48 protein-coding genes and 1 pseudogene (2 of these 49 cut by a window edge) are annotated in these 57,671 nt (G+C 56.8%); 33 read left to right on the top strand and 16 right to left on the bottom strand.

Translation table 11 applies throughout. From position 1 onward, the window contains the following. Together ACO0LO_RS00475 and ACO0LO_RS00470 are read right to left on the bottom strand one after the other, a co-directional pair. Positions 1-99, bottom strand: the 5' end (the start) of a protein-coding gene (locus ACO0LO_RS00475) for a zinc-binding dehydrogenase (protein ID WP_422962232.1). 927 nt of this gene lie to the left of the window's left edge; 99 of the gene's 1,026 nt are visible here — the first part of the coding sequence; it begins with the start codon at positions 97-99; its stop codon lies beyond the left edge, outside the window. Between the two features lie 9 nt (positions 100-108). Then, entirely contained in the window at positions 109-561 is a 453-nt protein-coding gene (locus tag ACO0LO_RS00470) for a nuclear transport factor 2 family protein (protein WP_422962231.1), read from the bottom strand. 99 nt (positions 562-660) lie between these two features. Between ACO0LO_RS00470 and ACO0LO_RS00465 the strand changes: the two genes are divergently transcribed. After that, positions 661-1,578 (top strand): AraC family transcriptional regulator, encoded by a 918-nt coding sequence (locus tag ACO0LO_RS00465; protein ID WP_422962230.1) that lies wholly within the window; start codon positions 661-663, stop codon positions 1,576-1,578. Positions 1,579-1,698: 120 nt separating this feature from the next. On the opposite strand, the gene acnA is transcribed toward ACO0LO_RS00465, so the two are convergent. From acnA to ACO0LO_RS00445, 4 genes are all read right to left on the bottom strand, one after another. Continuing rightward, positions 1,699-4,419 carry an aconitate hydratase AcnA gene (gene acnA, locus ACO0LO_RS00460; RefSeq protein WP_422962229.1) on the bottom strand — a complete coding sequence of 907 codons (2,721 nt, stop codon included), beginning with the start codon at positions 4,417-4,419 and terminating at the stop codon, positions 1,699-1,701. A gap of 117 nt (positions 4,420-4,536) precedes the next feature. Then, entirely contained in the window at positions 4,537-5,073 is a 537-nt protein-coding gene (locus tag ACO0LO_RS00455; RefSeq protein ID WP_422962228.1) for a hypothetical protein, read from the bottom strand. A 63-nt stretch (positions 5,074-5,136) separates the two neighbouring features. Next, complete coding sequence (locus ACO0LO_RS00450) at positions 5,137-6,108, bottom strand: HpcH/HpaI aldolase/citrate lyase family protein (protein ID WP_422962227.1); 972 nt, start codon at positions 6,106-6,108, stop codon at positions 5,137-5,139. Between the two features lie 202 nt (positions 6,109-6,310). Beyond that, positions 6,311-7,300: a malate dehydrogenase gene (locus tag ACO0LO_RS00445; protein ID WP_422962226.1), complete on the bottom strand. Its 990-nt coding sequence runs from the start codon at positions 7,298-7,300 to the stop codon at positions 6,311-6,313. A gap of 491 nt (positions 7,301-7,791) precedes the next feature. Here ACO0LO_RS00445 and ACO0LO_RS00440 point away from each other — a divergent pair, with 491 nt between their 5' ends. The 13 genes from ACO0LO_RS00440 (at position 7,792) to ACO0LO_RS00380 (ending at position 22,013) form a co-directional block, all read left to right on the top strand. Next, positions 7,792-8,619: a GntR family transcriptional regulator gene (locus tag ACO0LO_RS00440; RefSeq protein ID WP_422962225.1), complete on the top strand. Its 828-nt coding sequence runs from the start codon at positions 7,792-7,794 to the stop codon at positions 8,617-8,619. 169 nt (positions 8,620-8,788) lie between these two features. Beyond that, the gene (gene sdhC, locus ACO0LO_RS00435; protein ID WP_422962224.1) at positions 8,789-9,196 is read left to right on the top strand and encodes a succinate dehydrogenase, cytochrome b556 subunit; all 408 of its coding nucleotides are present in this window, start codon (positions 8,789-8,791) and stop codon (positions 9,194-9,196) included. Beyond that, on the top strand, positions 9,196-9,564 hold the full coding sequence (sdhD, locus tag ACO0LO_RS00430) for a succinate dehydrogenase, hydrophobic membrane anchor protein (protein WP_394779455.1): 369 nt from the start codon (positions 9,196-9,198) through the stop codon (positions 9,562-9,564). Before sdhC ends, sdhD begins: the two co-directional genes overlap by 1 nt. A gap of 2 nt (positions 9,565-9,566) precedes the next feature. Next, positions 9,567-11,342, top strand: a complete 1,776-nt coding sequence (gene sdhA / locus ACO0LO_RS00425; RefSeq protein WP_422962223.1) for a succinate dehydrogenase flavoprotein subunit — start codon at positions 9,567-9,569, stop codon at positions 11,340-11,342. Positions 11,343-11,364: 22 nt separating this feature from the next. Beyond that, entirely contained in the window at positions 11,365-12,075 is a 711-nt protein-coding gene (locus ACO0LO_RS00420; protein WP_422962222.1) for a succinate dehydrogenase iron-sulfur subunit, read from the top strand. 225 nt (positions 12,076-12,300) lie between these two features. Beyond that, a complete protein-coding gene (locus tag ACO0LO_RS00415; protein ID WP_422962802.1) occupies positions 12,301-12,570 on the top strand; it encodes a succinate dehydrogenase assembly factor 2 in 270 nt (89 codons plus the stop codon). Between the two features lie 61 nt (positions 12,571-12,631). After that, positions 12,632-13,939, top strand: a complete 1,308-nt coding sequence (gene gltA, locus ACO0LO_RS00410; RefSeq protein WP_422962221.1) for a citrate synthase — start codon at positions 12,632-12,634, stop codon at positions 13,937-13,939. Positions 13,940-14,249: 310 nt separating this feature from the next. Next, positions 14,250-17,105 (top strand): 2-oxoglutarate dehydrogenase E1 component, encoded by a 2,856-nt coding sequence (locus ACO0LO_RS00405; RefSeq protein WP_422962220.1) that lies wholly within the window; start codon positions 14,250-14,252, stop codon positions 17,103-17,105. Between the two features lie 60 nt (positions 17,106-17,165). Next, entirely contained in the window at positions 17,166-18,455 is a 1,290-nt protein-coding gene (odhB, locus tag ACO0LO_RS00400; protein WP_422962219.1) for a 2-oxoglutarate dehydrogenase complex dihydrolipoyllysine-residue succinyltransferase, read from the top strand. Continuing rightward, positions 18,455-18,787 (top strand): PspC domain-containing protein, encoded by a 333-nt coding sequence (locus tag ACO0LO_RS00395; protein WP_422962218.1) that lies wholly within the window; start codon positions 18,455-18,457, stop codon positions 18,785-18,787. Before odhB ends, ACO0LO_RS00395 begins: the two co-directional genes overlap by 1 nt. A 42-nt stretch (positions 18,788-18,829) precedes the next feature. Then, positions 18,830-20,257, top strand: a complete 1,428-nt coding sequence (lpdA, locus tag ACO0LO_RS00390) for a dihydrolipoyl dehydrogenase (protein ID WP_422962217.1) — start codon at positions 18,830-18,832, stop codon at positions 20,255-20,257. A gap of 181 nt (positions 20,258-20,438) precedes the next feature. Then, a complete protein-coding gene (gene zapE / locus ACO0LO_RS00385) occupies positions 20,439-21,536 on the top strand; it encodes a cell division protein ZapE (protein WP_422962216.1) in 1,098 nt (365 codons plus the stop codon). 12 nt (positions 21,537-21,548) lie between these two features. Beyond that, a complete protein-coding gene (locus ACO0LO_RS00380) occupies positions 21,549-22,013 on the top strand; it encodes a hypothetical protein (protein WP_422962215.1) in 465 nt (154 codons plus the stop codon). Between the two features lie 95 nt (positions 22,014-22,108). Here the strand turns inward: ACO0LO_RS00380 and ACO0LO_RS00375 are convergent, their stop codons facing one another. Further along, positions 22,109-23,305 (bottom strand): pyridoxal phosphate-dependent aminotransferase, encoded by a 1,197-nt coding sequence (locus ACO0LO_RS00375; protein WP_422962214.1) that lies wholly within the window; start codon positions 23,303-23,305, stop codon positions 22,109-22,111. 82 nt (positions 23,306-23,387) lie between these two features. Continuing rightward, a complete protein-coding gene (upp, locus tag ACO0LO_RS00370; RefSeq protein WP_422962213.1) occupies positions 23,388-24,047 on the bottom strand; it encodes a uracil phosphoribosyltransferase in 660 nt (219 codons plus the stop codon). Between the two features lie 580 nt (positions 24,048-24,627). On the opposite strand from upp, the gene ACO0LO_RS00365 reads away from it, so the two are divergent. The 3 genes from ACO0LO_RS00365 to ACO0LO_RS00355 all read left to right on the top strand — a co-directional run bounded on the left by ACO0LO_RS00365 (position 24,628) and on the right by ACO0LO_RS00355 (position 31,607). After that, on the top strand, positions 24,628-25,005 hold the full coding sequence (locus ACO0LO_RS00365) for a response regulator (RefSeq protein WP_422962212.1): 378 nt from the start codon (positions 24,628-24,630) through the stop codon (positions 25,003-25,005). Positions 25,006-25,079: 74 nt separating this feature from the next. Continuing rightward, positions 25,080-26,153, top strand: coding sequence for a response regulator (locus tag ACO0LO_RS00360; protein ID WP_422962211.1), 1,074 nt, complete (start codon positions 25,080-25,082; stop codon positions 26,151-26,153). 210 nt (positions 26,154-26,363) lie between these two features. Continuing rightward, positions 26,364-31,607 carry a hypothetical protein gene (locus tag ACO0LO_RS00355; protein ID WP_422962210.1) on the top strand — a complete coding sequence of 1,748 codons (5,244 nt, stop codon included), beginning with the start codon at positions 26,364-26,366 and terminating at the stop codon, positions 31,605-31,607. A gap of 154 nt (positions 31,608-31,761) precedes the next feature. Here the strand turns inward: ACO0LO_RS00355 and ACO0LO_RS00350 are convergent, their stop codons facing one another. Then, positions 31,762-33,108, bottom strand: coding sequence for an ATP-binding protein (locus ACO0LO_RS00350; RefSeq protein WP_422962209.1), 1,347 nt, complete (start codon positions 33,106-33,108; stop codon positions 31,762-31,764). Between the two features lie 33 nt (positions 33,109-33,141). Beyond that, a complete protein-coding gene (ompR, locus tag ACO0LO_RS00345) occupies positions 33,142-33,906 on the bottom strand; it encodes a two-component system response regulator OmpR (RefSeq protein WP_422962208.1) in 765 nt (254 codons plus the stop codon). Positions 33,907-34,160: 254 nt separating this feature from the next. On the opposite strand from ompR, the gene ACO0LO_RS00340 reads away from it, so the two are divergent. After that, positions 34,161-34,520: a hypothetical protein gene (locus tag ACO0LO_RS00340; protein ID WP_422962207.1), complete on the top strand. Its 360-nt coding sequence runs from the start codon at positions 34,161-34,163 to the stop codon at positions 34,518-34,520. A gap of 105 nt (positions 34,521-34,625) precedes the next feature. On the opposite strand, the gene smpB is transcribed toward ACO0LO_RS00340, so the two are convergent. Further along, positions 34,626-35,075: an SsrA-binding protein SmpB gene (gene smpB / locus ACO0LO_RS00335; protein WP_422962206.1), complete on the bottom strand. Its 450-nt coding sequence runs from the start codon at positions 35,073-35,075 to the stop codon at positions 34,626-34,628. 131 nt (positions 35,076-35,206) lie between these two features. Here smpB and ACO0LO_RS00330 point away from each other — a divergent pair, with 131 nt between their 5' ends. Next, the gene (locus tag ACO0LO_RS00330) at positions 35,207-35,638 is read left to right on the top strand and encodes a type II toxin-antitoxin system RatA family toxin (protein ID WP_422962205.1); all 432 of its coding nucleotides are present in this window, start codon (positions 35,207-35,209) and stop codon (positions 35,636-35,638) included. Beyond that, positions 35,631-35,937: pseudogene (locus tag ACO0LO_RS00325) on the top strand (RnfH family protein); the annotation flags it as partial. The gene ACO0LO_RS00330 and the pseudogene ACO0LO_RS00325, both read left to right, overlap by 8 nt. 25 nt (positions 35,938-35,962) lie before the next feature. On the opposite strand, the gene ACO0LO_RS00320 reads toward ACO0LO_RS00325, so the two are convergent. After that, complete coding sequence (locus tag ACO0LO_RS00320; protein WP_422962204.1) at positions 35,963-36,463, bottom strand: DUF4124 domain-containing protein; 501 nt, start codon at positions 36,461-36,463, stop codon at positions 35,963-35,965. A 146-nt stretch (positions 36,464-36,609) separates the two neighbouring features. On the opposite strand from ACO0LO_RS00320, the gene guaB reads away from it, so the two are divergent. From guaB to guaA, 3 genes are all read left to right on the top strand, one after another. Continuing rightward, positions 36,610-38,070, top strand: a complete 1,461-nt coding sequence (guaB, locus tag ACO0LO_RS00315) for an IMP dehydrogenase (protein WP_422962203.1) — start codon at positions 36,610-36,612, stop codon at positions 38,068-38,070. A gap of 164 nt (positions 38,071-38,234) precedes the next feature. Continuing rightward, a complete protein-coding gene (locus ACO0LO_RS00310) occupies positions 38,235-39,284 on the top strand; it encodes a GGDEF domain-containing protein (RefSeq protein WP_422962202.1) in 1,050 nt (349 codons plus the stop codon). Positions 39,285-39,287: 3 nt separating this feature from the next. After that, complete coding sequence (guaA, locus tag ACO0LO_RS00305) at positions 39,288-40,889, top strand: glutamine-hydrolyzing GMP synthase (protein ID WP_422962201.1); 1,602 nt, start codon at positions 39,288-39,290, stop codon at positions 40,887-40,889. A gap of 232 nt (positions 40,890-41,121) precedes the next feature. On the opposite strand, the gene ACO0LO_RS00300 is transcribed toward guaA, so the two are convergent. The 3 genes from ACO0LO_RS00300 to ACO0LO_RS00290 form a co-directional block, all read right to left on the bottom strand. Beyond that, positions 41,122-42,492 carry a cytochrome-c peroxidase gene (locus tag ACO0LO_RS00300; protein ID WP_422962200.1) on the bottom strand — a complete coding sequence of 457 codons (1,371 nt, stop codon included), beginning with the start codon at positions 42,490-42,492 and terminating at the stop codon, positions 41,122-41,124. Between the two features lie 146 nt (positions 42,493-42,638). Further along, complete coding sequence (locus tag ACO0LO_RS00295) at positions 42,639-45,083, bottom strand: alkaline phosphatase family protein (RefSeq protein WP_422962199.1); 2,445 nt, start codon at positions 45,081-45,083, stop codon at positions 42,639-42,641. A gap of 443 nt (positions 45,084-45,526) precedes the next feature. Continuing rightward, entirely contained in the window at positions 45,527-46,099 is a 573-nt protein-coding gene (locus tag ACO0LO_RS00290) for a TetR/AcrR family transcriptional regulator (protein WP_422962198.1), read from the bottom strand. Between the two features lie 129 nt (positions 46,100-46,228). Between ACO0LO_RS00290 and ACO0LO_RS00285 the strand changes: the two genes are divergently transcribed. The 5 genes from ACO0LO_RS00285 to ACO0LO_RS00265 all read left to right on the top strand — a co-directional run bounded on the left by ACO0LO_RS00285 (position 46,229) and on the right by ACO0LO_RS00265 (position 50,121). Next, the gene (locus tag ACO0LO_RS00285) at positions 46,229-47,017 is read left to right on the top strand and encodes an SDR family NAD(P)-dependent oxidoreductase (RefSeq protein ID WP_422962197.1); all 789 of its coding nucleotides are present in this window, start codon (positions 46,229-46,231) and stop codon (positions 47,015-47,017) included. A 518-nt stretch (positions 47,018-47,535) separates the two neighbouring features. After that, complete coding sequence (gene queE, locus ACO0LO_RS00280) at positions 47,536-48,171, top strand: 7-carboxy-7-deazaguanine synthase (protein WP_422962196.1); 636 nt, start codon at positions 47,536-47,538, stop codon at positions 48,169-48,171. A gap of 54 nt (positions 48,172-48,225) precedes the next feature. Beyond that, entirely contained in the window at positions 48,226-48,669 is a 444-nt protein-coding gene (queD, locus tag ACO0LO_RS00275; RefSeq protein ID WP_422962195.1) for a 6-carboxytetrahydropterin synthase QueD, read from the top strand. Between the two features lies 1 nt (position 48,670). Then, positions 48,671-49,216, top strand: a complete 546-nt coding sequence (gene tadA / locus ACO0LO_RS00270; RefSeq protein ID WP_422962194.1) for a tRNA adenosine(34) deaminase TadA — start codon at positions 48,671-48,673, stop codon at positions 49,214-49,216. After that, positions 49,213-50,121 (top strand): LD-carboxypeptidase, encoded by a 909-nt coding sequence (locus ACO0LO_RS00265; RefSeq protein WP_422962193.1) that lies wholly within the window; start codon positions 49,213-49,215, stop codon positions 50,119-50,121. Before tadA ends, ACO0LO_RS00265 begins: the two co-directional genes overlap by 4 nt. A 117-nt stretch (positions 50,122-50,238) precedes the next feature. Here ACO0LO_RS00265 and ACO0LO_RS00260 read toward each other — a convergent pair whose 3' ends face one another. Next, entirely contained in the window at positions 50,239-51,924 is a 1,686-nt protein-coding gene (locus tag ACO0LO_RS00260) for an MFS transporter (RefSeq protein WP_422962192.1), read from the bottom strand. 419 nt (positions 51,925-52,343) lie between these two features. On the opposite strand from ACO0LO_RS00260, the gene ACO0LO_RS00255 reads away from it, so the two are divergent. The 5 genes from ACO0LO_RS00255 to ACO0LO_RS00235 form a co-directional block, all read left to right on the top strand. After that, positions 52,344-53,522 (top strand): acetyl-CoA C-acyltransferase, encoded by a 1,179-nt coding sequence (locus tag ACO0LO_RS00255; protein ID WP_422962191.1) that lies wholly within the window; start codon positions 52,344-52,346, stop codon positions 53,520-53,522. A gap of 154 nt (positions 53,523-53,676) precedes the next feature. Further along, positions 53,677-55,494, top strand: coding sequence for an acyl-CoA dehydrogenase (locus ACO0LO_RS00250; protein ID WP_422962190.1), 1,818 nt, complete (start codon positions 53,677-53,679; stop codon positions 55,492-55,494). Positions 55,495-55,551: 57 nt separating this feature from the next. Then, positions 55,552-56,343, top strand: a complete 792-nt coding sequence (locus tag ACO0LO_RS00245; RefSeq protein ID WP_422962189.1) for an SDR family oxidoreductase — start codon at positions 55,552-55,554, stop codon at positions 56,341-56,343. Between the two features lie 14 nt (positions 56,344-56,357). After that, positions 56,358-56,816 carry a PaaI family thioesterase gene (locus ACO0LO_RS00240; protein WP_422962188.1) on the top strand — a complete coding sequence of 153 codons (459 nt, stop codon included), beginning with the start codon at positions 56,358-56,360 and terminating at the stop codon, positions 56,814-56,816. Between the two features lie 144 nt (positions 56,817-56,960). Then, positions 56,961-57,671 carry the 5' portion of an NADP-dependent oxidoreductase gene (locus tag ACO0LO_RS00235; RefSeq protein ID WP_422962187.1) on the top strand. 288 nt of this gene lie beyond the right edge of the window, so the window shows 711 of its 999 coding nt (coding positions 1-711); it begins with the start codon at positions 56,961-56,963; the stop codon falls past the right edge of the window.

Genomic DNA, 57,671 nt, shown 5'->3' with positions numbered 1-57,671 from the left:
GTTTGCATCGGATAGACAGGGCTTATCGATGTCGTGCATCCGCAGCACCTCCGGCCCACCCGCTTCCGCGATGGTGATTGCTTTCATTTTTTTCAGCATGCCTGCGCCTCAGTTTCCATGTGAGTTCTGGATCGCCAGAATGGTGCGGGTAAGGTCCATCGTGCGGATGAGCCAGTCGCCGCTGTGTTTTTCCAGGGTTTCTTCATAGTGGCCGTAGCCATGCAGCGAACGGAACGGGCCCGGCACGCCGTCGGGAAAGATGATGCGGTCTTCCATCGACCAGATGACACGTGCAGTGTCCGCCGGAAGCAGTTCAATTTCGGGGTTGTGCACCTGATGGATTGTTTGTGCTTGCTGCAGCATGTCTGCCGTCAATGCAATGAAAGCGTCACGCTCGGTGAATTCATGTGTCAGCGCACCGTCGGTGCCGTGAAAGCGCAACTGGACCTGCTGCGTAAACATGGCTCGCAGGCTATCCCATTGTTTGTGGTCAATCAGCCGGCAATAGCGGGCCTTGGCCTGGCGAATTTCTTCCAGGGCGCTCAGTTGTTGCGTATCCATACGTTCTCCTTCTGTGAGCAAGGATCATATCTGCTAGTATTTGTACTTTCTATGCCAGTTAGTGCGCATTTAATGTCAGATCGTACAAAGGAGTCAAAAATGGATCCTCTATCGGAAGTATTCAGCAGCATGCGTGTCACTGCGGCTGTTTCCACCCGGCTGGAAGCCACTGCGCCTTGGGGATGGCGTTCGGCGGGTGAGCCGGATAGCAGGATTACCTTTGTACTGGTGCAGCGTGGCGAAGCGGTGCTGAGTGCAAAAAGCCATGCTGCGCCGATACGCCTGTTGGCCGGCGATGTCTTTATATTGTTTGATGAAGACCCGTATACGATGATGGATGACCCCGCGTCGGCGGTAGTGGATTGTTCCGTGGTGGAGGAGCACCGGATCGGCAATGTGATCCAGTTCGGCGGCGGCGGTGTGCCTACGACCTTTATCAGCGGTTCTTTCGCTGTTGATCATCTGGAAGCCAAGCCGATTCTGTCTGTATTGCCCAAAATACTGCACCTGAAGCTGGAGCAGGTGCAAAGCAGGGCATTCCAGGCAGTGCTGGAATTGCTGTCGAATGAGCTTGAGCAATCGGGCCTTGCTGCGGAAGCGACGATAGTCCGCCTGTACGAGATCCTGTTTGTCTACGCTATCCGGGCCTATGCCGAAACCGATGCATTGCCTGAGGGGGGCTGGCTGGCCGCAATTTCGGATAAGCAGCTGGGCAAGGCCGCCAGGGCGATGCATGCGCGCATGGATCAGCATTGGTCGCTACAGACGCTGGCAGATCAGGCGGCTATGTCCAGGACTGCGTTTGCGACCAAATTCAAGACGACGGTAGGTCAGACTCCACTGGAATACCTGACGCATTGGCGCATGCACAGGGCCAGGCTGCTCATGCGCAAGGGTTCACATTCACTATTGCAGGTCGCGCAGGCGGTAGGCTACGACTCCGAGAGTTCTTTCAGCCGGGTATTCAAGCAGGCCACCGGCATGTCTCCCGGCGCTTTCAGGCGGCATGCCGGTTAGCAATGCAGGTCGTACCGGTAGTTGAGTGGAATAAAAAAGGCTGGATTTCTTGCGAAATCCAGCCTTCTTGCTTGCCGCCGCTCTGGCGGCAAGCAGCTACATTGTCAGTTTATTGTTAGCTTATGCAGCCAGCAACTGACGCAGAACGAACGGCAGGATGCCGCCGTGTTTGTAGTAGTCGACTTCGATAGGTGTATCGATGCGCAGCAGCACTTTGACTTCCTGTTTCTGGCCGTTGACGCGATTGATCACCAGAGTCACTTCCTGCTGTGGCTTGATGTCGTCTTCGATGCCTTTCAGGTCGTAGCTTTCTTCGCCGGTGATGCCCAGTGTCTGCACACTATCGGTACCCAGGAACTGCAACGGCAATACGCCCATACCGACCAGGTTGGAGCGGTGGATACGTTCGAAAGAACGCGCAATCACTGCCTTGACGCCCAGCAGCTGCGTGCCTTTGGCTGCCCAGTCGCGGGAGGAGCCTGTGCCGTATTCTTCACCGCCGAAAATCATGGTCGGCACGCCGTCTGCAACATACTTCATCGCTGCATCGTAGATGGACATTTCTTCACCAGCCGGCTGATGAATGGTGATGCCGCCTTCTACGCGGGAACCGTCGATCTTCGCAGGGATCATCAGGTTTTTGATGCGGACGTTGGCGAAGGTGCCGCGCATCATGATTTCATGGTTGCCGCGGCGTGAGCCGTAGGAATTGAAATCGGCTTTCAGTACGCCGTTTGCCTGCAGCCATTTACCTGCCGGGCTGGATTCCTTGATCGCGCCCGCCGGAGAAATATGGTCGGTCGTGATGGAATCGCCGAATACGCCCAGTGCGCGCGCAGCGGTGATGCCGGTTGCAGCGGCCTTCGGCTCCATCGTGAAGTCGGCAAAGAAAGGCGGCTCGGCGATGTAGGTGGACTTAGGCCAGTTGTAGACCTGGCCTTCGGCCACGCCCTTGATGTTTTCCCACAGCTTGCCCGGTGCGCCCTTGACGTCGGCGTAGTTGTCCTTGAAGGTTTTGGAGTTCATCGCAAACTTCATCAGCTTGGCAATTTCTGCGCTGGTTGGCCAGATATCGCCCAGGAAGATGTCCTTGCCTTTGACGCGGCCTACAGGCTGGGTCATCAGGTCGGTGGTCATGTTGCCTGCGATGGCGTAGGCAACGACCAGCGGAGGGGAGGCCAGGAAGTTGGAGCGGATGTTCGGATGGATCCGCGCTTCAAAGTTGCGGTTGCCGGACAATACGGCAGACGCGACGATGTCGTTGGTGACGATTGCATCGTTCATTGCAGGCGTCAGGTCGCCGGCATTGCCGATACAGGTCGTGCAGCCGTAAGCAGTGACGCCGAAGCCGAGTTTTTCCATGTATGGCAGCAGGCCGGCCGCTTCCAGGTACTTGGTAACGACGCGGGATCCGGGAGCCAGCGAAGTCTTGATATGCGGCGATACTTTCAGGCCGGCTTCCACTGCTTTTTTGCACAACAGGCCGGCAGCCAGCAAGACGCTAGGATTGGACGTGTTGGTGCAGGAAGTGATGGCGGCAATCAGAACGTCGCCGTTTTTGACTTTGACGCCGTCTGCATTGACGTATTCAGCATCCAGGTCTTCCACTTTCTTGTTGAAGCCATTTTCCGAAGTAGGCTTGCTGAACAGGTCTGCAAACGTGGAGCGGACATTGCCGATCTCGATACGGTCTTGCGGGCGTTTCGGGCCGGCCAGGGATGGTGCTACTGTGTCCAGGCTCAGGGATACTTCGGTGGTGTAGTCGATGTCGCCGGCATTAGGAATGCCGAACATGTTCTGCGCCTTGAAGTAGCCTTCGAATGCGGCGATTTCTGCTTTGGTGCGGCCTGTGCCTTCGAAGTATTCGATGGTTGCTTCATCCACAGGGAAAAAGCCCATGGTCGCGCCGTATTCCGGTGCCATGTTGGCGATCGTGGCGCGGTCTGTCAGCGTCAGCGAACGTGTGCCTTCGCCGAAGAATTCGACGAACTTGCCTACTACTTTGGCCTTGCGCAGCAATTCAGTAATGGTCAGCACCAGATCGGTTGCGGTAACGCCTTCACGCAGCGCGCCTGTCAGGTGTACGCCGACGACGTCCGGTGTCAGGAAGTAGACAGGCTGGCCCAGCATGCCGGCTTCTGCTTCAATACCACCCACGCCCCAGCCGACTACGCCGATGCCGTTGATCATGGTGGTGTGGGAATCGGTGCCCACCAGTGTATCCGGATAGTAAACTTCGTCTTTACCGTCCTTCATCTTGTGCACGCCGCGTGCCAGGTATTCCAGGTTGACCTGGTGGACAATGCCGAAACCTGGAGGAACCACGCCGAAGGTGTCAAATGCCTGCATGCCCCATTTCATGAACTGGTAGCGTTCATTGTTGCGGGAGAATTCCAGCTTCATGTTCAGGTCCAACGCTTTTTTCTCGCGGAAGTGATCGATCTGCACAGAGTGATCAACCACCAGATCCACCGGCACCAGAGGTTCGATGTTTTTAGGCTTCTTGCCCATTTTGGCGGCGACGTTGCGCATTGCGGCCAGATCGGCCAGCAAAGGCACACCGGTGAAATCCTGCAGTACAACGCGGGAAACCACGAAAGGGATTTCATCGGTGCGGGCTGCAGTTGCGCCCCAGCTTGCCAGCTGCTTCACATGCTCTTCGGTGACTTTTTTGCCGTCGCAGTTACGCAGCACGGATTCCAGCACGATACGGATGGAGACCGGCAAGCGGGAAATATTGATGCCCAGTTTCTTTTCCAGAGCAGGCAAAGAATAGAGCGTGCCTGTTTTTGTATCTGAAATCTTGAAATCTTTCAGGGTTTTAAATGCATCTTGGCTCATGGCTGTTCCTTATTATACAAATCGATGATCGAAAAACATGCTTACTACCAGGGTTAAATCCAGTATCAAATATGATGCCCTAAATACTAAACTTTAATTATTACATCCGTACAAAATCTACTTGGTTTGCGGCTGTTCCGGTGCCTTCGCTGCGGCAGAAACTGCAGCAGGCGGTTCTGCCTTTGCCTGCGCGACGACCGGTTCCGGTGTCTTGCATTCATTCGCCAGCTGCTGGCCGCGGATAGAATCCAGCAACATGCCTTTAGCAGGGATGCCTATCCATACCAGGCCGGCTTTTTTGTTTTCAAAGCGCTTGGCGCCGGTCGTAGTGTCAACGCGGGTCAGCCGGTACAGGCGTTTTTTCCAGCGCATCGCAACGTGTTTTTCATCATCCACGTTGGTATATAGCGTGATGAAATTGCCGAGTTCGCATTTATATTCAAATGTTACGCTCTGGCCGACGTCGGGTTCCATGTCATCTTCATCCTGTGCCGCAGGTGCTTCGGCAGGCTTTGCCGCCGGTTTGGCTTTTGCCTTGGATTTGGCTTTTGCTGCCGGCTTGTCCGTGCTGGTTTGTGCCAGTGCGCTTGCCTGCATGCCCATCACGCCTGATGCTACAGCCAGGCATGCCAATAATTGGTAAATCTTCTTCACTGCTTTCTCCTCAAAACCTTGGTAGGTCGTTTCTTTCATTCGGTTTGGAACTGCTTGCGCGCCCTATAGTAGCTTAAGCGCTGCTTCCGGCAAGGAAAGCCGGCTCAGGTGGGCGCGTTTCAATAGCATCCAAAAATAGCGGTAACTGGCCCTGTCGTGCAGGCGGCCATGGAGTTGTATTGGTCCCCAGTTCTCTTGCTGGGCTGTGGTCAGGATGGCGATTGCCTCGTTGACTTCCGCGCTGCGCGGCGAAAGTGCCTTGATGATGGGTTTGATCTGGTCGGGATGGATGCTCCACATCCTGGTGTAGCCGCATTCCAGCAGTGCGCGCGTTGCGTCGCCTGCGACAATGGCAGTGTCCTTGATTTCTGTTGTTACATTATGCGACGGCACTTTGCCGAAGTGATGGCAGGCAGCGGCGATTTCCAGTTTGGCGCGCATCACCAGCGGATGGCTGAACTGCCCCGGCGAACGCATCGCATTGGAAGGGATTGCACCGAAATGCGACGACACGAAATCCATGATGCCGAAAGACAGGCATTCTACCTGCGGCAAGGCGGCAATTTGTTGGGCCTCGGCCAGCGCACCATGGGTTTCTATCAGTACATGCACAGGCAGGTTGCCGCTGCCAGAGGGTGCGGCATAGGCATTGATCTTGTCGATTGCCTGTCTTGCCTGAACTGCGCTTTCCACTTTGGGCAAAACGACGTAGGCCAGCTTGGGAGCAGCAGAAGGCAGGATCAAGGAAAGATCCTGTTCGAAAAAAGGGCTGCCGGCATCATGCACGCGTACGCCGATGCGCTTGAAGGTATTCTGTTCTGAGTTGACGAGGTCTGCAACGAGCTGCGCATGGGCCGCTTCGTTGCCGGCTGCTGCGCCGTCTTCGCAATCGAAGGTGATATCAAACACGGCAGCGAGATCGTTCTGCAGCTGCATCGACTTGCGCATCAGTTTTTCCGAGCCGGCATAGTGGTCGCAGACCGGTAGAAATACCGGTTGCAACTGGTCCTGGAATAACACGGTGGAAGGATGCATCAGTCGGTTGGTCGTGTAGGTAAGCGCTTGATTGCGTAAATTAGCTGTGTAAATTAACTATGTAAGACTTGGAGTAGTGCTCGAATATATTTCGGGTAATGCTTAAAACGCAGGCTGTTTCAGGTAAAACTGCCGAGCCTAAAAATTCGGCGGATATGCTGCAGTGCCGGGCACGCAAGCATATCCGCCTGACGCTGGAGGTTTAACCTACCAGGTGTTTGACGCCGTCGCGTTCTTCTTGCAGTTCCTTGAGCGTGACGTTGATACGTTCGCGGGAGAACTCGTCGATTTCCAGGCCCTGAACGATTTTGTATTCGCCGTTTTCGGTAGTGACAGGGAAGCCGAACATGGTGCCTTCAGGGATGCCGTAGGAGCCGTCGGACGGGATACCCATGGTGGTCCACTTGCCGTTGGTGCCCAGAACCCAGTCGCGCACATGGTCGATTGCCGCATTCGCTGCCGACGCTGCCGAAGACAGGCCGCGCGCTTCGATGATTGCTGCGCCGCGTTTGCCGACTGTCGGCAGGAAGGTGTCCTTGTTCCATACCTGGTCGTTGATCAGGTCCTTGACAGGCTGGCCGTCCACGGTGGCGAAACGGTAGTCGGCATACATCGTTGGCGAATGGTTGCCCCATACGCACAGTTTTTCGATGGCAGCGACAGGTTTGCCCAGTTTGGCCGCAACTTGCGACAGTGCGCGGTTGTGGTCCAGACGCAGCATGGCGGTAAAGTTTTTCGCAGGCAGGCTAGGCGCGGATTTCATCGCGATGTAGGCGTTGGTGTTGGCTGGGTTGCCGACCACCAGTATTTTGACGTTGCGGGAAGCGACTGCATCCAGCGCCTTGCCTTGCACGGTAAAGATCTGTGCGTTGGCTTCCAGCAAGTCTTTGCGTTCCATGCCAGGGCCGCGTGGGCGCGCGCCAACCAGCAGGGCGACGTCGATATCCTTGAATGCCGTCATAGGATCGCTGTGGGCAGTCATGCCGGCCAGCAACGGGAATGCGCAATCGTCGATTTCCATCATGACGCCTTTCAGCGCCTTTTGTGCTTTTTCGTCAGGGATTTCCAGCAATTGCAGGATGACCGGCTGGTCTTTGCCCAGCATGTCGCCATTGGCAATACGGAACAGCAGGGAATAACCAATTTGGCCAGCAGCGCCTGTTACAGCCACGCGCATAGGGGATTTCGCCATGATGCATCTCCAAAGTAGGGTAAAACGATGTTAACGAGGGCTAGAGGCTGGCTGCGGTAGTGTGCCTGGCAAGCCAGGGCGCATCGCGCAGCCGGTCACAGCTCTCTAAAAATCCGTGCCTGTGCAGATAAACCAGGCAAGCAAACACATAATGATACCGTTGAAAATCGGCCTAGTCAGCCAAATTCAGGAGCACAAACAAAAAATGACAGCCCGGACGAGCCGGGGTGTCAATTGGGGTGATCCGATTTTCTAGCTTTAACATTGCTTGTGTTCGAACTATAGTGCTTGATGAATCTGCGTTTCAATCTTGATCCGGCCGGGATGGCGGCGCTGAAAGCGCGTCGCCGAAAAACGTGCGGGATAATTCTAACCGGAGTTTAGGTTGCCTGCACTTAAGTGTCAATGAATATCTTATGTCTTATATAAGACATATCACTTGTCACTTTGTTCTGGACTAAACAGGGGGTTTTGTGGTGAAATTGCAGTCTATGAATTCTATCGCGCCACCTGCCAACAACCAGAATAATAATGCCGCCGGTGCTGGAGCCGGTTCCGGGGGCGCGAATTCCATCACTTCTTCCTCGGTGTCATCATCGGCATCGCCGACCTTCAGCCCGCTGTACCAGCAGATCAAGGCATTGATCACGCAGGGACTGCAGTCGGGGGAGTGGAAACCGGGCGAGCTGATTCCGAGCGAGATTGAACTGGCAGGGCGCTTCAAAGTCAGCCAGGGCACGGTGCGCAAGGCCATTGACGAGCTGTCGGCAGAAAACCTGGTGGTGCGCCGGCAGGGCAAGGGCACCTTCGTTGCCACCCACCATGAAGCGCGCTCGCAATTCCGCTTTTTGCGCCTTGTGCCGGACGGCGGTGTGCCGCACTATCCTGAAAATAAAATTATCGAAGTAAAGCGCCTGAGGGCGCCGGCCGAAGTGGCGCGCCTGCTGGATATCAAGTCTGGCGACTCGGTTGTGTTCATCCGCCGCGTGCAGTCTTTTTCCGGCATACCTACCATCCTGGATGACCTGTGGTTGCCGGGTGCGATCTTCAAGGGGTTGACGGCGGAGCGTCTGAATGAATACAAGGGGCCGATGTACGGCTTGTTCGAAACCGAATTCGGCACGCACATGATCCGTGCTTCGGAAGAGATTCGCGCAGTCTGCGCCGACGAGGTCGCTTCCGAATTGCTGCAGGTGGAGAAGGGCGCGCCTTTGCTGAATGTGGAGCGCGTTTCCTTTACTTACGGCGACAAACCGGTGGAGTTGCGCAGGGGGCTGTATCTGACCAGCGAGCACCATTACAGGAACGAGCTCAGCTAATCATAGTGCTGTCACCGCACAAAATTGGTGAAAGGCAATTCGCATATTCGAAATTAGGACTAAGATATCGGTATTTTGCGGATTTCGGGCTTTTTTTGTTGGTGCATCGCATCAAAATAGGCGAAAATTGCAAAGTTCGTTTACAGACTAGTTAATGGGGAGATTATTTATGTCTGAAGTTGTGAAACCTAAGCCGCGATTTGGTGTAATGCGGCTGACAGATGCGGCCAGTTACAGGCTGCCGTTAGCCGGATTTGTCTCCATATTGCACCGCATCAGCGGACTGCTGATGTTCGTATTGCTGCCGTTCATTCTGTACCTGCTCGACAAGAGCGTCACGTCGGAAAATTCATTTTCCTATTTCCAGGCTTTTACCTCAAACGTCTTCGTCAAGCTGGTCATCCTGGCTTTGTCGTGGGCTTACCTGCATCATTTTTGTGCGGGCATCCGCCATTTGTTCATGGATCTGCACGTGGGCCTGGACAAAAATAGTGCGCGCCAATCCGCCGTCGGCGTACTGGTGATCAGCCTGGTTCTGACCGCGCTGGTAGCGTTGAAATTGTTTGGAGCATTCTGATGGCAAATAATAATATCGGCCCTAACCGCCTCGTCGTAGGCGCGCATTACGGCCTGCGCGACTGGCTGGCGCAACGCGTCACCGCGATCGTCATGGCGCTGTACACCGTGCTGCTGCTGGTGCTGTTCCTGACCGGAAGTAATTTTACTTATGAGGGCTGGGCCGGCATTTTCGCAATGCAGTGGTTCAAGCTGGCGACGTTCGCCGTGTTCGTCTGCCTGTTCTATCACGCCTGGGTCGGTATGCGTGATATCTGGATGGATTACGTAACGCATTCTGTCGCTCTGCGTCTGGTATTTCAAGTTGCCACTATCCTGTGGCTCGTCATTTGTGTCGGATATGCGGCACAGATTCTGTGGAGAGTGTAACCGTGGCAGCAATTAAATCCACAATTCCATCCCGCCGCTTCGATGCGGTCATCATTGGTGCTGGCGGTTCCGGCATGCGCGCTTCGCTGCAATTGGCAGAAGCCGGCCTGAACGTCGCCGTACTGTCCAAGGTATTTCCTACCCGCTCGCACACTGTTGCTGCGCAAGGCGGCATTGGCGCCTCGCTCGGCAATATGTCGGAAGACAGCTGGTACTGGCACATGTTCGATACCGTCAAGGGCTCCGATTACCTCGGCGACCAGGACGCGATCGAATTCATGTGCCGCGAAGCGCCGAAAGTCGTATACGAGCTGGAGCATTTCGGCATGCCTTTCGACCGCAATGCCGATGGCACGATTTACCAGCGTCCGTTCGGCGGACATACCGCCAACTTCGGTGAAAAACCGGTGCAGCGCGCTTGCGCCGCAGCCGACCGAACCGGCCACGCATTGCTGCACACGCTGTATCAGCGCAATGTGCGCGCGCGCACCCATTTCTTCGTGGAATGGATGGCGATCGACTTGATCCGCGATGCAGCCGGCGATGTGCTCGGCGTAGTGGCGCTGGAAATGGAAACCGGCGAAGTCATGATGCTGGAAGCCAAAACGACGATTTTTGCAACCGGCGGCGCAGGCCGTATCTGGGCTGCTTCGACCAATGCCTTCATCAATACCGGCGACGGCATGGGCATGGCGGCGCGCGCAGGCCTGCCGCTGGAAGACATGGAGTTCTGGCAGTTCCATCCTACCGGTGTTGCCGGTGCGGGCGTGCTGATTACTGAAGGCGTGCGCGGCGAAGGCGGTATCCTGGTGAACAGCCAGGGCGAGCGCTTCATGGAGCGCTATGCACCTACCTTGAAAGATCTGGCTCCGCGCGATTTCGTATCGCGCTCCATGGACCAGGAAATCAAGGAAGGTCGCGGCTGCGGACCGAACAAGGATCACGTGATGCTGGATCTGCGCCATATCGGCGCCGACACCATCCAGAAGCGCCTGCCGTCCATCCTGGAAATTGCGCACAAGTTTGCCAACGTCGATGCGACCAAGGAGCCTATCCCTGTCGTGCCGACCATCCATTATCAAATGGGCGGCATTCCAACCAATATCCACGGCCAGGTCATCGCGCCTAAAAACGGTAGCAGCGAGATCGTCAACGGTCTGTATGCGATCGGCGAATGCGCCTGCGTATCGGTGCACGGCGCCAACCGCCTGGGTACCAATTCGCTGCTGGATCTGCTGGTGTTCGGCCGTGCTGCGGGCAACCACGTGGTGGCAAGCAAGCTCAAGGAACGCAGCAACAAGGATCTGCCTGCCGATGCAGCCGATCTGGCGCTGTCGCGTTTGTCCAAGCTGGAAAACAGCACCGGCGGCGAGCGCGTGCAGGATGTGGCTAATGCCATCCGCAAGACCATGCAGCATCACTGCGGCGTGTTTCGTACCGACGAATTGCTGCAGGAAGGCTACAAGGAAGTCATGGAGCTCGATGAGCGCCGTAAGCATGTTTCCTTCAAGGATAAGTCCAAAGTGTTCAACACCGCACGTGTAGAAGCGCTGGAGCTGGACAACCTGATCGAAACCGCGAAGGCAACCATTACCTCCGCCGCTGCCCGTAAAGAATCGCGCGGCGCGCATGCGCACCGCGATTACGAAAAGCGCGACGACGAAAACTGGATGAAGCACACGCTGTGGTATTCCGAAGGCAACCGCCTGGATTACAAGCCAGTCAATCTCAAGCCGCTGACAGTGGAAACATTCAAGCCTAAGGCACGTACATTCTAAGAGAAATTCGAAGAGAACCCATATGGCACGCACACTCAAATTTAAAATCTACCGCTACGATCCGGACAAGGATGCAAAGCCTTACATGCAGGATCTGACCGTGGAGTTGCAAGACACGGACAAGATGCTGCTGGACGCGCTGCAACGCATCAAGGCCGACGTGGATGATTCGCTGGCGTTGCGCCGCTCATGCCGTGAAGGCGTGTGCGGTTCCGACGCGATGAATATCAACGGCAAAAATGGTCTGGCCTGCACCACCAACCTGAACGAACTGTCCGAGCCTATCGTCTTGCGTCCTTTGCCGGGCCTGCCTGTCATCCGCGACCTGATCGTTGACATGACGCAGTTCTTCAAGCAATACAATTCGATCAAGCCTTACCTGATGAATGAATCAATTCCTCCGGAAAAAGAGCGTCTGCAGACTCCTGCGGAACGCGAAGAGCTGGACGGCCTGTATGAGTGCATCCTGTGCGCCTGCTGCTCGACGTCGTGCCCGTCTTTCTGGTGGAATCCGGACAAGTTCGTCGGCCCGGCCGGCCTGCTGCAGGCCTACCGCTTCATCGCCGATTCGCGCGACGAAGCAACGGGTGCCCGCCTGGACAATTTGGAAGATCCGTATCGCCTGTTCCGCTGTCATACCATCATGAATTGCGTGGACGTTTGCCCTAAAGGCCTGAATCCTACCAAGGCAATTGGCAAGATCAAGGAACTTATGGTTCGCCGCGCTGTATAACACCACGAGAGCGGAATCCGGCAAGCTGGATTCCGCCCTTATTTCATGCGGTTTTTGGCGTGTTGGCTAGCGCCGGTGAATCTGTGGGCGGGGAAGCGAATACCGGAGATTTCTTTCCGGTAAAGTAGAAGGGATGTCCCAAACTTCGAAAACGCCTTCGCAGTAGAATGCCGTACAGGTTCCAAGAATTGCATGAAATATGCATAGAGATTGAAGAAGCAAAGTATGTCGATAAGCCATCAAAGTGATCCCGTCAAACGTGCCCGTCTCCGGTGGCGCGCCCGTCGCGGACTTCTGGAAAATGATCTGATACTGACTCGTTTCCTGGATGCCCACGAGGAATCCCTGACGGATGATGAGGTGGATGCATTCAGCCGCCTGATGGAGCTGTCCGATAATGTTTTGATGGATCTGATCTTGGCGAAAAAGCAGCCGGAAGGGGAGGTCGATCTTCCGCATGTCCGGACCTTGCTGCTACGCCTGCAAGCCGCATGAAATACGGGAATGAATCTTTTCGTGTTTTTTTTGATTAACGTCTCACCTCTAGGGAAGAGCCATGACTAACTCAGAAACAAAAGCAACCCTATCTTTTTCCGATGGTTCCCCATCGCTGGAAATGCCTATTTACAAAGGCACGGTTGGCCCTGATGTAATCGATATCCGCAAGCTGTACGGCGCTACCGGCATGTTCACCTATGACCCGGGCTTCATGTCCACCGCGGCGTGCAATTCTTCCATTACCTATATCGACGGCGACAAGGGCGAGTTGCTGTATCGCGGTTACCCGATTGAGCAACTGGCAGTCAATGGCGGCGATTTCATGGAAACCTGCTACCTGCTGCTGAACGGCGAATTGCCGACTGCTGCGCAAAAAACTGAATTCGTCGACACCGTGACCAAGCACACAATGGTGCACGAACAGATGCAATTCTTCTTCCGCGGCTTCCGCCGCGACGCGCATCCGATGTCGGTACTCGTTGGCACAGTCGGCGCGCTCGCATCGTTCTACCATGATTCGCTGGACATCAATGACCCGCATCACCGCGAAGTATCCGCGATCCGCCTGATCGCCAAGATGCCTACGCTGGTTGCAATGGCGTATAAATATTCGATCGGCCAGCCTTTCGTCTATCCACGCAATGACCTGTCGTACAGCGCGAATTTCATGTACATGATGTTCTCCAATCCGTGCGAGCCATACAAGGTCAACGAAGTGCTGGTGCGCGCGCTGGACCGTATCCTGATCCTGCATGCAGACCACGAGCAAAATGCGTCGACATCGACCGTGCGCCTGGCTGGCTCCTCCGGCGCCAATCCTTTCGCCTGTATCGCAGCCGGCATCGCCTGCCTGTGGGGCCCTGCCCATGGCGGCGCGAACGAAGCAGCGCTGGATATGCTGACCAAAATCGGTAGCGTGGACAACATTCCTGAGTTTATCAAGCAAGTCAAAGACAAGAACTCCGGCGTCAAATTGATGGGCTTCGGTCACCGTGTTTACAAAAACTACGATCCGCGCGCCAAACTGATGCGTGAAACTTGCTACGAAGTGCTGCAAGAACTGGGTCTGCAAGACGATCCTCTGTTCAAGCTGGCGATGGCGTTGGAAAAAATTGCGCTGGAAGATGAATACTTCGTCTCCCGCAAACTGTATCCGAACGTCGACTTCTACTCCGGCATCGTGCAGCGCGCCCTGGGTATTCCAACGTCGCTGTTCACCGGCATCTTTGCGCTGGCACGTACAGTAGGCTGGATCGCGCAATGGAAAGAAATGATTTCTGATCCAGAACAAAAAATCGGCCGCCCACGCCAGTTGTTCGTCGGCTCGCCAACCCGCAAAGTGCCGCCTATCGCGGAACGCGGTTAATTCGGCCTGTGCAAAGCTGCTACGCACAGAATGAATGAGGAGTAGAATAAGCGGGCCTTGATGGCTCGCTTTTTTTTTGCGTAGTGTGCTATGCTTCGGCACGATAGAGAAATTTTAGATCCACCATCATTTTTAATTCAAAAAAATTATCGTTTTAGCATCAGAAATGAAATTTTTGATTTGAGAATGGGGTTGTTTGAAAAAAGCCCTTCCCCACAACTTGATGTGCAATCCGCTAACCGGTCAGGCCGTGTCGCGGAAGGTTAGATTAACCCGCTAATCTCGCGAAACGCGAAGAAAGGTGAGCAAGATGATGCAACAATATAACGCCAACTCCTACCTGTTCGGCGGCAATGCGCCGTACGTCGAGGAGTTATACGAAGCGTATCTCAATAATCCCGGCTCGGTACCCGACAACTGGCGCGCATATTTCGATGCGATGCAAAATGTCCCTGCGGTAGACGGCTCCGCCAAACCCGACGTAGCACATGCGCCTGTAATCGCCTCGTTCGCCGAGCGCGCCAAGCAAGGTCCTGTCCGGGTTACTGCCGGTGCAGACAGCGCTGAAATGGGCCGCAAGCGTGTCGCAGCGCAGCAATTGATCGGCGCGTACCGCTTCCTGGGCAGCCACTGGGCCAACCTGGATCCACTGCAACGCCAGGAACGTCCTTCTATCCCTGAGCTGGAACCAAGCTTCTACGGTTTTACCGATGCCGACATGGATCTGCAGTTCAATATCAGCCATACCTATTTTGGCGGTGAAACTGCATCCCTGCGCGATTTGCTGAATGCCTTGCGTGATACCTACTGCCGTTCCATCGGTGCAGAATTCATGTACATCAGCGATCCTACCGAGAAACGCTGGTTGCAACAAAAGCTGGAATCCATCCGTTCCACGCCTGCATTTTCTGTAGAAAAGAAAAAACACATCCTGGACCGGCTGACCGCAGCCGAAGGCCTTGAGCGCTATTTGCATACCAAGTATGTAGGCCAAAAACGTTTCTCGCTGGAAGGTGGCGAAAGCTTCATCGTTTCCATGGATGAGACTATCCAGCGCGCAGGCGAACGCGGCGTGCAGGAAATCGTTATCGGCATGGCCCACCGCGGCCGTCTGAACGTGTTGGTCAATACACTGGGCAAAATGCCGCAAGACCTGTTTGCCGAGTTCGAAGGCAAGCACGGCGACGACCTGCCTGCAGGCGACGTCAAATACCACCAGGGTTTCTCGTCCGACATCTCCACCCCAGGCGGCCCGGTCCACCTGTCGCTGGCGTTCAACCCATCCCATCTGGAAATTGTTAATCCAGTGGTCGAGGGTTCCGTCAAGGCGCGCATGGAACGCCGCGGCGACAAGGACGGCGCGCAGGTTCTGCCTATCCTGGTACACGGCGATGCTGCGTTTGCAGGGCAGGGCGTAGTCATGGAAACCCTGAACCTGGCGCAGACCCGCGGTTACGGCACGGGCGGCACGGTACATATCGTGATCAACAACCAGATCGGTTTCACGACTTCCGATCCGCGCGATTCCCGCTCCACACTGTACTGCTCCGACGTGGTAAAAATGATCGAAGCGCCGGTACTGCACGTGAATGCGGATGATCCAGAAGCCGTAGTCCTGGCGACGCAAATCGCGCTGGACTACCGCCTGGAGTTCAAAAAAGACGTGGTCGTGGACATCATCTGCTACCGTAAACTGGGCCACAACGAGCAGGATACGCCTGCACTGACCCAGCCGCTGATGTACAAGAAGATTGCGCAGCACCCAGGCACCCGCAAGATGTATGCGGACAAGCTGACGGCGCAAGGTACGATCGCGGCAGACGGCGGCGACCAGATGGTCAAGGCTTTCCGCGATGCGATGGATGCCGGCAAGCACACGGTCGATCCTGTCATCTCCAACTTCAAGAACAAGTATGCGGTAGACTGGATTCCTTTCCTGAACCGCAAGTGGACCGATGCTGCCGATACCGCCGTGCCAATGACGGAACTGAAGCGTCTGGCAGAGCGTATTACGACAGTGCCTGAAGGCTTCAAGCCGCATAGCCTGGTAGAAAAAGTATTGGGCGACCGTGCCACCATGGGCCGCGGCGAGATGAACCTGGACTGGGGCATGGGCGAACACCTGGCCTACGCTTCGCTGGTATCGTCCGGCTACGGTATCCGCCTGACCGGCCAGGATGCCGGCCGCGGTACGTTCGTGCACCGCCATGCGGTATTGCATGACCAGAACCGTGAACGCTGGGATGCAGGCACGTATATTCCCCTGCAAAACATTTCCGATAACCAGGCGCCATTCACGGTCATCGACTCGGTGCTGTCAGAAGAGGCAGTGCTCGGCTTTGAATACGGCTACTCCACAGCGGAACCGAATACGCTGACGATCTGGGAAGCGCAGTTCGGCGATTTCGCCAACGGCGCCCAGGTGGTAATCGACCAGTTCATCAGCTCCGGCGAAGTGAAGTGGGGCCGCGCGTCCGGTCTGGTGATGATGCTGCCGCACGGTTACGAAGGCCAGGGTCCGGAGCACTCCTCCGCGCGTCCTGAGCGTTTCCTGCAACTGTGCGCGGACAACAACATGCAAGTGGTGCAGCCTACATCGGCCGCACAGATTTTCCACTTGCTGCGCCGCCAGATGATCCGCATGTTCCGCAAGCCGCTGGTGATCATGACGCCGAAGTCGCTGCTGCGTAACAAGGACGCCGGTTCACCGTTGTCCGAGCTGGCCAAAGGCAGCTTCCACACCGTCATCGGCGAAGTGGACGACAAGATCGATCCTAAGAAAGTGAAACGCGTTATTGCCTGCTCCGGCAAGGTCTACTACGACCTGGTCAACGCTCGCAAGGAACGTGCACAGCACGATACGGCGATTGTGCGTATCGAGCAGCTGTATCCTTTCCCGCACAAGAGCTTTGTTGCTGAATTGAAGAAATTCCCGAATCTGGCTGAATTGGTTTGGGCGCAGGATGAGCCGCAGAATCAGGGACCTTGGTTCCAGATCCAGCACAATATTTTTGAAAGCCTGGAAGATGGCCAGAAGCTGGCCTATGCTGGTCGTCCGGCAAGTGCGTCGCCTGCTGTCGGTTATTACGACAAGCACTATGCACAGCAAAAAGCATTGCTGGAAACTGCATTTTCCAAACTCAAGGGCTTTGTCCTGACCAAATAATGACACCGCGGTGCGCCGGAAGCCGGTGCGCCGCAGGTTTACACCGAAACGGAGAGAAATATGGCAATTATCGAAGTAGTAGTTCCGCAGTTATCGGAGTCCGTCGCAGAAGCGACACTGTTGCAATGGCATAAAAAAGTAGGCGAATCAGTCGGCCGCGATGAAAACCTGATCGACGTAGAAACCGACAAGGTCGTGCTGGAATTGCCTGCGCCTGCAGCTGGCGTAATTACGCAGATTATCAAGCCGGACGGCAGTACTGTCGTTGCCGGCGAAATCATCGCCACGATCGATACGGAAGGCTCTGCCAAAGTCAGCCCGATGGAAGTATCGGCTGCGCCTGCCGCAACGGCATCGGCAACAGTAGCTGCCGTACCTGCCGCTGACCCGGTTGCCGCTGCGATCAATGCGCTGGCCTCCAAGGCTTCCGCTGGCGTTGCAATGCCGGCCGCTGCAAAAATCCTGTCTGAAAATAATCTGGCAGCAGGCCAGGTCGATGGCACCGGCAAAGATGGCCGCGTGACCAAGGGCGACGCATTGGGCGCAGTTGCCAACAAGGCAGCGACTCCGGCGGTTGCTCCTATCGCTGCGCCGGCTGCAAAACCTGCGCTGCAACAGGTTGCCGCTCCCGCGGCGCCTAATCTGGGCGACAGGCCGGAAGAACGCGTACCGATGAGCCGCCTGCGTGCACGTATCGCGGAACGCCTGATCCAGTCGCAATCGACCAACGCCATCTTGACGACCTTCAATGAAGTCAACATGCAGCCCGTGATCGACTTGCGCAACAAGTACAAAGACAAGTTTGAAAAAGAGCACGGCGTCAAGCTGGGCTTCATGTCCTTCTTCGTCAAGGCAGCGGTTGCAGCACTGAAGAAATACCCTATCATCAATGCTTCCGTTGACGGCAACGACATTGTGTACCACGGCTACTTCGATATCGGTATCGCAGTCGGCTCCCCACGCGGCCTGGTAGTGCCTATCTTGCGCAATGCGGACCAGATGTCCATCGCTGAAATCGAGAAGAAAATCGGCGAATTCGGCAACAAGGCAAAAGAAGGCAAGCTGACATTGGAAGACCTGACAGGCGGTACGTTCTCGATCTCCAACGGCGGCACTTTCGGTTCCATGCTGTCCACGCCTATCATCAACCCGCCGCAATCCGCGATCCTGGGCGTGCATGCGACCAAAGACCGCGCGGTAGTGGAAAACGGCCAGATCGTGGTGCGTCCGATGAACTACCTGGCGATGTCTTACGATCACCGTATCATCGATGGCCGTGAAGCGGTACTGGGCCTGGTAGCAATGAAGGAAGCGCTGGAAGATCCAGCACGCCTGTTACTGGACCTGTAATGTCCATCTCAGACGAAATCAAACGTCTGCACGAGCTGCATCTGTCGGGAGCACTGACAGATGCAGAGTTCGCGCAAGCCAAGGAAAAACTGCTGGCGTCCATTGGCGCCGATGCGTCTTACGCCTCCGGCGACGATCCGCTGAATCAGCTCGGCAAATTCCGCCGCTCCCGCAGCGACCAATGGCTGGGCGGCATCTGCGGGGGCCTGGGAAAATTCACCGGGCTGGAATCCTGGGTGTGGCGTTTGATTTTTGTCTTGTTCACATTCTATTTCGGCGTCGGCGTGGTGGCGTATATCCTCGCGTGGATATTCGTCCCGGAAGAAGCCTGAAGCTGAGAATGTGATCCTCACCAGAAAATATGGGATAAATCCATGAGCAAACAATTTGATGTCGTCGTAATCGGCGGCGGCCCTGGCGGCTATGTCGCAGCAATCCGTGCTGCGCAATTAGGTTTTTCCACTGCATGTATCGATGCATGGACCAATGACAAGGGCGGCCCGGCGCTGGGCGGCACTTGCACCAACGTCGGCTGCATTCCCTCCAAGGCGCTGTTGCAATCGTCCGAGCACTATGAGCATGCCGGCCATTCCTTTGCCGACCACGGCATCGAAGTCAAAGGCTTGGGCCTGGACGTAGGCAAGATGCTGGCGCGCAAGAGCACCATCGTCAAACAGAATAATGACGGCATCGTCTATCTGTTCAAGAAAAACAAGGTGACTTCTTTCCTCGGCCTGGGTTCTTTTGTCAAGGCAGCTGAGGGCGGCTATGAAATCAAGGTTGCCGGCAAAACCGAAGAAACCATCATCGGCAAGCACATCATCGTAGCCACCGGTTCCAATGCGCGCGCATTGCCGGGCGCCGCTTTCGATGAGAAGCTGATCCTGTCCAATGACGGCGCGCTGGCAATCGGCGGCGTGCCGAAGAAGCTGGGCGTTATCGGCGCCGGCGTCATCGGCCTGGAAATGGGTAGCGTATGGCGCCGCCTGGGTGCGGAAGTCACCGTATTGGAAGCACTGCCGGTGTTCCTCGGTGCCGTGGACGAGCAGATCGCCAAGGAAGCGCACAAGCTGTTCACCAAGCAAGGCTTGGCGATCAGCCTGGGTGTCAAGATAGGCGACATCGTCACCGGCAAGTCGGACGTGACAGTCAACTATACCGATGAGAAGGGCGTAGCGCAGAAAGCCGTATTCGACAAGCTGATCATCTCGATTGGCCGCACCCCGAATACCAACGGCCTGAACGCCGAAAGCATAGGCCTGAAGCTGGATGAACGCGGCTTTGTTGCCGTGGACGGCGATTGCAAAACCAACCTGCCTAACGTATGGGCAATCGGCGACGTGGTGCGCGGCCCCATGCTGGCGCACAAGGCGGAAGAAGAAGGCGTGGCCGTGGCAGAACGTATCGCGGGCCAGCATGGCCATGTGAACTTCAACACCATTCCCTGGGTTATTTATACCTCGCCGGAAATCTCCTGGGTCGGCCGCACCGAGCAGCAGCTGAAGGCGGATGGCGTTGCCTACAAGGCAGGCACTTTCCCGTTCATGGCCAATGGCCGAGCACGCGCGCTGGGTGACACTTCCGGCATGGTGAAAATGCTGGCGGATGCGAAAACCGACGAAATCCTCGGCGTGCACATTATCGGCCCTATGGCGTCGGAACTGATTGCAGAAGCCGTGGTAGCGATGGAGTTCCGCGCGTCTTCGGAAGATATTGCCCGTATCTGCCACGCCCATCCTTCGCTGTCGGAAGCGACGAAGGAAGCAGCGCTTGCCGTTGACAAGCGTGCATTGAACTTCTGATGTAGTACTTGCCGGCGTCCCGGGGAGGAATGCCGGGCGCCGGAATATCGCCGCTGAGTCGCTTTCTGCCAGCGGCTTTCTTGTTTTTATTGCTGTAGAGATTGTTGCTGCAACAAGTTCTGCGCATGAATTCACATACCAAGCCCGCTTGATTTTATGGTAGGCGCCGACCCTATCCATCATGAATGTCCTGGAATTTTATCAAGAAGCCCTGACCCAGCGCGGCTTTCAAGCCGATGCAGCACAGCAGCGCGCAGTGGACCGCTTGCAACAAGCTTACGATGAATGGGTGGAGTACAAATCCAAACGCTCCAACCGGTTGACCAGGCTGATCACGCGCCCCGAGGTGCCGCGCGGTGTCTACATGTGGGGTGGAGTAGGGCGCGGTAAATCCTTCCTGATGGACAGCTTCTACTCCGTGGTGCCGGTCGTGCGCAAGACCCGCCTGCATTTCCACGAATTCATGCGCGGCGTGCATCGCCAGCTGGACGAGCTGAAAGGCGTCGCCGATCCGCTGGACGAAGTCGCCAGGCGCATCGCCAAGAAATACCGGCTGATTTGTTTTGACGAATTCCATGTGTCGGACGTTGCGGATGCGATGCTGCTGTACAACTTGCTGAAAGCCTTGTTCGACAATGGCGTCTCTTTTGTGATGACGTCCAACTACCAGCCCGATACGCTGTACCCGGAAGGATTGCACCGCGACCGTATGCTGCCGACCATTGCATTGCTCAAGGAGCGCCTGGACGTGCTGAATGTGGATTCCGGCAATGACTATCGCAAGCGCGCGATGGAGCAGGTACAGGCTTACCTGACGCCGTTGGGGGCGGATACCGACAAGGCCCTGCGTTCCGCCTTCAGCCGCATCGCCGAAACTGCCGATGAAGATCCCCGTGTCAATATAGAGGGCCGCGACCTGCGCGCCTTGCGCAAAGCGGGTAGCGCGATCTGGTTCGATTTTGCCACTTTGTGCGGCGGTCCGCGTTCGCAAAACGACTACCTGGAAATTGCCAGCCGTTTCCATACCGTGATACTGTCGTCGGTGCCGCTGATGTCTGCCGCGATGTCGTCCGAAGCGCGGCGCTTTACCTGGCTGATCGACGTGTTTTACGATAACAAGGTCAAGTTGATCATGTCGGCTGAAGTTGCGCCGGAAGAGCTGTATACTCAGGGCATGCTGTCCAATGAGTTCCACCGGACGGTCTCGCGCATCATAGAAATGCAATCAAAAGAATATATGGACGCGGATCAGCGCAATATTGCCGATTCGATCGCCTGAACCCGAGAAAACATGAAAATTTTACCGATTCTTCCCGCTGCCCGCATTTTCCGTACTTTTCAAGCCCCTCAGTTGTCGGCTTGCGTGCTGGCCGGCCTGTTGCTGGCAGGTTGTTCCTCAATGGGCAAGAAAGAGCCTCCAGCCAGCGATGCCGTGGGCAAGCAACTGGGAGCGGAAATTGCCGCGCTGGATGCAAGGTATGCTGCCGGCAGCATACAGTCGATGGATACGGCGGAAGCGGCATTGGTGCAGGTTACTGCCGACGAAGTGAGCTTGCAGTCGTGGTACGCGCAGGCGCAGCAAGCCTGTTACGACGTTTTCTTTGTCAATTCCTGCCTGGCCGAAGCCAATACGCACAGACGCGAATACCGCGCGGTGTTGCAAAGGATACGCATAGAGGCGAACAAGTATCAGCGCAAACTGCATATAGATGAGCTGGACAATAACCTCAAGTCGCGCCAGGAACAGCGCCCGTAGCGGCCTGCAACATCACAAAAAAAAGCAGGGATTACCCTGCTTTTTTTTATGCCTTATCCTGGCAGCTTTGCCGCTGACGGCTGGCAATGCCTTGCCTAGATCTGCTGCAAACGGGCAATCGCCTTTTGCAGTGTCGCATCCTGCTTGGCAAAGCAAAAACGCACGATACCCGACTCTTTGGGCTGGTTATAGAATGCCGATACAGGGATCGCTGCCACGCCGACTTCTGCCGTCAGCCATTGCGCAAATTCCAGTTCAGGCAGATCTGAAATCGCCGTATAGTCCACGCATTGGAAATACGTGCCGCCTGCAGGCAGCAGCCTGAAGCGTGAATTTTTCAGGCCGTCCCGGAACAGGTCGCGCTTGCGCTGATAAAACGCCGGCAGGTCCAGATAGGGCGCCGGGTTCGCCAGGTAGTGCGCCAGACCGTACTGCATGGGGGTGTTGACGGTGAAAACGTTGAACTGGTGCACTTTGCGAAATTCCGCCATCAGCGCGGCAGGCGCGGCGACGTAGCCGACCTTCCACCCCGTCACGTGATAGGTCTTGCCAAAGCTGGAGATGATAAACGAGCGCTGCGCCAGTTCGGGATGTCGCGACAGCGATTCATGACGCTGGCCGTCGTATACCATGTGCTCGTACACTTCGTCGGAGGCGATCAGCACGCCGGTGTTGCGCACGATGTCCGCCAGTGCCTGCACGTCGGCGGCGCTGAGTACGAAGCCGGTGGGGTTGTGCGGCGAATTCAGCATGATCAGCCTGGTTTTCCCCGTGATCGCCGCGGCGACCTTACCCCAGGGGATGCTGTAGCCGTGCTGGTCCAGTTCCATGGAAACGAATACCGGGATACCGCCGGCCAGCCTGATGGATGGCACGTAGCTGTCGTAGACCGGCTCGATGACAATCACTTCATCGCCTGCGTGCACGCAGGCCAGCAGAATGGTCATGATGCCCTGAGTCGCTCCCGCAGTAACGGTGATCTCGGTCGCGGCATCGTACCGGTAGCCGTAAATGGCAGCTATCTTGGCGGCGATGTTCTCGCGCAGCACGGGCACACCCGGCATTGGAGGATACTGGTTCTGGTCGGCCGCCATTGCGGCGGATACCGCCTCTTTCAGTGCCGGGTCGCAGGCGAAATCCGGGAAGCCCTGGCCCAGGTTGACAGCGTTTTTTTCAACGGCAAGCGCCGACATGATGGAAAAAATCGTCGTACCCACCTCAGGCAGTTTGGAACGGAGGGTAGGTGCCGGAGAGGCTGCAACAGGGGCAGGCGTAGTGCTGGTGGAGTTCATGTCTGGATCAATCGCAAGAGTTCCCGGCGCACAGGGCCGGGAACCATACCGTTAGAGAAAGCTATCAGGAAAATATCAACAATTATTTAGTGCCGAACAGGCGGTCGCCCGCGTCGCCGAGGCCCGGAATGATGTAGCCGTGTTCATTGAGGCACTGGTCCACCGATGCTGTCACGATAGGCACGTCGGGGTGCGCTGCCTGCATCACCTTGATGCCTTCAGGCGCTGCCAGCAGGCAGACGAACTTCATCGTAACGGCGCCGCGTTCCTTCAACTTGGCGACGGCGGCAGCGGCAGAGTTGCCGGTAGCAAGCATGGGGTCGACCACGATCACCAGGCGCTCCGCGATGTCGTCCGGCACTTTAAAGTAATACTCGACAGGCTCCAGTGTTTCCGGATCACGGTACAGGCCTATGTGGCCTACGCGGGCTGCCGGCAGCAGGTCCAGCATGCCATCCAGGATGCCGTTGCCGGCCCGTAGCACGGAGATCACGCACAGCTTCTTGCCGCTGATGGTCGGGGCTTCTATGGTTGCCATCGGCGTTTCTATCGTGACTGATTCCAGCGGCAGATCGCGTGTGACTTCATAGGCCAGCATCTGGCTGATTTCGCGCAGAAGGCGGCGGAAATTGTCGGTAGTAGTGTCTTTGCTGCGCATGAGGCTCAGCTTGTGTTGCATCAGGGGGTGCCTGATTTCCGTCACGTGATCTGACAAGGTGTTTCTCCGTAAATGGGTAAGCAATACTGTGCTGCAGAGTAGCGGTGGCGCCGGGGCTTGTGGCCTGGCGCGATGAGAAGGTACAGCAGACCTCAATTTTACGCTGGCGCAGGCGATTACGGAAATGCTTTTAACTGTCTTTATTATATGCAGCAGGCAGGCACGTCAATTTTTTTTCACCAAAACCAGTCCGCTCGTCAATAAAACGGCATATACAGTACATTGTTAAATTTTCTTGCTTTGCAGTCAAAAAGATTGACAGATTTGCACTTTGGCGACTAATCTGGATTGACGGATGATTGCTTCTGTGGTCATCCCCGATGGCCATCCCGCACGATTAAATGCAAACGAAGCGCGCCAATGCAGCAAATGTTAATATAGCTATAATAGTGGCTGCTGGGAAATGTCTCGACAATGTTTGGGTATTGGCAGCATGGGCTGTAATACTGCTGCAGGTAGACCCTGTCTATGTCCCCGGGCTGCCGCCGGGAGAAAACTTTGACAAAGGACGATACGCCTTATATTGCAGATGAACAGATGAAATCCGCAAACAGCATCAAACCCAGTTGGCCGCCGTTGCCGCTGCAGCCTCGGAGAAAGAGTGATGATGAAAGTGCTTGTCGTTGAAGACAATGAAGCAAATATGAAGCTGGCGGTCATCGTGCTGGAAAGCGGCGGCTACCAGGTTGTACAGGCGGTGGACGGCGCCCAGGGCATAGAGCAGGCCAGGCACGAACTGCCAGACCTGATCCTGATGGACATCCAGCTGCCCGGCACAGACGGTCTGACGGCAACCCGTATCCTGAAGGCGGATGCGGCCACCAAACATATTCCCATCATCGCGCTGACTGCCTATGCGATGAAAGGCGATGACGAAAGAATGTTTGCCGCCGGCTGCGACGGCTATATCACCAAACCCATCCATTATCCGGAGCTGCTGGCGCAAGTTGCGCGGCACCTGGGAAGGGACTCCAGTATCTGAAATCCGGCGCCTTTAAAGGCGTAATGCAAACACCCTGGAAAGAAAAGATGTAAACAAGAGAAGAATGGAGAGTAATGATGGCCGATACAGAATCTCGCATACTCATTGTTGACGACGATATCCATAACCTGAAATATCTGGAGGCGGTGCTGAGCACCGGCGGCTACCTCACCAAAACCGCATCAGACGGCGAGCAGGCGCTGGAAACGGTGGGCAGCTTCAAGCCCGACCTGATCCTGCTGGACCTGATCATGCCAGGCATAGACGGATTCGAAGTGGCGCGCCGGCTGAAGCTGGACTCCGCTACCAAAAATATCCCCATCATCATGATCACGTCGCTGGACGACAGGGATTCCAAAATCCGCGCACTGGAAGTCGGCGCCGAGGAATTCCTGACCAAGCCGGTGGACCGTGCCGAGCTCTGGGTCCGGGTCAGGAATTTATTGCGTCTGCGCGAATACACCAATTTCCTGGCCAACCATACGCAGATACTGGAAGGGCAGATCAAGCAGCGCACCGCGCAGTTGACGTCCAGCTATCGCGAAACCATCCAGACGATGAACCGCGCCGCCGCCTACCGCGATGAGGAAACCGGCGCCCATGTCAAGCGCATCAGCTACTATTGCGTGGAACTGGCGGAAACCATGGGCATGAGTGCCGATTTCTGCGAGAGGATCTTCTATGCCAGCCCCATGCATGACGTCGGCAAGATAGGTATTCCCGATGCGATACTGCAAAAGCCGGGAAGTTTCCAGGCGGACGAATGGGAAATCATGAAATCCCATTCGGCGCTGGGCGCCAAGATGCTGGAAAGCGGAGAATCTCCCTATCTGAGCATGGGGCGCGAGATCGCCATGTGGCACCATGAGCGTTGGGACGGTAGCGGCTATCCGCACGGTCTGGCCGGTGAAAACATTCCGCTGGCTGCCCGTATCATGCAGATTGCAGACGTCTACGACGCCCTGCGTTCCAAGCGGCCCTACAAGACCGCCTATACGCAAACCAGGGCGCTGGAAATCATCCTGAACGGTGATGGCCGCGTCATGCCGGGGCATTTCGACCCGCAGGTGCTGGATGCCTTCCGCATCAGCTCGCGCCGCCTGCTGGAGATCTACGATACGGAATTCGAGCATTTCGGCCATGTCTGAAGCTTAATCCCCTATCCGGCCCGCGCCTGCGTAATAAAGGCGGATAAGCGGGAAATAGGCGGCTTTTCCCATTCTGCTTCATCAATTGTTTGTCTTCGCGTGCTGTGATAATCCATGGTAGCAAGCTCCGCTATAGGAGCGACACTCAATTGGAGGCACCGAATGGACGCAAAGGCATTATCAAATAAACTATCTATGGGCAACTTTTCCATGGATACGCATGCCGATTTACGCGACGATTTCCACGCGTCGGAAGCTCCTTTTGAGTCTAATTCACGAATAGATGTCAAAGGCATACGCGAGGCGATTGCCCGCGTCGAAGCCGAAGCACGTGCCACCGTCGCTGCGGAAAACCGCGTCCTGGCAGAAGCCCGAGCCCGTTCCCTGGCGGAAGACCGCGCCCAGGTCGATGCGGAAGCCGCAGCGCTGGCCCAGCAAAAAGCCCAGCTGGACGAGGAAATGATTTCCAGCAACCGCGCACGCGTGGAAGCAGAGCGCCTGTCGCGCGAAGCCAGCCAGGCCAGGATTACCGCTGCCAACGAAGAAACGCATGAACTGCAGGAGCGCATCAAGATGGATGCGCTGGCCAAACAGCAGGCCGAGGAACGCACCAAATCGGAAAAAGAAGCCAATAAACGCGCCGCCGAGCAAATGGAATCCGACGCCGCCCTTGGCGCCAAGGCCAAGGTGGCGGCAGAAGGCCTTGCCAGGGAAACCCTGAATGCGCGCAACTGGGCAACCGCGCGCTTTGCCGCGTCCGATGCGGCAAAACAAGAGGCGGAAGAAAGGGCACGCGCCGACCTGCGCATCGCAGAATTGGCCAAGGAGCGTGAAAAACGTGACCGTGAAGCCCGTGAAACAGCCGAAATGCTGTTGAAAGTACGCACCGAAGCGCTGCAAATGAGCCGCGAACGAGACGAAGCAGATGCAATGGCGCTGGAATTCGCCATCAACCGGGCACCGATCGAAGTGCGTGCCCGCGAAGATGCGCTGGCCAGGGTCGCCATGGAGCAGGAACATGAAGCCATGGCGCAGGCCCGTGTTGAATCGGAAAGGCGCGCCGGCGAAGCGATACAGATGCGTCTGCAGGCAGAGACAGAATTGCGCAATGCCGCCGTCAAGCGCGAGCAGGCCGAGCTGATCGCCGCCGCCACGGCACAGGCCCGCCGCGACGCTGAGGAAAAAATCCGTATCGTTACCGAATCCAGGATAGTCGCCGAACGCGAATTGCAGTCCACCACGATGTACAGGGTGGAAGCAGAGCAGCAGGCCGATGAGGTGGCGCGCGGCAGGCTGATCACGGAAGTGGCTGCGGCTGAACAGGCGCAACGCCGCGGCATGCTGGAAAATCACGCGGCCCAGGCCGCAGACGAGCGCATGCAGGAAGAGCACAGGGCAGCAATGCTGGCGCAGGAACGTGCCGAGCGGGAACTTGAATCGCTGGAACTGGCGCGTGAAAAAGCGGATTCGGAACAGCAGGCCCTGGCTGCTTCCGCGTTGCATGTGGAACTGCTGAAAAAAACCAGCGCCGCAGCTGGCCAGGCGGCGGAAATGGCGCGCGAGCTTGCGCATGCCGAACAGCTGCGCATCGAAGCAGAGCAAAAAGTCGTGCAGGCTATTCAGGAAAAACTGCAGGCAGAACAGAAAAAAACAGAAGACGCGGCAGAAGCGGCAAGGCTGGAGCAAGAAAGGGTGGCGCTGCTGAAAGAACAGCAGGAAGTGGATGCGCAAATCCGGCAGGCGCATGAAATGGAATACTCGGCTGAAAAAGCCATTTTGGAAAAAAACCTGGAACAGGCAGAACTGCAAAAGCAGATCGCTGCCGCCGCCGCTAAAAAGAATGAGCAAGCCGCCGAACTGCTGCGCCTGGAACAGCAACGAGCGGAGGATGAACGTTCCGCCGCTGAGTTGATGCAGGAAAAGCTGGACGTGGAGCGCAAGCGCGCCGGTGCAGTGCAGCAAGTGATCCATGCTACGCAGGAAAAGCTGGAATCGGAACAGGCTGCTCAGCTGGAAGCGGAAGCACGCTTGCACGCCGAGCAGCAAGCGCAAGCGCTGGCGAAAGCCAGGGAATTGCACGATAAAGAAGCCAGAATGGCGCTGGAAGCCACGGCGACGGCAGAGCGCCACGCACTGGAGCAGGCGCAAGTGCAGGCCGAAACCCATAAGAAGGCCGCCAGGCTGGCGCTGGTGAAAGCCCGCCAGGCGATAGAACTCGGCAAGGTAGAGCAGGTCAGGCTGCAGGCAGAGCATGAAGCAGTGGTGGCTGCGCAGCAAAAGCTGGAAGTGGAACGCGCCGCGGCGGAAGAAGTGATCGCACGCGCCGTGATCGACCGCGAGCATAGCGTAGTATTGCGCGAGCGCCAGCAGCAGGAGGCGTTGGCCAGGGAATCCCGTCAAAGCATGTTGCAGGCCGAGCAGTTGCGCCTGGAAAAAATGACTGAACACGCGGACTTGCAGCGTGAAACGTCCGCTGTGGCGCAGGCCAGGGCAGCGGAAGCTGTGGAGCTGGGTAAAACACTGCGCCAACGTGCTGAGTCCGAAAAGCGGGCACTGGCGCTGGTGCAGCAAAAACTGGCGGCTGAACAGCAACTGATCACTGAACTGCAGGAAAAAGCCCGGCTGGAACAGGAACAGCTGGGCGTCTGCGAAGCCAAGCTGCGCTCCGAACAGGAGCTGCTGGCTGCGATCGCTGCGCGCACCGGCGCTGAAAAAAAACTGCTGGAACAAAATCAGGAAAAAACCCGCTCCGAGCAGGAGCTGGCAGTAACCATACGCGCCAAGGCAGGTCTGGCTGAGCAGCTTGCCGGAACGGAGAGGGCCAATGCGCTGGAACAGCAGCGCAACCTTGCGTTGGTAGAGGAAAAACTGCATGCTGAAAAAGAACGCGCGCTGTTCTTGCAGCAGGAAGCGCGCGCCAATGCAGAGCGCTTGCAGGCTGAACAAGCTGCAGCGGCGCAGGCGCAGGCCCGCGCACACGCCGAGCAGGAGCAGGCTGAACTGGCAGTTGCGCGTGCAGCGGCAGAGCAGCACGCCAGCGACGCCGCCCAGGCAAAGTTGGAGCAAGAGCAGGTTTTGCAGGCCAATATCAAGACGTTTGCCGATAGCCAGCACAAAGCCAGGGAATTGCTGGTCGCCAAGCTGCATAAGGTGGCGGAACTCGAAAAAGCGGCGCAGGAACGTGCCGCAGCAGATGCAGAAGTCATCAGCGTTGCCGGCCAAAAACTGGCTACGGAGCAGCGTGCCCGCCAGGACGCCGCCGCGAGTCTGAAAGCCGAACAGCTGTTGAAAGAATATGCGGATGCCAGGGAGGGTGTAGAACGGCAGACGCGCGTTGCCAGTGAGGCCAACCTGCGCGCCGAGCAGGCGCTGTACCAGGAAATGGCGACACACGCCGACGCGCAAACGCTGGTTGCTGCATTGACCGCGCAACGCCTGCAGGAAGAGCAATCTGCTGCAGTACTGCAGCAGCAAAGGGTACAAGCTCAACAGGCCGCTTTGGAATTACTGGCGCAAAAGCAGGCCGCTGAGACGCAAGCCCTGCTGGAAGCCCAGGCAAGGGCGGCAGCGGAGCAAGAACAACTGGTGCTGGCGCAAGCGAAGGCGAATGCCGACGCTGAAGCAAAAGCAGCGGCGGAAGAATTGAATCGGGCCGAACGGGAATGGCTGGCATCGTCTGCTGAAGAAGCGCAGATGAAACAACAGGCGGCACAGGCACTGAAGGATAAAAATCGCCTGCTGGTTGACTCCGCAGTAGCGGAAAAAGCACGGGCCGAGGCCGATCAGCAACTGGCCGCAGAATTGCAGGCCAGGCTGGAAGCTGATCAGCGCGAATGCCAGGCGGCTGAACAGCATGCTGCATTGGAGCGCGGTATCGCCGAAACCTCAAAAGCCAGGGCCGACCTGGAAGAGCAGGCAGTTGCCAGCATGGCCGGCAAGCATGCCGCGGAGCAGCAGCTTTTTGCAAAGTCGGCGGAGCATGCGCGGGCGCAAAGGCTTGCCAACGATACCGTGCACGCCAAACTGCGTGAGGCCGAAGTGCTGGCGCACGCCGAGAATGAGCGCGCTGCGTTGGAATTGCAGGCCTTGAGTCTGGTCCAGAATAAATTGGTAGCTGAAGAACTGGCGACGGCTGAGGCGACAAGCCGTCTGCAAGCCGAGCAGGAATTGCTGGCTGTCTCTGAAGCCAGAGCCAACGCCGAGCGTGAAGCGAACCAGTATGTGCAGGCCAGGCTGGCCAGCGAACGGGAAGCTGCGGACTTGGCTGAGCAGCAAGCCGGCACCGCAAAGCAGGCGGCAGAACTGGCGGAATTGCATGCGAATGAATTGCTGTCGTTACAGCGCGCAGAACTGCAGCGTGCCGATCTGGAACAGCGGAATTTGCTGGCCGCGCAAGAATTGACGCGTCTTGAACAGGATACGATTGCACTGGATAAAGCCGCATTGGCAACGATAGAGCAAAAAATCGAAGCAGAAAAAATGATTTTTGCCGAATCCGAACGGCGTGCCCAGCTGGAGCAGGAATTGGAGCGCCAAAGCGAACTGCGCGTCCAGCAGGAACTCGCCGCCCGCCATGCTGCGCAGGAAAGACTGGAGCTGGAACAAGAACTGAATGCGGCGGAAATAAAATACATCAAGGAGCAACGGCAGGCCGCAACGCTGCTCGCCGCGGAACTGGAACAGCAGGAGCAGCAGCAACAGCAAATGCAGCAGCTGGAAGCAGAACGCGCCGACGCGCAGCGCCGGTTCGCAGAAACACTGCAACAGCAACAGGCAATGGAAAGTAGCCTGCGGGAAGAGGTCGCCTTGCAGAATTCGCTGGAAGAGCAAAAGAATGTTTTGCTGCAGCAGCGCCTGGCATTGGAAGAGCAAGCCACTGCAGCATTGCAAGCCGGCGTCGATGTAGAGCAGGCTGCAATGAATGCACAGCAGGAAGCCATGCAGGCAGCGCAACTAGCGCAATTGGCAGCACAGCAAGCAGCTGCACAGGCAACCGACCTGGAACAGCGCCAGCAACAACTTCGTTTGCAGCATCAGCAGCAGGCAGAATCTGCCCAGCGCCAGCTGCAGCAAGAGACTGAGCAGGCTGAGGCAATCGCCAATGACCTGTTGGCGCGCTTCACGCAAAAAACCGAGCAAAGCGTGGTATGGCGCCATCGTGCAGAGGCGATATTGTCAGAAGCGCCGGTAGCCGTCGCCTTGCCGGCCAAAAACGGCAAGAGCAAGCTGCGCACTTCGGTCTTCAGCGGTATTGCAGTCGCCGCCGGCGTTGCCGGCATAGTGGGATGGAGCACGTTGGATTTGTCCCACGCAGCGGTGGTCAGTACAAAAGGCGCGGCGTCGGCGATTACCGTGGCCGGCGCGACACCGCTGGCCCTGGCCGGTGGCAACAAGCTGCGCATGTCCTACCAGCTGGCCGCTGTTCAGCAGACGGCCGGCGAGAACGTCAAATAATGAGGGTTGGAAATTACGATCAGAAAATGTGGTGAGAAAATAAGAGCAAAAAATAAAACAGGATAAAAGGCAGGGGAGATGAAGGCGGGGGCGGGCAGGCTAGTACAGCTGCCCGCCTTTTGTCGTACGGGGCCCGCATTGCAAAGCCACTGAACTAGGGAAAGGCGATCAGTACCGTAAATCCGCCGTTGGCGTGGTTGGAAATCCTCAGCTTGCCGTGGTGGCGCTTGACGATCCGCTCCACGATTGCCAGCCCCAGGCCGGAACCGTTGGCCTGGCTGCGCGCCGCATCTACCCTCGTAAATGGTCTCAGCAGGCGCGGCAAGTCTGCTTCCGGCACGCCCTGTCCATGGTCCCTGAAGCTGATCATGATGCCTTGCTTCTTTTCCTTGTTCTTGTAGCTGGTGCGGATGTCTACATGCGTGAATGCTGTATTGAGCGTCTTGCCGTAGCGCCTGGCGTTTTCTATGATGTTGGTAAACAGCCGGTGCAGTTCGACGGTATTGCCCTTGATTTCCATGTTCGGGTGGATTGCCGCGCGTATCACGATATCACTCTGGCGGGAATATTCCTCGACGATCTGTTCCAGCATGTCGCTCAGGCTGACGAAGTCGAAATTGAGTTCTTCCGACGGCTTCGCATATACCAGGAACTGGCCTATGATCGCATCCATCTGGCCCAAGTCGGATTGCATGCCGATGCGGGCCTCATCGGTCAGCGAGGCCATTTCCACTTCCAGCTGCATGCGCGCCAGCGGCGTGCGCAAGTCATGAGAAATACCGGCCAGGATTACCGCGCGGTCTGATTCTATGCGTACCAGGTCTTCCACCATCTGGTTGAAGCTGATATTGGTTTCCTTGATTTCGTTCGGCCCCGATTCCGGTAAGGCTTTGGGCTGCTTGCCCTTGGCCAGCATGCGCGCGGCGCCGCTGAGCCGCGCCAGGGGCTCGTTGATCAGCTTGGAAATAAAGGCGGCGCCCAGCAGCGTCAGGAACAGCGTGATGGCGGCCCAGCCCAGCAGTTGCAGGCCGGTGGTCGGCTCCAGCCGCCCCTCGTCGAGCTTGAGCCAGTACTGGTCGCCATCGATCTCAAAGCTGATCCAGAAGCCGGCGACGTTGTTCATTTTCTTGGCGAAGCGGGTATCCTCGCCCAGTCGTTCCCTGACGAGGCCCTGCAGTTCGCGATACATCGGTGTTTCTTCCGGAGGATCTATCTTGTCCGTATTTTCCAGCAGATAGATGCGTATGCCTTCATTGCTGGCCAGGTCGATCAGCAATTCGGTGCGTTTGTCCGGGGCAGAGTGGGTCAGCGCTGCGCGGGTGATGGTCACCACGGAGACGATTTGCGCAGCGATCTGCTGCGCCCTCGGCGTGCGCTCCACCATGCGGAAACTTGCAAACCACGCCGCCATACTGCTCATGACGAGAAAAGTCAGCAGGAAGAAGGTGCGCCAGAAAAGTCCGCTCAGGAGCCAGTCGAAACTGTTTAGATAGGCGCGCATTCAATAAGCGGCATTTGTATTGCTCTCTCGATGTTACTGGCGGGACTGGCCGTCCGGAATGAACACATAACCCAGGCCCCATACCGTTTGGATATACAGGGGATTGGACGGGTCTGGTTCGATCAGCTTGCGCAGCCGTGATATCTGCACGTCCAGGCTGCGGTCGAATACTTCGTATTCGCGGCCGCGGGCCAACTCCATCAGCTTTTCACGCGACAGCGGCTGCCTTGCGTGACGGGCGAATACTTTCAATACCGAGAATTCGCCGGTAGTCAGTGCGATGTTCTCGCCATTCTTCTTTAAAGTGCGGGTCGCCAGGTCCAGCACGAAGTCGCCGAATTCAAAAGATTGCGGACCATCGGAAGGCGCGCCCGGCAGTTCGTCCGGTGTTTTGCGGCGCAGCACGGCATTGATCCTGGCCACCAACTCGCGCGGGCTGAAAGGCTTGGGCAGGTAATCGTCGGCGCCCATTTCCAGGCCGATAATGCGGTCCACTTCCTCGCCTTTGGCCGTCAGCATGATAATAGGGGTCTGGTCACCGGCGCCGCGCAGGCGGCGACAGATCGCCAGCCCGTCTTCGCCGGGCAACATCAGGTCCAGCACCAGCAGGTCATAACGCTCGCGTATCCACAGCTTGTTCATTGCCTGCGCGTTTTCCGCGCTTACTACATTGAAGCCTTGTTCGGTCAGGTAGCGCCTGAGCAGATCCCTCAGGCGGACATCATCGTCGACTACCAGTATCTTTGCTTTTGGACCGCTGCTTGCGGAGTTTTCAGGGTTGTTGTCTATAGTATTCATAGGGGTATGTTACTGTCAGAAACAAATTCGATCGTCATTTTTTGTTAATTCATTACAAACTGTTACACACTTTACCGAATTAGCCGGAGGAATGCGAACGGCAACGCATAAACTAGTTGCATGACTAATTTGAAGCCCAGCGTTGGATTTAAGCATAAAATTGCAGGTTTATGCTGGTCTCCTGCACCCGACTTAGCGCATAATTGCCGTAATGTCATATCAACTTTCTTGATAATCGAATGCTAGGAAGTCGCTTGTTTGCGAAAAATGGAATGGATATAAGACGCTTAAAATTTATTTTCCTGTTGCTGCTGCAAGCAGCAAGCGTCACCGCGTTTGCTGAACCTGGACGTTTTGGCAATTTTTTCTCGTTCGGAAAAAGCCAGGCGCCTGAGCAGAAAGAAGCGCAACTCCATCGCGCAGCCGACAAGAAAATGGAAAAAGAATCGATTGCCGAAGAGCATGCCGAGAATAAGCGCCTGCCTGCGGCCAGCCCATCTGCTGCCAATACCGAAACCAATCAAAAACGCAGCCGCATGACTCCCGACGAGCGCCGCGCCCTGCGTCGCCAGATCAACGAAGCCGGCCACGACATCTACGTTCCGGGCCGTTAATTCCGCGCTTTGTTATTTCTCTGTACCGTATAAGCCGTTTATATCTTCAGGCTGAGTCTTCCGGCTTCGCTGCCGCATCTGCAATGCGGCTTGCGGGCCAAGATACTACCTGCGGTGCTGCTTCATCACTTTTTGCTGTTCCCGCTGCCAATCTCGCTCTTTTTCCGTCTCGCGCTTATCGTGCTGCTTCTTGCCTTTGGCAAGGCCGATCTGGCATTTGATCATGCCTTTACTGAAATGCATGTCCAGTGGCACCAGCGTGTAGCCGGAACGCTCAACCTTGCCGATCAGCTTGCTTATCTCGGATGCGTTCAGCAGCAGCTTGCGCGTCCTGACTGAGTCCGGATGGATATGGGTGGATGCAGTGGGCAGGGCGCCGATATGGGCGCCGAACAGGAAGATCTCGCCATTGCGGACAATGACGTAGGCCTCTTTCAGCTGCGCGCGCCCGGCCCGTATGGACTTGACTTCCCATCCTTGTAATACAACCCCCGCTTCAAACTGTTCTTCGATGAAGTAGTCGTGGAAGGCTTTTTTATTGTCGGCAATGCTCATGCAATGTAATGAATATTTGTGTCCCCGCCTGAAAAATCCTGTTTAAGGACCGCTTTCGCGTTTTTTTAACAAGGAAACAGAGTGAGTCGGTTAAAATTTCGAATTGTGATTCTACCAAATGGTTCTTATTGATGGCAGTCGTACATAAAACAGTTTTCGTCGGATACAGCGCCCAGCAAATGTTTGCGCTGGTGGATGGGGTCGAGGATTACCCCAGTTTCCTGCCATGGTGCGGCGAAGTCAATGTCAAGGAAAGAACCGATGATACATTGATTGCAACGCTGTCCATCAATTATCACGGCATTAAACAGCGGTTTACCACGCAAAACAAGAATGTGCCGCCGCACGAGATGGAAATGACGCTGGTGGACGGGCCTTTCAAGCAACTCTACGGCCGGTGGAAATTTACCGAACTCAGGCCAGACGCCTGCAAGATCGAATTCGACCTGAACTACGAATTTTCCAGCAAATTGCTGGAACACCTGATAGGTCCGGTCTTCGGCAAGATCGCCAACAGCTTCGTCGATTCTTTTTGCACCCGTGCAGAAACTTTATATGGGTGATAGCGGTTTTATCAAGGTCCAGGTCTGTTATTCCACTGTCAGCGACGTGGCCTTGCTGGAGGTGAGGCTGGCGGCAGACGCCAGACTGTCGGACGCCGTTGCCCAAAGCGGCATACTGCTGCTGCACCCGGAAATCGATATGGATGCCAGCAAATTCGGCGTCTACGGCAAATTGAAGCCGGCAGATGCGCCGCTGCATGACGGCGACCGGGTGGAAATTTACCGGCCTTTGATTGCCGATCCCAAGGACTCGCGCCGCCGCCGTGCCCAAAAACAGAAGGACGGGCAGCCCTGAGGGCTACGCCGCCGGCACTGCTTCCATCACTAATTGCAGTCGGCTACCGCGCGCCTGGTTTCCGCGACCTCCTTGGCCCGCTGGTCATCGCTCAGGTAGCTTCTTTCGCCATTGCTGTCGGCCGTGGCGATGCGCGCGCCTGACTCCAGTGAGCGCTGGTAGGAGCGGGCGCGTTCGCAGTTTTTGCTCTTTTCACTGGCGACGCGTTTTTCCTCAGCAGCCTTCTGGTCCTTTGCCGCCTGCTCAGCCCTGCGCTTGTTGAAGTCCTCATTTCTGCTTGCGGTGGTGACGGGCCTGGCTGCCTGATCTGCATCGGCAGCAGGTGCTGCGCTGTCAGCAGGCGGGGCGTCCTGGCTGATTTTCCCCGGCGACTTCAGGATGCGGTTGTTCGGCACAGATTTCGGTGGAGGTATATCGGAAAACTGTTTTATGCCTTTTTCATCCAGCCATACATACTGCGCAAAAGCCGACGCGCACATGAAAAACGACATGAGTACAGAAAAAACGAGTCTTTTTTGATATTTTTGCATGGATATTATTCCGCAGCTTTGTCGGGTCTCTGTAGCACGGGGGCTGCAGAAATGGATTTGAAAGAAATTTTGCTAGAGTTTTACACGGTTAAAGACGTCTCGGCAAGTTTTCTGTATAATGCGGCTTTGCGCCTATAGGAAATGCTATGCGTTTACTTCAAAAAGCACTCACATTCGATGACGTGCTACTCGTTCCAGCTTACTCGAATATCCTCCCTAAAGATACTTCGCTTGTTACGAGTCTGACTCGTAATATCACCCTGAATATCCCTCTGGTTTCCGCTGCAATGGACACCGTGACCGAAGCCCGGCTTGCAATTGCCATGGCCCAGGAAGGTGGCATAGGGATTGTCCATAAAAACTTGACGCCGAAAGAACAGGCGCGCGAGGTAGCCAAGGTCAAGCGTTTTGAATCCGGCGTGCTGCGTGACCCGATCACGATTCCGCCGACGATGAGGATCCGCGATGTCATGGCCCTGTCGCAGCAATACGGCATCAGCGGCTTCCCGGTCGTGGAAGGCAAGACTGTGGTCGGTATCATCACCAACCGCGATTTGCGCTTTGAAGAAGAACTGGATGCCGAAGCGCGCGCCAAGATGACGCCGCGCGACAAGCTGGTGTATGTCAGCGAAGGTGCGGATTTGTCCGAAGCCAAACGCCTGATGAACAAGCACAGGCTGGAACGCGTACTGGTCGTCAACGACCTGTTTGAGCTGCGCGGCCTGATCACCGTAAAAGATATCCAGAAATCCACCGAGCATCCGTTTGCCTCCAAGGACGACCAGGGTAAATTGCGCGTGGGCGCGGCAGTCGGCGTAGGCGCCGACAATGACGAGCGTATCGACCTGCTGGCCAAGGCCGGTGTGGACGTTATCGTCGTTGATACCGCGCACGGCCATTCCAAAGGCGTGCTGGACCGTGTGCGCTGGGTCAAAACCAATTATCCGCATATCGAAGTCATCGGTGGCAATATCGCCACCGCGGCAGCTGCGCTGGCGCTGGTCGAGCATGGTGCGGATGCCGTCAAGGTTGGTATCGGCCCCGGTTCCATTTGCACCACGAGGATCGTGGCAGGCGTCGGCGTACCGCAGATTACGGCGATTGCCAACGTGGCCAATGCGCTCAAAGGCACAGGCGTTCCGTGTATCGCTGACGGCGGTGTACGTTTTTCCGGCGACGTTTCCAAGGCGCTGGCGGCAGGAGCCTCCACCGTGATGATGGGCAGCATGTTTGCCGGTACGGAAGAAGCGCCGGGCGAAGTGATCCTGTTCCAGGGCCGTAGCTACAAATCCTACCGCGGCATGGGGAGCCTGGGGGCGATGGCCGATGGCTCCGCCGACCGCTACTTCCAGGATGCCGCCAATAATGCGGACAAACTGGTGCCGGAAGGTATTGAAGGCCGCGTTCCTTACAAAGGCAGCGTGCTGGCGATCCTGTATCAGCTGGTAGGTGGCGTGCGCTCGTCGATGGGTTATTGCGGCTGTGCCACGATAGAAGATCTGCGCACCAAGGCGGAATTCGTCGAAATCACTTCCGCCGGCATGCGCGAATCGCATGTGCATGACGTGCAAATCACCAAGGAAGCGCCTAACTACCGCGCCGACTAAAAGCTCTGCATAAAAAGCAAGAGAAGGAAGAAGGAAATACCCGGTCCGGCCGGCGTTGCATGAAATTATGTAACGCCGGCCGGGATGCATCTTTGTGAGCATACTGCACTGGTTCGACCAATTCGATTAATCCGGTTTTGATAAAGATAAAGGTGTTGCACGGTATGTCCACTCAGCTAGATCGTTCAAACCCGGCTACCGTGCTGCAGGCCAATTCCGGCTTTGAGAACGTATTTGCCGAAAAATTCGAGAACAGGCTGAAGCGTTTTGAAAGGCTGGGGCTGAGGCTGTTTTCAGTGGCCAATTGCCTGGTGACCTTCGTCAACACGCCATCGCGGTTCGACAAGAGCGAACGGTCGATGGCCGCGCTGGAATCGATGTTCTGCGAAACCATGCCGGTGCCGGAAGATCTGGTTGTCGTTTCCGATACCAGGGAAGATGCCGAACTGGTCAACCACCGCCTGGTGGCAGGTGCGCCGTACATCCGTTTTTATGCGGCACAGCCTATCCTCGATCATGCCAAGACATTGATCGGCAGCGTCGCGCTGGTCGATTACCAGCCGCGCGAGTTCAGCGATGAAGACAGACACCTGCTGGCGGACCTGGCCGTGATGATAGAGCGCGAACTTGCGCTGAGCACGATGTACCATGCGCAGCTGGAGCTGATCAAGCAAAACCGCAGCCTGAAGCGTGATTCGCTGATCGACCCTATCCTGGGTACTTGGAACAAGGCTGCCATCGTGCGTTCGCTGCGTATAGAGATGGAGCGCTGCGCAAAAGCCGAAAAGCCGCTGTCGCTAATTTTTGCCGGCCTGGACCAGAGCGGCGCGATCCGGGATGTGCATGGCATTGCCGCTAGTGACGTGGTCATGGTCAAGATCGTCAGCCGCATCCGCTCCTGCATACGCCCGTTTGATGCGCTGGGCCGTTTCGGCAACGATATTTTCCTGATCGTGCTGCCGGGCGCGTCGCATCTGGTGGCGACTGCTGTCGCGGAGCGTATAAGGCTGGCCGTGCTGACCCACCCGGACACCATAGGCGATGAGCAAATCGCAATGACCGTCAGCGCCGGCATGATCTCGACCGACACCTTTCCCGACACCGATCCTGAAACCCTGATCAGCCTTGCCGAAAAAGCCCTGCTCTCTGCAAAGAGTGCAGGAAACAACCGTGTTGTGCAGGCTACGCCTGTGCAGCCTGACTTTACCATTTGATTTATGCATTCGAAAATACTCATACTCGATTTTGGTTCGCAAGTAACGCAACTGATTGCGCGCCGCGTGCGCGACACGGGCGTTTTTTCAGAAGTCCATCCTTACGATGTCGATGACGAATTCATCCGCAACTACGGTGCAGCCGGTATCATCCTGTCGGGTGGCCCCAACAGCGTGACCGAAGGCGATACGCCGCGTGCGCCGATGGCGGTGTTTGAAGCCGGTGTTCCTGTTCTGGGTATCTGCTATGGCATGCAGACCATGGCGGAACAACTGGGCGGTAAAGTGGAAAACGGCCATGTGCGCGAATTCGGCTATGCCGAGGTGAGGGCACGCGGCCATACGGCACTGTTCCAGGACATCAGCGACTTCACCACGGCCGAAGGCCATGGCATGCTGAAAGTGTGGATGAGCCACGGCGATAAGGTCAACGAGATGCCTGCCGGTTTCAAATTGATGGCTTCCACCGACAACTGTCCAATCGCTGGCATGGCCGACGAAGAGCGCCGCTTTTATGCCGTGCAGTTCCACCCGGAAGTGACGCATACCGTGCAGGGCGAGGCCATCATTGGCCGCTTCGTGCATGAAATCTGCGGCTGCAAATCCGACTGGAACATGCCCGACTATATCAGCGAAGCGGTGGAGTCCATACGCCAGCAGGTTGGCAGCGATGAAGTGATCCTGGGCCTGTCCGGCGGCGTGGACAGCAGCGTTGCCGCTGCACTGATCCACCGCGCCATCGGCGACCAGTTGACCTGCGTCTTCGTGGACCACGGCCTGCTGCGTCTGGATGAAGGCAAGATGGTGATGGACATGTTCAGCAAGAACCTGGGCGTCAAGGTCATCCATGTGGATGCAACAGCACAGTTCATGGGCCACCTGGCCGGTGTGACCGACCCCGAAGCCAAGCGCAAGATCATAGGCCGCGAATTTGTCGAAGTATTCCAGGTGGAATCAGGCAAGCTGAAAAATGCAAAATGGCTGGCGCAGGGCACGATTTATCCGGACGTAATTGAAAGCGCGGGCAAGGGCAAGAAGGGTTCGCACACAATCAAGAGCCACCACAATGTCGGCGGGCTGCCGGATACACTGAACCTGAAGCTGCTGGAACCGCTACGCGAACTGTTCAAGGATGAAGTCCGCAAGCTGGGCGTCGCGCTGGGCCTGCCGCACTCCATGGTCTATCGCCATCCGTTTCCAGGCCCCGGCTTGGGCGTGCGCATCCTCGGTGAAGTGAAAAAAGAATTCGCCGACCTGCTGCGCCGTGCCGATGCCATCTTCATCGAAGAACTGCGCAATACCCAGACCGAACCGGCGCCAGGCAGTAACGAAAAAGCGATGAGCTGGTACGACGCCACCAGCCAGGCCTTTGCGGTATTCCTGCCGGTGAAATCGGTAGGCGTCATGGGCGATGGCCGCACTTACGAATACGTGGTCGCGCTGCGCGCCGTGCAGACGCAGGATTTCATGACGGCACACTGGGCACATTTGCCGCACAGTTTGCTGGGCAAGGTCTCCAACAGGATCATTAATGAAGTGCGCGGCATTAATCGCGTGGTTTATGATATTTCCGGGAAGCCGCCTGCGACGATTGAGTGGGAGTGATTTAACGTCTGGTATTGACCGGTACCTGAGCGCATTGAACGTCGTATAGCTCGCTATGAACTGAACCCCAAAAGTTGGACACCAACTTTTGGGGTTTTTTCATCTGGAGCTTAATGAGCTGGAAGAAGCGATGTCCCGCTGTATGACGCGCTGGGGAAAAACTACGTGGCAGGGGGCACTGCGGCCTCCAGCAGACGAATATCTATTATTGATGATCGTTTGAATTGGCATTTTACTTCGCCGCTTTGCCCCCGGAAGACAGGGAATAACCGTCATTCAGCGTTTTCATGAAGGCGAGCAGATCCGCAATTTCAGCTTTGTCGAACAGGTCAGGATCGGCCGGCTTCCGATTCATCGGCGCATCAAAACGGTTGATATTGGCGCGGTATTTGACAGGGATGTCGTCAAACTGGATGACTTTCCCGTCGATTTTCGGATACCACTTGGCAGGAAGCGTGTCACGCTCCACATAAAAATCCAGCGCTTTTTCCAGTGTGTGAACCACACCGTTATGAAAAAATACTTGGCGGCTGGCAGCATTGCGCAGCGTTGGGGTTTTGAACAGGCCACAGTAAACGCTTTCCTTTGCAAGATCACGACGCACCGGCCCGCAAGCGCCCAAATCGAAATACTTCGGATCCCGGTTCGCCGGAATCGCGGGGTTGCGCGGAACACCCAAGGCCACCAAGCCAAAGTCGGTGAACTGGGCAGGCCTGCCGCCCGGACCAGGTGAATCGACATGGCATTTGGCGCAATTTCCTTTATTGGGGTTGTTAAACAATGCGTAGCCGTGCAATTCCTGCGGTGTGAATGCGGCATTGCCGGACATGGCGGCGTCAAACTTGCTGGTGTAGGGGTGGAAGCTGGGGTCTTCCGTCTGGAATGCCTCCAGTGCCATGGTGGCCTGTTTCAGTGCTTCCGTTGGCCGGTCAAATATATCGGGACCGTAAAGTTGACGGAACGCGTCGGCATAAGCCGCCTGCCTCAGTTTTGCACTGACGCTGAGCGCATCCTGGTTGGCCATCTCGTTCTTGTTCATCAGCGGAAGTAGCGCCTGTTCGTGCAGGGAATCAACCGCGCCATCATGGGTAAAGCCGCCGGTCGGTCCCTCGTCTTCTATGCCATCAGGACTGGGTACGGCGAAATGACGGGTAAATTTCGGTGTGAATTGCAGGTAGCGCAGCGACGGTACGGAGCGGGTGCCGGGTTGGCGCAAATCACTGCCTCCCAATTGCACTGCGAGGTCGTTCGGAGGGCCGTAAGCGTGATCCGGATCGTGGCAGGTAGCGCAAGACATTTTTCCCGAGGCGGACAGTGACGGGTCGAAGAACAAACGCTTGCCCAGCGCGGCGGCAGGGCTTGGCGTTACGTTCGCCGAAGGATAACGAACCCACATTGTCACGGTATCCGCCTTGGCGGGAGGCGCGACAACAGGAGAGCCAATCGGAGGCGCGGCGGCTGTTGTGGCCTTGGCGGTCGATTCCACCGTGTTTTTTGCTTCACCTTGCTCGTGGCAAGCGGTGGTAAATAAGCTGATGAACAATACTGTGGCGCAGATCTTCAGGCGGATGCGCCAAGCTGGCAGTCTAACTTCGGGCAACATGGTAAGCCATTGATGGAAATTGAAAAGCACAAAACGGCGCCGCTATTTGCGGCGCCGTTTTCGACGATTTTTTGATTAAACCAGCCATTGCCTGCTGTGGCTGACGGCGGAAGACGGGTATCTTCCGCACATCTTTTGCGCCATCGTCAGAGCTTGAACATCGACATCAGGTCGCCTACTGCCGGAGTCTTGTTCACCGGCAAATAGGGGCTTGCCGCCGTCATGACGGGGTTCGGCAGGTTGTCGCGGCTACGCGTTGACAGGGGCTTCAGGCGCCAGTTGCGTTCGATGAACTTGAGGACCGATGCATGGTCGTGATAAGTATGGTCGACGTAATTGGTACGGGCCAGCGGCGAGACAACGAGCAGCGGAATACGCGGGCCATCGCCAAAGAAGTCAACGGGCTGGATGGCGCCGGTATCGAAGTGGCCGCCACCTTCATCGGTGGTAATGATGATGGCGGTATGCGCCCACAGTTTTGGATTCGCTTTGACCTTGGTGATCAGGTCCTGCAGGAAGGCTTCGTACTTGGCCGGCACGGAGTAACCAGGGTGGCCGCTGTCCAGATTTTTTGGCACCACAAAGGAAACGGCGGGCAGGGTGCTGTTGGCAATGTCGCCGTACAAGGTGGTCAGGCCCGCCAGGCCCGCTTTCAGCTTGGTGCTGCCGATCACATTGCTGGACGCCACCAGCGGATCGCCGATGGTGTTGTATTGTGCCGCCTGGGCGATCGCCGTCGGGACGCCAAAGGCCGCAGCATCGGCCGTCACGTCAGCCAGTTCGCGGCCGCCGGTATACCACTTCCACGCCACGCCTTTATTCGCCAGCGCTTCGGCGATCGTTGGCACGGTTTGCGGCGGAAGGTTGAAGTTGTTGGCGCCGATAGCCTGGGGATTGCCGTTCAGGTCGTAGCCGAGGCCGTAGTTATTGACGAGGTAATATTTCCCCGTGTCGCAATTGCTTTTGACGTTCTTGGTTGCCAGAACGCTCAGGATGGCCGATACGCCGGGTTGGGTAGCATCCGAGCAGTTCACGTAGGAGCCTCCGCTATAGCCATCCTGGGTATAGAAGTTGGGCGTCTGCGGCATCGGGTTCGGGTTTTCGATCTGGTTTGCCGGCGGCGTTGCTACGGTGCCGGCGTTATTAAAGTACGGCAAGTCGGCAGTAGAGATCGCATAGAAATTGGCGCCTGTGCCACCCATGATCGACTGGTGATAATTGTCACTGATAGCGTAAGTGTTCGCCAGACTCTTGAAGTAGGGCGCGTCGCCGGTGGCCATATTGGCGAAACCCATCAGCTCGCCGCCCTGGGCAGGGTTCGTCGGCGTTATGCCTGGTGTATCGCCGCCCTGGCCGACCGTTGCGGCGACCCAGGTGAACATGTCCAGTTTGGAATTATCGCCCCCAGTCTGCTGCCACATCTGGAAGAAGCGGTGCACCGGGTCGCCCGTCAAATTGCCCAGGGGATTGGACGCGCTGAGTGCGTAGGGGGCGTACTTGGTATTCTGGAACGGGCCGTTCGGCAGATTGGCGGGGAAGCGTGGATCGGGAACGCCACCCTGCGCCTGCAGGGAGGAATTCAGCACGCCAATCAGTTGCGGTTGCGGCAGCACGCTATAGGCTGCACCGCGGGTCGGGCTGACGGTATAAGCGGTTTGAGTCGTGCCCTGGCTTTGTGCAGCCAGACTAAAATTGGGGCCCGGCGTGCCGTCGGCATTGACGATGCCCTGCGACAGCAGATTTTTTACCGTTTGACCGCTGGCTGCCTGATACGTGGCGAAGACGGCGTCGAAGGTCTGGTTCTCGCCGACGACCACAATCACGTTCTGGATCGCGGTAGTGGTGGGGCCGACATTGAGCGCGGCCAGTGAGGTAGCCGCAGCGGCCGGTACGGGTGAAGATAGTGCTCCCGTTGCAGGAATGCTGACCAGGGTGTTGGCGGAGTCCGTACCGATGCTGACTGTGCCCGCATGCACGTTAAAACGCGCGATGGTGAACATATTATCCAATGGGTCACTGGCATTGGCCTGATAGGCTGCGCCGATCGGATCGGTGATCGAGGCGGCTGGAATGCTCAGCGCCGTGTAGGCCGGCTGCAGGACCGTCGTGATACTTTGCTCGGTCGAGGTGATCAAGGCTTGGGTGACGTTGGCAGCAGTAATTTGCGCAGCAGTTGGCGCGGTGGTTGGCACGATGCCCAGTACGCGCTGAGTGATCAGCGAAGTGAGCGGATTCAAATTTGCCGTCAGCGTGGTCGTGGTGCCGCTCGCGCTCGGCGCCAGCACGGACGAGAGCATGGCAGGGCTGCCGTCAGCGTCGCTGAAGGGGACTGTCAGGACGAATGGTGCGCTACCCTGCACGGACAAGGAAAATTTGCCGCTGGCGTCGGTAAGGTTTGATTGCGTGACCACGCCCTTACTGTCTGTGACCGTGACAACCACTCCGACCAACGGTGAGCCGCTGGCGGCGACACCGTTGACGGTGTACGTGGCGGCGACCGGAGTCGACGGGGTGCTGCTGTTATTGTCAGAGCCGCAGCCGGCCAGATAAGCAACAACTGCACAAGCGAAGGCGATGGAACGTAATTGCATGAATAGTCCTAGGTTGGGAAATACCGTCGGTGGGCAACCAACTAAATAAATGGTTTCGCGCCTATCATGCCAAACATATATGACAATATTATGTCATTGCTGCAATTGCCCAGATGCCATCGAATTCACTTCAGTTTGATGTTGTCAATAAGTTCGGCCTCTGCAATGAATGCCTTGTTTCGATGAGAAATTTTTAACTGGCGAACCAAAGGGTGATGACTGCTAATGCCAATACACTGCAGTGGATTTGAGCTTCCGATCGAGCGATCTTGGGCAATGAGGGTGTTTCAAGTCGTGAGCCAAACAACGACGAGTGGAATCATTACTTTTTTGGCCGGGCGCTTTTTTGACCTGCTAACTTTAACTGCGCCAGCCATGCCAATGAGGGCCTGAACTTTTTCGCGCTCAGCCGGGGTCCACCAAGTGCTGAGTCTATTCAGGCATCAAGACTGTTGGCTCGAGGTTTTTCCCAGCCACGCCAGCGTATCGGCCAGCAATTGATCCGATAATTCCGGGTCGTCTACTATCCTCGCCAGCATCGCCGCGCCTATCATCGCCGCCCAACTGCCGGTAGCAGCCTGGCGGCGTTCATCAATGCTGTCCCCTGGCATAGTCTTGCTGAAAATGCCGATGCGGTTGCGCACATTGGCCGTCATCGCCTGCCGCGTTTCGATGGATGCACGCGAGGCCTCCGTGCCCAGGGTGGAATACAGGCAGGCCGTGGCACGTTCATCGCGCTGTTCTGCGCTCAGGTAGATCTGTGCAAAATCCATCATCCGTTCGGGCAGGGCGCTTTCCCTTGTTCCGTCTCCCGGCGCTAGCACATGGGCAAAGGTCTGGGCAATCAGGTCTTCTTTTGACGTGAAGTGTCCGTAAAAAGCCCCGTGCGTCAGGTCAGCCGCCTGCATGATCTCGGCCACTGTCACCCCGTCAAAACCACGCTCGCGAAACAGGCGCGCGGATGCCTCCAATATGCGCGTGCGATTGACGGCCACTTGCTCCCGGCTGATTTTCATGACTGCTCCTTGTTTCCCAAATTGATGCTTGACATTATACCTGATCGCCATCATGATTATTAATGCTGATGTTCATCAGGAATAAAAGGCAGGCATTTCTTTCATTTATATACATTATCGGGGTTACAAATGAGCAATAACACTAAAGCTACTGCGCTGATTACCGGCGCTTCCACAGGTATCGGCGCTGTCTACGCAGAGCGCTTTGCCCGCCGCGGCTATGATCTGGTATTGGTGGCTCGCGATCAGGCCCGCATGGAAACGCTGGCATCGCGTTTGCGGGCGGAAACTGGCGTCAAGGTTGATATCATCGCCGCCGATCTGACATCGGCTGCCGATCTGGGCAAGGTGGAAGCGCGCTTGCGCGACGATGCTGCCATCAGTGTGCTTATCAATAACGCCGGCGCGGCGAATCCGGGCGGTTTCGAAGCCGGCGACGTGGACGCGCAGGATCGCCTGATACGCCTGAACGTCACTGCGGTGACACGGCTCAGCGCTGCGGCGATCCCGCGCTTCCTGAAGGGCGGCAAGGGTTCCATTGTCAATATCGCGTCCGTGGTGGCGCTGGCGCCTGAATTCCCGCTGGGCATGTACGGTGCGACCAAGGCGTATGTATTGGCTTATTCGCAGGCGCTGCATGCCGAACTGGGCGCGCGCGGCATCTACGTGCAGGCGGTATTGCCCGCGGCTACCCGTACCGAGATATGGGAACGTTCCGGCCGCGACGTGAATGCGCTGCAGGGCGTGATGGACGTTGCCGAAATGGTGGATGCAGCGCTGGTCGGCTTTGACCGGCAAGAGCTGGTGACGATCCCGTCGCTGCCTGATGCCGCACAGTGGGATGCGTATGCGGCTGCCCGTGTGGCGATGCTGCCAAACTTTGCGCAGGAGCATGCGGCTGCGCGCTATAAGGGCTGATTAAGGGTTGATGGCTGATATCCAGCCCTGGCTTGACATTGAACCCATCGGGCAGGCCGGGGCAGCAGCAAGCTGTCCCGGCTTGCTTGCTGTAACCGGCCGAAAGTGAGTGCGGTTGCTGCGCGCTCATTTCATGGCAAAAATTAACGCCAGCATCCCGGGACGGCGTTATGCCATTGTGATATTTGCCATTATCTTGAATTCCCTTGCGTTTTTATTGCCCATCCACCCTCGGGACTGACGCGCGGGGGACATTGCTGTATACTTGCACCCGTTGATCATCCGCCGCGGTGCTGCCTTCTGATACACATTCAGACAGATCCTTTCATTTCCCGCACCGGCGAGAACACCCCGGCCAAGCGAAAACAATGATTCAACGCCAGGCGGATTGGCGCCCGGCTGCCTGCCGTACAGGACGAGCCGGCTGATTTTTAAGCGCAACAGAGTACATACATTAAATAGAGTTTGGAAGTGCTGCCGGGTTTACCGGCGGAGGCGCTTCCACGTTGGGGTTTGCAGTGACTTATAGCATTAAAGAGATTTTTTACACTTTGCAGGGCGAGGGCAATCACGCCGGACGCCCGGCTGTGTTTTGCCGTTTTTCCGGTTGCAATTTGTGGACCGGCAGGGAGGCCGACAGGGCGACTGCAGTGTGCCAGTTTTGCGATACCGACTTTGTCGGCACCGACGGCGAGCGCGGCGGCAAGTTCAAGGACAGCGATGCGCTGGCGGCCGAGATCAACAGCCTGTGGCCGGAGATCTACGCAGCCAGCAAGTATGTCGTGTTTACCGGCGGCGAACCGTTGCTGCAACTGGATGCCGCGCTGATCGACAGCATGCATAAAGCCGGCTTCGAAATTGCCATAGAAACCAACGGTACCTTGCCGGTGCCGGCAGGCGTGGACTGGATCTGCGTCAGTCCCAAAATGGGTTCCGAGCTGGTTGTCCGCAAGGGCAGTGAACTGAAGGTGGTGATACCGCAGTTCAAGCAGGTGCTGCGCGACTATGAAGCGCTGGATTTTGAGCACTTCTTCGTGCAGGCGATGGATGGTCCGGATCTGCAAAAGAACCTGCAGATCGCCATTGAACATTGCAAGCAGAATCCGAAATGGAAGCTGAGCCTGCAAACGCATAAACTGCTGCAGATTCCCTGATGTCCTGCCGGTGCATCCGGCTGCTTTTTTACCCTCTCTTTGGCTTTACCCCAGATGCTCACAATTACAAGAAAAGTGGAATTCGATGCCGGTCACCGGATTCCCGACCATAACAGCCAGTGCCGCAACCTGCACGGGCACCGCTACACTTTGCTGATCACGCTGACCGGTGAAGTCGTGCAGCAGGACGGCAAATCCGACAACGGCATGATCATGGATTTCGGCGACATCAAGGCGCTGGCAAACCAGTATCTGGTGGATCTGTGGGACCATGCTTTCATCGTGTATGAAAAAGACAGCGTGGTGCGCCAGTTCCTGGACAGCATGCCTGACCACAAGACTGTCGTCATAGACCGCGTGCCCACGGTGGAAAACCTGGCCAAGATCGCCTTCGATATCCTGAAAGACGTGTACCACGACCGCTACGGCCGTGTACTGTCGCTGCAAAAAGTCACCTTGTATGAAACGCCCAACTGCTGGGCCGAGATAGACGGCTAGCATGTCGGACCAGCATTTCATGCAGCTGGCCTACGCGCAGGCGCAACATGCGCGCACGCTGGGCGAGGTGCCGGTGGGTGCCGTCGTCGTCAGGGACGGGCAGGTCATTGCATCCGGCTACAACCATCCCATCGGCAGGCATGATCCCACTGCGCACGCCGAGATCATGGCGCTGCGCGCTGCGGCCGAAGTGCTGGGCAACTACCGGTTGCCGGGCTGTGAGCTGTATGTGACGCTGGAGCCCTGCATCATGTGTTCCGGCGCGATGATGCATGCACGGCTGTCGCGGGTGGTCTACGGCGCGAGCGATCCCAAGACAGGCGCTTGCGGTTCGGTGCTCAACCTGTTCGAGCATGAGAAGCTGAACCACCATACCAGCGTTACCGGCGGCGTCATGGCGGAAGAATGCGGCGAACTGCTGAAAGATTTTTTCGCGTCGCGCCGGCAGGAAGCCGCCGAGCGCAAGCGCCTGCAGGCAGCCGCCGAGCGCAAGCGCCTGCAGGCAGCTGGCGCTGGCCTCACCAACCTTGACGGAACCACATCTTGAATTCTCCCATCGGTATTGCGATTGTCGCTGCCAGCAGCGGCCCCATAGACGACAGCGTGATTGAGCGCGGCCTGCTGAACTTGGAGCAACAGGGATTTAAAGCCTATAACTACTATAAGCCGGAACAGCGCTACCAACGCTTCGGTGCTGTCGATGCAGTGCGCGCAGAGCAAATCCACGCAGCAGCGGAAAACCCGGCTGTGCAGGCCGTGATGGCCCTGCGCGGCGGCTACGGCCTGAGCCGCCTGCTGCCGCATCTGGATTTCGGGCAACTGGCGCGCAGCGGCAAACGCTTCATCGGCCATAGCGACTTTACGGCTTTCCAGCTGGGCCTGCTGGCCAAGGCTGGCGCCACCAGCTTCACCGGCCCCATGCTGTGCGACGATTTTACGCGCGTAGATGCCAGCACTTATACGATAGACGGTTTTGTTGGTTGCATGCATGCAGCCGCGCACACGGTGAGCTTTCAATCCGCTGGCGCGCAGGATATCCGCGTTTCCGGCAAGCTGTGGGGCAGCAACCTGGCCATGCTGACACACCTGATAGGCACGCCTTATTTCCCGGAAGTGGAGGGCGGCATCCTGTTCGTGGAAGATGTCGGCGAACATCCGTATAAAGTTGAGCGCATGATGCTGCAGCTGCACTACGCCGGCATCCTGCAAAAGCAGAAGGCTATCGTCTTCGGCGATTTTTCTGCTTACCAGCTGGGGCCGCATGACAACGGCTACAATTTCGATGAAATGCTGCGCTACCTGCGCGACACGATTCCTGTGCCCATCCTGACTGGCTTGCCGTTTGGCCATATCAAGGACAAAGCGACGCTGGTATTCGGCAGCGATACCGTGCTGAGCTGTGCCGGTGGCGACGCCGAAATTACGATGTCGGGATGGCCTGCGCTGAAATAGCATTCGCGCGAAATCTGCGCAAATCCGGTAAGGCGTTGAAAGTTTGCTGCCAATAAAAAAACCGCCATACGGCGGTTTTTTTATTGGCAGCTTGCCCGGTACTCCGGGCAAGCTTGCTCAGTCGGCAGCGTAGATATCGTTGTCCTTGGTTTCAGGGACAAACAGCAGGCCGACAACAAAAGTCACCAGTGCGATGATGATCGGATACCACAGGCCGTAATAGATGTCGCCTTTGTAGGCAACCAGCGCGAAGGCTGTGGTTGGCAGCAGGCCGCCGAACCAGCCGTTACCGATATGGTAAGGCAGCGACATCGATGTGTAGCGGATGCGGGTTGGGAACATCTCCACCAGCATCGCCGCAATCGGGCCGTACACCATCGTCACATAGATCACCAGGATCAACAGCAGAACGAAGACCATAGGCTTGTTGATCTGTGCGGGATCTGCCTTGGCAGGATAGCCTGCCGCCTTGATCGCATCGCCCAGCTCTTTCTTGAAGGCCTTGTCTTTTGCGGCGGCTTCCTCTTTAGGCAGGCCACTGGCATCGTAACCCTGGATGACCTTGTCGCCTATCTTGATGGATGCCACAGTGCCGGCAGGCGCCGATTCACTGGTGTACGCTACCGATGCATTGGCCAGCACAGTGCGGGCAATGTCGCAGGAAGAAGTGAATTTCTTCGTGCCGGTAGGATTGAACAGGAACTGGCATTTTTCAGGATCGGCTGTCACTGTGACAGGGGCGCTCTTGATGGCGGCTTCCAGGGCAGGATTGGCGTAGTGCGTCAGCGCGGCGAAAATTGGGAAGTAAGTTACCGCGGCAATCAGGCAGCCGCCCAGGATGATGGGCTTGCGGCCTATCTTGTCGGACAGCGTACCGAACACCAGGAAGAAAGGCGTACCGAACAGCAGCGCGGCGGCGATCAGGATGTTGGCCATGGCGCCGTCGACCTTCAGCGTTTGCTGCAGGAAGAACAGTGCATAGAATTGGCCGGTGTACCAGACCACGGCCTGGCCGGCTGTCAGGCCTACCAGTGCCAGGATGACGATCTTCAGGTTGCCCCATTTAGCGAAGGCTTCTGTCAGCGGCGCCTTGGATGTCTTGCCTTCTGCTTTCATTTTGGCGAAGGCAGGGGATTCATTCATGGACAGGCGTATCCATACCGACACTGCCAGCAGGAACACGGATACCAGGAAAGGAACGCGCCAGCCCCAGTCGGCAAAGGCTTCTTCGCCTATCGCTTCACGGGTGCCCAGGATGACGATCAGCGACAGGAACAGGCCCAGCGTTGCTGTAGTCTGGATCCACGCGGTAAATGCGCCGCGCTTGCCGTGTGGCGCATGTTCCGCCACATAGGTTGCCGCGCCGCCGTATTCGCCGCCCAGCGCCAAACCTTGCAGGATGCGCAGGATAATGAGGATGACAGGGGCGAGGATACCGATGGATGCATAGCTCGGCAGCAGGCCGACGATGAAGGTGGACGAACCCATGATCAGGATCGTCACCAGGAAGGTGTATTTGCGGCCTATCATGTCGCCCAGGCGGCCGAATACCAGCGCGCCGAAAGGACGGACGATGAAGCCGGCGGCAAACGCCAGCAGCGCAAAGATGAACGCAGTATTCGGGTCGGTGCCGGCAAAAAACTGTTTGGCGATGATCGATGCGAGGGAGCCGTACAGGTAGAAGTCATACCATTCGAATACGGTGCCGAGGGAAGACGCAAAAATAACCTTGCGTTCCTCAGCCGTCATGCCGCCCGCCGCGGAACCTACTCCGCCTGACGTAGCAATTGGTGCTGTAGCCATGTTTGTCTCCTTTAGTGTTTTATATATGGGCAATGCAGGAATGTGCGATCTCCTTGCTTTTTGCGCCATGACAGTCTGCGATGCGAAACTTACATCATGCTGTCTTGAATCTTACAGAAACTTACATGCAGGCCAATATTGCGGCCAATCAAGCCCGTAAATGGGGAAAAGATGTAAAAAAGAATAGATAAAATAAGTTATTTGTTTTGCGAACGGTCGTACTAAAAATATGTTATTCTGGTATTCGTCTATGCAAGCAGGCTGGCTGTAGCGTCTGAAAAGCGCGGGATTAAAGCGCATAATTGGCAACGCTGCGGACAAGTCTACAGTCCATTATGTCCAGGCAGGCCTGCAAGTGATTTACAGCGTGTTTTCAGCATCACCAATAAATTAACTTTACATCCATTAGGAGACAAAAAATGTCTGATGCAGTCATCGTATCCACCGCACGTACCGGCCTGGCAAAATCCTGGAAGGGCGCCTTTAACATGACGCATGGCGCGACCATGGGCGGCCACGTCCTGAGCGCCGCCATCGAGCGCGCCAAGATTGAAGCGGGCGAGATCGAGGACGTCATCATGGGCTGTGCAACACCGGAAGGCGCCACAGGCAGCAATATCGCCCGCCAGATCGCTTTGCGCGGCGGTTGCCCTGTCACTACCGCCGGCATGACCGTCAACCGTTTCTGCTCTTCCGGCCTGCAAACCATTGCCCTGGCTGCACAGCGCATCATCGCCGGTGAAGGCGATATCTATGCGGCAGGCGGTGTTGAATCCATCTCCTGCGTACAAAATGAAGCCAATTCCCACATGATCGTGGAAACCTGGCTGAAAGAACACAAGCCTGAAGTGTACTGGCCTATGCTGCAAACGGCGGAAACCGTTGCCAAGCGCTACAACATTGCGCGCGAGCGCCAGGATGAATACGGCGTGCAAAGCCAGCAGCGCGCTGCTGCCGCGCAGGCCGCAGGCCGGTTCAACGCAGAAATCGTGCCGATGACCACCATCATGGGCGTTGCCGATAAAGCGACAGGCATGCTGGTCACCAAGGAAGTAACTATTTCCGCCGATGAAGGCATTCGTGCTGACACGACCTACGAAGGCGTTTCCAAAATCCGTAGTGCGGTGCCGGGCGGTGTCATTTCTGCCGGCAATGCCAGCCAGTTCTCGGATGGCGCTTCGGTTGCCATCCTGATGAACAGCAAATTGGCAGAAGCCAAAGGCCTGCAGCCTTTGGGCATTTTCCGCGGCTTCGCGATTGCCGGCTGCGAACCGGATGAAATGGGCATAGGCCCGGTCTTTGCGATTCCCAAGCTGCTCAAAAAAGCCGGCCTGAAAGTCGAAGACATCGGCCTGTGGGAACTGAATGAAGCGTTTGCGGTGCAGGTATTGTATTGCGCCGACAAGCTGGGCATCCCTATGGACAAGCTGAACGTCAACGGCGGCGCCATTGCGGTGGGCCATCCTTACGGCGTATCGGGCGCGCGCCTGACCGGCCATGCGCTGATCGAAGGCAAGCGCCGCGGTGCGAAATACGTGGTTGTCACCATGTGTATCGGCGGCGGACAGGGCGCGGCAGGCTTGTTTGAAGTAGTCTGATCACCTGATCGATAGAGAGAACACTTCCGGCGGCAAGCCGGAAGCCATGGCCGGCGAGGTGCTACCGCACCTGTGCCGGCCGGGTTGGGCGCCTTGAGCCTGAATTTGCGGCGCGCCTTGCATTCCGAATATCCTCACCCTATTGAGCAGCTCTATGCAATCAAAAATCATCCCCAGGCGCGATCTCGATTTTTTGCTGTACGAATGGCTGAATGTCGAATCCCTGACCGAACGTCCCCGTTTTTCCGATCATAGCCGCGAAACCTTCAACGCTGCGATGGACACCTGCGAGCAGATTGCCACCGACCTGTTTGCGCCGCATAACAAGAAGAACGACCAGAACGAACCGCATTTCGATGGCGAAGTCGTGCATATCATTCCCGAAGTCAAGACCGCGCTGAACGCATTTTGCGAAGCGGGCCTGATGGCGGCCGGGCAGGATTTTGATGTCGGCGGCATGCAGCTGCCTTGCGTCGTTGAAAAAGCCGGCTTTGCCTATTTCAAGGGCGCCAATGTCGGCACTTCTTCCTACCCTTTCCTGACCATAGGCAATGCCAACACGCTGATGAAGTGCGGCACGCCGGAACAGATAGCGCTGTTTGCCAAACCGATGCTGGAAGGCCGTTTTTTCGGCACCATGTGTTTGTCCGAGCCGCAGGCCGGTTCCAGCCTGTCCGATATCGTCACCCGTGCCGAACCGCAGCCCGACGGCAGCTACCGGCTGACCGGCAACAAGATGTGGATCTCCGCCGGCGAGCATGAATTGTCGGAAAATATCGTGCATCTGGTGCTGGCCAAGGTGCCGGATGAAAACGGCAAACTGATACCGGGCGTAAAGGGCATTTCGCTGTTCATCGTACCGAAAAAACTGGTGAATGCCGATGGTTCGCTGGGCGAACGCAATGACGTCGTGCTGGCGGGCCTGAACCACAAGATGGGTTATCGCGGCACCACCAACTGCCTGCTGAATTTCGGCGAAGGCAAGTTCAAGCCGCAGGGCAAGGCCGGCGCGATAGGCTATCTGGTAGGCACGGTGCACAAGGGCCTCGCCAATATGTTCCACATGATGAACGAGGCGCGCATAGGCGTGGGCCTGGGCGCCGTCATGCTGGGCTACACCGGCTACCTGCATTCGCTGGATTATGCACGCACCCGTCCGCAAGGCCGCGCCCCGCAAGCCAAGGATCCGGCAGCGCCACAACTGCCGATCATCGAGCACACCGATGTCAAGCGCATGCTGCTGGCGCAAAAGGCCTATGTGGAAGGCGGCCTGGCGCTGAACCTGTATTGCGCGCGCCTGGTCGATGAAGAGCGCAGCGGCCTGACGCCGGAAGCGCGCAAGCATGCATTGTTGCTGCTGGACATCCTGACGCCGGTCGCCAAATCCTGGCCTTCGCAATGGTGCCTGGAAGCGAATAACCTGGCGATACAGATACACGGCGGCTACGGTTATACACGTGAATACAATGTGGAACAGTTCTACCGCGACAACCGCCTGAATCCCATCCATGAAGGCACGCACGGCATACAGGGGCTGGACCTGCTGGGCCGTAAAGTGAGCATGCAGGACGGCGCGGCCTTCGAGGCGCTGGGTGCGGAAATCCACAAAACCATCGCCAAGGCGACGCTGGAGCCGCAACTGGCAGACTATGCTGCAGCGCTGGCAAAGGCCTTGCAGCGTATTGCAACGGTCACCAAGCAGCTGTATGCGGCGGGCGACCTGAACAAGACGCTGGCCAATGCCTCGCTGTATCTGGAGGCCTTCGGCCATACGGTTGTCGCATGGATATGGCTGGAGCAAGCCCTGCTGTCGCTGAATAAATCACAGCATCATGACGCCGATTTTTATGCCGGCAAGCTGCAGGCCTGCAAGTATTTCTTCCTTTGGGAATTGCCTAAGGTGCACCAGCAGCTGGACCTGCTGGCGACGATAGATACCACTACACTGGAAATGCAGGACGCCTGGTTTTAATATGGCATAAAAACATTGCACAAATCACGCATCTTGAAATCAACAACAGGAGACAACATGACAAATGTACGCACAGTAAAACAATTATTCGACCTGACGGGCAAGACCGCACTGATCACCGGCGGCTCGCGCGGCTTGGGTTTGCAGATGGCGGAAGCGTTGGGCGAGCAGGGCGCCAAAGTAGTGCTCTCTTCACGCAAGCAGGCGGATCTGGACGAAGCAGTCGCACACCTGAAAAGCCGTGGCATTGAAGCCAGCGCCATTGCCGCCGACCTGTCGCGCGAAGAGGCGATCAAGCCGCTGGTGGATGAAGCGCTGAAGCGCCTGGGCCATATCGATATCCTGATCAACAATGCCGGCGCCACCTGGGGCGCTCCCGCGGAAGACCACCCTGTGGAAGCCTGGGACAAGGTAATGAACCTGAACGTGCGCAGCATTTTCCTGGTCTCGCAGGAAGTGGGCAAGCGCTCGATGATACCGCGCAAGCAGGGCCGCATCATCAACATCGCCTCCATCGCCGGCCTGGCCGGCAACGGCCCCGGCACGATGAAAACCATTGCCTACAATACGTCCAAGGCTGCGGTCATCAACTTCACCCGCGCGCTAGCCGGCGAATGGGGCCCGTACGGTATTACCGTCAACGCCATCGCACCTGGATTTTTTCCTTCCAAGATGACCAAGGGTATCCTGGAACAACTGGGCGAGGAAAAACTGTCCAAGGATGCGCCGCTGCAGCGCATAGGCGATGATGAAGACTTGAAAGGCATCGCGATGCTGTTTGCCTCCGATGCTGGCAAGCACATCACCGGACAGACGCTGGCCGTGGACGGCGGTATTTCTGCTGTCTGAACGGGGCCGACGACATGAGCGATCCTAGCGGCCTTCCTCTTGCCCAGCCTACCCAGGTGCTGAACCCTTTCCTGCATGATCTGGGCGTGGAATTCCTTGAAATGGAAAACGGGCGCGCGCTGCTGGCGCTGGACCTGACGGAACGGCACATGAACAGCTGGCAAGTCACCCACGGCGGCGTCACGATGACGATGCTGGACGTGGTCATGGCCATGGCCGGCCGTTCGCTGTGCGATGACCTGAAGGGCGTTGTCACCGTGGAGATGAAGACCAGCTTTCTGCAGCCCGGCGGCGTGCCGGGTGGACGCATAGAGGCCAGGGGACATGCATTTCACCGGTCCTCGACAATGTGCTTCTGCGAAGGTGAAGTGTGGAACGGCGACAAGCTGATCGCCAAGGCCATGGGCACGTTCAAGTACCTGCGGCGCCTGAAGTCGGGAGAGAACATGAAGAAGCTTTACGGCAGCGATTGATTCGCTGCGTCACTGGAAATGCAGCCGCTAAAGCCGTCATCACTGCGATAGCCACAACTGCGGCAACAACTTGCGGAATGCAAAGGCAGCATGTGCCGGCATCCGCCTTCGATCTACTGCAACCTATAATGAAATTAGACCGTCATGACTGCTACTTATCAACGCATCGTTCTGGCATCACGCCCCAAGGGCGCTGTTGTTCCTGAAAACTTCCGCCTGGAGACAGTGCCGGTTCCCGAGCTGAAAGACGGCGAAGTGCTGATCCGCAATCACTACCTGTCGCTGGACCCTTACATGCGCGGACGCATGGAAGATGCGAAGAGCTATGCCGCGCCGCAGGCGATAGGCGAGACGATGATAGGCGGCACGGTAGGCGAAATTGTCGCTACCAAGAATCCCAAATTTGCAGTCGGCGACAAGGTGGTCGGCATGGCCGGCTGGTCCGAGATGGGCGTGTCCGATGGCGTCGCGCTGCGCAAGGTCGATACCACACACGTGCCGCTGTCGGCCTACCTGGGTTCGGTCGGCATGCCCGGCATGACGGCCTGGTACGGGCTGACGCAGATCATGCAGCCCAAAGCTGGCGAAACCATCGTCGTTTCGGCTGCCAGCGGCGCCGTAGGCAGCGTGGTAGGGCAACTGGCCAAGCAGCGCGGCTGCCGCGCAGTGGGCATAGCAGGCGGCGCGGACAAATGCGCCTACGTTGTCAATGAACTGGGCTTTGACGCCTGCATCGACTATAAGGCCGGCAACCTGAAGGCAGACCTGGCAGCGGCAACGCCAAATGGTATTGACGCCGTATTTGAAAACGTCGGCGGCGAAATTTTCGATGCGGCGCTGGAACGCATGAACCCG

Origin of the sequence: Undibacterium sp. TJN25, assembly GCF_049339885.1 — a bacterium.
Taxonomy (GTDB): Bacteria; Pseudomonadota; Gammaproteobacteria; order Burkholderiales; family Burkholderiaceae_D; genus Undibacterium.
Note: the sequence above shows the minus strand (reverse complement) of the source record. Positions and strands in the feature narration are given on the sequence as shown.

Bases quoted from the DNA above. Each gene is read 5' to 3' on its own strand.
- ACO0LO_RS00470 (WP_422962231.1), bottom strand. From the start codon at position 561: ATGGATACGCAACAACTGAGCGCCCTGGAAGAAATTCGCCAGGCCAAG.
- ACO0LO_RS00465 (WP_422962230.1), top strand. From the start codon at position 661: ATGGATCCTCTATCGGAAGTATTCAGCAGCATGCGTGTCACTGCGGCT.
- acnA (WP_422962229.1), bottom strand. From the start codon at position 4,419: ATGAGCCAAGATGCATTTAAAACCCTGAAAGATTTCAAGATTTCAGAT.
- ACO0LO_RS00450 (WP_422962227.1), bottom strand. From the start codon at position 6,108: ATGCATCCTTCCACCGTGTTATTCCAGGACCAGTTGCAACCGGTATTT.
- ACO0LO_RS00445 (WP_422962226.1), bottom strand. From the start codon at position 7,300: ATGGCGAAATCCCCTATGCGCGTGGCTGTAACAGGCGCTGCTGGCCAA.
- ACO0LO_RS00440 (WP_422962225.1), top strand. From the start codon at position 7,792: ATGAATTCTATCGCGCCACCTGCCAACAACCAGAATAATAATGCCGCC.
- sdhC (WP_422962224.1), top strand. From the start codon at position 8,789: ATGTCTGAAGTTGTGAAACCTAAGCCGCGATTTGGTGTAATGCGGCTG.
- sdhD (WP_394779455.1), top strand. From the start codon at position 9,196: ATGGCAAATAATAATATCGGCCCTAACCGCCTCGTCGTAGGCGCGCAT.
- ACO0LO_RS00420 (WP_422962222.1), top strand. From the start codon at position 11,365: ATGGCACGCACACTCAAATTTAAAATCTACCGCTACGATCCGGACAAG.
- ACO0LO_RS00415 (WP_422962802.1), top strand. From the start codon at position 12,301: ATGTCGATAAGCCATCAAAGTGATCCCGTCAAACGTGCCCGTCTCCGG.
- gltA (WP_422962221.1), top strand. From the start codon at position 12,632: ATGACTAACTCAGAAACAAAAGCAACCCTATCTTTTTCCGATGGTTCC.
- ACO0LO_RS00405 (WP_422962220.1), top strand. From the start codon at position 14,250: ATGATGCAACAATATAACGCCAACTCCTACCTGTTCGGCGGCAATGCG.
- odhB (WP_422962219.1), top strand. From the start codon at position 17,166: ATGGCAATTATCGAAGTAGTAGTTCCGCAGTTATCGGAGTCCGTCGCA.
- ACO0LO_RS00395 (WP_422962218.1), top strand. From the start codon at position 18,455: ATGTCCATCTCAGACGAAATCAAACGTCTGCACGAGCTGCATCTGTCG.
- lpdA (WP_422962217.1), top strand. From the start codon at position 18,830: ATGAGCAAACAATTTGATGTCGTCGTAATCGGCGGCGGCCCTGGCGGC.
- zapE (WP_422962216.1), top strand. From the start codon at position 20,439: ATGAATGTCCTGGAATTTTATCAAGAAGCCCTGACCCAGCGCGGCTTT.
- ACO0LO_RS00380 (WP_422962215.1), top strand. From the start codon at position 21,549: ATGAAAATTTTACCGATTCTTCCCGCTGCCCGCATTTTCCGTACTTTT.
- ACO0LO_RS00375 (WP_422962214.1), bottom strand. From the start codon at position 23,305: ATGAACTCCACCAGCACTACGCCTGCCCCTGTTGCAGCCTCTCCGGCA.
- ACO0LO_RS00365 (WP_422962212.1), top strand. From the start codon at position 24,628: ATGATGAAAGTGCTTGTCGTTGAAGACAATGAAGCAAATATGAAGCTG.
- ACO0LO_RS00360 (WP_422962211.1), top strand. From the start codon at position 25,080: ATGATGGCCGATACAGAATCTCGCATACTCATTGTTGACGACGATATC.
- ACO0LO_RS00355 (WP_422962210.1), top strand. From the start codon at position 26,364: ATGGATACGCATGCCGATTTACGCGACGATTTCCACGCGTCGGAAGCT.
- ACO0LO_RS00350 (WP_422962209.1), bottom strand. From the start codon at position 33,108: ATGCGCGCCTATCTAAACAGTTTCGACTGGCTCCTGAGCGGACTTTTC.
- ompR (WP_422962208.1), bottom strand. From the start codon at position 33,906: ATGAATACTATAGACAACAACCCTGAAAACTCCGCAAGCAGCGGTCCA.
- smpB (WP_422962206.1), bottom strand. From the start codon at position 35,075: ATGAGCATTGCCGACAATAAAAAAGCCTTCCACGACTACTTCATCGAA.
- ACO0LO_RS00330 (WP_422962205.1), top strand. From the start codon at position 35,207: ATGGCAGTCGTACATAAAACAGTTTTCGTCGGATACAGCGCCCAGCAA.
- ACO0LO_RS00320 (WP_422962204.1), bottom strand. From the start codon at position 36,463: ATGCAAAAATATCAAAAAAGACTCGTTTTTTCTGTACTCATGTCGTTT.
- guaB (WP_422962203.1), top strand. From the start codon at position 36,610: ATGCGTTTACTTCAAAAAGCACTCACATTCGATGACGTGCTACTCGTT.
- ACO0LO_RS00310 (WP_422962202.1), top strand. From the start codon at position 38,235: ATGTCCACTCAGCTAGATCGTTCAAACCCGGCTACCGTGCTGCAGGCC.
- guaA (WP_422962201.1), top strand. From the start codon at position 39,288: ATGCATTCGAAAATACTCATACTCGATTTTGGTTCGCAAGTAACGCAA.
- ACO0LO_RS00300 (WP_422962200.1), bottom strand. From the start codon at position 42,492: ATGTTGCCCGAAGTTAGACTGCCAGCTTGGCGCATCCGCCTGAAGATC.
- ACO0LO_RS00295 (WP_422962199.1), bottom strand. From the start codon at position 45,083: ATGCAATTACGTTCCATCGCCTTCGCTTGTGCAGTTGTTGCTTATCTG.
- ACO0LO_RS00290 (WP_422962198.1), bottom strand. From the start codon at position 46,099: ATGAAAATCAGCCGGGAGCAAGTGGCCGTCAATCGCACGCGCATATTG.
- ACO0LO_RS00285 (WP_422962197.1), top strand. From the start codon at position 46,229: ATGAGCAATAACACTAAAGCTACTGCGCTGATTACCGGCGCTTCCACA.
- queD (WP_422962195.1), top strand. From the start codon at position 48,226: ATGCTCACAATTACAAGAAAAGTGGAATTCGATGCCGGTCACCGGATT.
- tadA (WP_422962194.1), top strand. From the start codon at position 48,671: ATGTCGGACCAGCATTTCATGCAGCTGGCCTACGCGCAGGCGCAACAT.
- ACO0LO_RS00260 (WP_422962192.1), bottom strand. From the start codon at position 51,924: ATGGCTACAGCACCAATTGCTACGTCAGGCGGAGTAGGTTCCGCGGCG.
- ACO0LO_RS00255 (WP_422962191.1), top strand. From the start codon at position 52,344: ATGTCTGATGCAGTCATCGTATCCACCGCACGTACCGGCCTGGCAAAA.
- ACO0LO_RS00250 (WP_422962190.1), top strand. From the start codon at position 53,677: ATGCAATCAAAAATCATCCCCAGGCGCGATCTCGATTTTTTGCTGTAC.
- ACO0LO_RS00245 (WP_422962189.1), top strand. From the start codon at position 55,552: ATGACAAATGTACGCACAGTAAAACAATTATTCGACCTGACGGGCAAG.
- ACO0LO_RS00240 (WP_422962188.1), top strand. From the start codon at position 56,358: ATGAGCGATCCTAGCGGCCTTCCTCTTGCCCAGCCTACCCAGGTGCTG.